The 57671-nt window shown below is 50.9% G+C and carries 54 protein-coding genes, 2 tRNA genes and 2 other RNA genes (1 of these 58 running past the window's edge); 44 read left to right on the forward strand and 14 right to left on the reverse strand.

The features are described 5' to 3' along the window. Positions 1-321 precede the first annotated feature (321 nt). Together nagE and glnS are read left to right on the forward strand one after the other, a co-directional pair. A complete protein-coding gene (nagE, locus tag KP22_RS01045) occupies positions 322-1818 on the forward strand; it encodes an N-acetylglucosamine-specific PTS transporter subunit IIBC (protein WP_039321846.1) in 1497 nt (498 codons plus the stop codon). A gap of 173 nt (positions 1819-1991) precedes the next feature. Beyond that, positions 1992-3650: a glutamine--tRNA ligase gene (gene glnS, locus KP22_RS01050; RefSeq protein WP_039321849.1), complete on the forward strand. Its 1659-nt coding sequence runs from the start codon at positions 1992-1994 to the stop codon at positions 3648-3650. A gap of 63 nt (positions 3651-3713) precedes the next feature. Here glnS and fur read toward each other — a convergent pair whose 3' ends face one another. Continuing rightward, positions 3714-4163, reverse strand: a complete 450-nt coding sequence (fur, locus tag KP22_RS01055; protein WP_039302022.1) for a ferric iron uptake transcriptional regulator — start codon at positions 4161-4163, stop codon at positions 3714-3716. A gap of 333 nt (positions 4164-4496) precedes the next feature. Then, the gene (gene fldA / locus KP22_RS01060) at positions 4497-5024 is read right to left on the reverse strand and encodes a flavodoxin FldA (protein ID WP_039302025.1); all 528 of its coding nucleotides are present in this window, start codon (positions 5022-5024) and stop codon (positions 4497-4499) included. Positions 5025-5909: 885 nt separating this feature from the next. On the opposite strand from fldA, the gene KP22_RS01065 reads away from it, so the two are divergent. After that, complete coding sequence (locus KP22_RS01065) at positions 5910-7577, forward strand: methyl-accepting chemotaxis protein (RefSeq protein WP_039302029.1); 1668 nt, start codon at positions 5910-5912, stop codon at positions 7575-7577. Between the two features lie 115 nt (positions 7578-7692). Here the strand turns inward: KP22_RS01065 and ybfE are convergent, their stop codons facing one another. Beyond that, positions 7693-7974: a LexA regulated protein gene (gene ybfE / locus KP22_RS01070; protein ID WP_010285457.1), complete on the reverse strand. Its 282-nt coding sequence runs from the start codon at positions 7972-7974 to the stop codon at positions 7693-7695. Between the two features lie 290 nt (positions 7975-8264). Then, positions 8265-9032 (reverse strand): esterase, encoded by a 768-nt coding sequence (ybfF, locus tag KP22_RS01075; RefSeq protein ID WP_039321852.1) that lies wholly within the window; start codon positions 9030-9032, stop codon positions 8265-8267. 251 nt (positions 9033-9283) lie between these two features. Between ybfF and seqA the strand changes: the two genes are divergently transcribed. From seqA to KP22_RS01140, 14 genes are all read left to right on the forward strand, one after another. After that, positions 9284-9823, forward strand: a complete 540-nt coding sequence (gene seqA, locus KP22_RS01080; RefSeq protein WP_039302034.1) for a replication initiation negative regulator SeqA — start codon at positions 9284-9286, stop codon at positions 9821-9823. Positions 9824-9999: 176 nt separating this feature from the next. After that, positions 10000-11643 (forward strand): phosphoglucomutase (alpha-D-glucose-1,6-bisphosphate-dependent), encoded by a 1644-nt coding sequence (gene pgm / locus KP22_RS01085; protein ID WP_039321855.1) that lies wholly within the window; start codon positions 10000-10002, stop codon positions 11641-11643. Positions 11644-12060: 417 nt separating this feature from the next. Continuing rightward, positions 12061-12267, forward strand: coding sequence for a YbfA family protein (locus KP22_RS01090; RefSeq protein WP_039321858.1), 207 nt, complete (start codon positions 12061-12063; stop codon positions 12265-12267). 279 nt (positions 12268-12546) lie between these two features. Continuing rightward, positions 12547-13506 (forward strand): YbgA family protein, encoded by a 960-nt coding sequence (locus KP22_RS01095; RefSeq protein WP_039302042.1) that lies wholly within the window; start codon positions 12547-12549, stop codon positions 13504-13506. A 20-nt stretch (positions 13507-13526) separates the two neighbouring features. Next, positions 13527-15020, forward strand: a complete 1494-nt coding sequence (phrB, locus tag KP22_RS01100) for a deoxyribodipyrimidine photo-lyase (protein ID WP_039321861.1) — start codon at positions 13527-13529, stop codon at positions 15018-15020. Then, positions 15013-15756 carry a type 2 GTP cyclohydrolase I gene (locus tag KP22_RS01105; protein WP_039302049.1) on the forward strand — a complete coding sequence of 248 codons (744 nt, stop codon included), beginning with the start codon at positions 15013-15015 and terminating at the stop codon, positions 15754-15756. The genes phrB and KP22_RS01105 overlap by 8 nt, the downstream gene beginning before the upstream one ends. 156 nt (positions 15757-15912) lie before the next feature. After that, positions 15913-16569 carry a 5-oxoprolinase subunit PxpB gene (gene pxpB, locus KP22_RS01110; protein ID WP_039321864.1) on the forward strand — a complete coding sequence of 219 codons (657 nt, stop codon included), beginning with the start codon at positions 15913-15915 and terminating at the stop codon, positions 16567-16569. Then, the gene (gene pxpC / locus KP22_RS01115; RefSeq protein WP_039321867.1) at positions 16563-17507 is read left to right on the forward strand and encodes a 5-oxoprolinase subunit PxpC; all 945 of its coding nucleotides are present in this window, start codon (positions 16563-16565) and stop codon (positions 17505-17507) included. Before pxpB ends, pxpC begins: the two co-directional genes overlap by 7 nt. Continuing rightward, a complete protein-coding gene (gene pxpA / locus KP22_RS01120) occupies positions 17497-18234 on the forward strand; it encodes a 5-oxoprolinase subunit PxpA (RefSeq protein WP_039321871.1) in 738 nt (245 codons plus the stop codon). The genes pxpC and pxpA overlap by 11 nt, the downstream gene beginning before the upstream one ends. A 28-nt stretch (positions 18235-18262) precedes the next feature. Next, the gene (pcp, locus tag KP22_RS01125) at positions 18263-18910 is read left to right on the forward strand and encodes a pyroglutamyl-peptidase I (RefSeq protein ID WP_039321874.1); all 648 of its coding nucleotides are present in this window, start codon (positions 18263-18265) and stop codon (positions 18908-18910) included. Between the two features lie 53 nt (positions 18911-18963). Then, a complete protein-coding gene (gene nei, locus KP22_RS01130; RefSeq protein ID WP_039321877.1) occupies positions 18964-19755 on the forward strand; it encodes an endonuclease VIII in 792 nt (263 codons plus the stop codon). Positions 19756-19797: 42 nt separating this feature from the next. Then, entirely contained in the window at positions 19798-19929 is a 132-nt protein-coding gene (locus KP22_RS22860) for a hypothetical protein (protein ID WP_280513115.1), read from the forward strand. Positions 19930-19935: 6 nt separating this feature from the next. After that, positions 19936-20508 carry a hypothetical protein gene (locus KP22_RS01135; RefSeq protein ID WP_244879993.1) on the forward strand — a complete coding sequence of 191 codons (573 nt, stop codon included), beginning with the start codon at positions 19936-19938 and terminating at the stop codon, positions 20506-20508. A gap of 3 nt (positions 20509-20511) precedes the next feature. Next, positions 20512-20934, forward strand: coding sequence for a hypothetical protein (locus KP22_RS01140; RefSeq protein ID WP_039321878.1), 423 nt, complete (start codon positions 20512-20514; stop codon positions 20932-20934). 99 nt (positions 20935-21033) lie between these two features. On the opposite strand, the gene KP22_RS01145 is transcribed toward KP22_RS01140, so the two are convergent. Beyond that, positions 21034-22320: a citrate synthase gene (locus KP22_RS01145; RefSeq protein ID WP_039321881.1), complete on the reverse strand. Its 1287-nt coding sequence runs from the start codon at positions 22318-22320 to the stop codon at positions 21034-21036. Between the two features lie 651 nt (positions 22321-22971). On the opposite strand from KP22_RS01145, the gene sdhC reads away from it, so the two are divergent. The 24 genes from sdhC to KP22_RS01250 all read left to right on the forward strand — a co-directional run bounded on the left by sdhC (position 22972) and on the right by KP22_RS01250 (position 44015). Next, entirely contained in the window at positions 22972-23361 is a 390-nt protein-coding gene (sdhC, locus tag KP22_RS01150) for a succinate dehydrogenase cytochrome b556 subunit (RefSeq protein WP_039275597.1), read from the forward strand. Next, positions 23355-23702 carry a succinate dehydrogenase membrane anchor subunit gene (gene sdhD, locus KP22_RS01155; protein ID WP_039302079.1) on the forward strand — a complete coding sequence of 116 codons (348 nt, stop codon included), beginning with the start codon at positions 23355-23357 and terminating at the stop codon, positions 23700-23702. The genes sdhC and sdhD overlap by 7 nt, the downstream gene beginning before the upstream one ends. Next, the gene (sdhA, locus tag KP22_RS01160) at positions 23702-25468 is read left to right on the forward strand and encodes a succinate dehydrogenase flavoprotein subunit (protein WP_039321884.1); all 1767 of its coding nucleotides are present in this window, start codon (positions 23702-23704) and stop codon (positions 25466-25468) included. Before sdhD ends, sdhA begins: the two co-directional genes overlap by 1 nt. A 16-nt stretch (positions 25469-25484) precedes the next feature. Next, positions 25485-26201: a succinate dehydrogenase iron-sulfur subunit gene (locus tag KP22_RS01165; protein WP_039302086.1), complete on the forward strand. Its 717-nt coding sequence runs from the start codon at positions 25485-25487 to the stop codon at positions 26199-26201. A gap of 276 nt (positions 26202-26477) precedes the next feature. Next, the gene (gene sucA / locus KP22_RS01170; protein WP_039302089.1) at positions 26478-29285 is read left to right on the forward strand and encodes a 2-oxoglutarate dehydrogenase E1 component; all 2808 of its coding nucleotides are present in this window, start codon (positions 26478-26480) and stop codon (positions 29283-29285) included. A 15-nt stretch (positions 29286-29300) separates the two neighbouring features. Further along, positions 29301-30527, forward strand: coding sequence for a 2-oxoglutarate dehydrogenase complex dihydrolipoyllysine-residue succinyltransferase (odhB, locus tag KP22_RS01175; protein ID WP_039302092.1), 1227 nt, complete (start codon positions 29301-29303; stop codon positions 30525-30527). 196 nt (positions 30528-30723) lie between these two features. Further along, positions 30724-31890, forward strand: a complete 1167-nt coding sequence (sucC, locus tag KP22_RS01180; protein ID WP_011092948.1) for an ADP-forming succinate--CoA ligase subunit beta — start codon at positions 30724-30726, stop codon at positions 31888-31890. Continuing rightward, positions 31890-32762: a succinate--CoA ligase subunit alpha gene (sucD, locus tag KP22_RS01185; RefSeq protein WP_039302096.1), complete on the forward strand. Its 873-nt coding sequence runs from the start codon at positions 31890-31892 to the stop codon at positions 32760-32762. The genes sucC and sucD overlap by 1 nt, the downstream gene beginning before the upstream one ends. Before the next feature lie 731 nt (positions 32763-33493). After that, complete coding sequence (gene cydA / locus KP22_RS01190) at positions 33494-35062, forward strand: cytochrome ubiquinol oxidase subunit I (RefSeq protein ID WP_039302099.1); 1569 nt, start codon at positions 33494-33496, stop codon at positions 35060-35062. Between the two features lie 13 nt (positions 35063-35075). Continuing rightward, positions 35076-36215 (forward strand): cytochrome d ubiquinol oxidase subunit II, encoded by a 1140-nt coding sequence (cydB, locus tag KP22_RS01195; protein ID WP_039302102.1) that lies wholly within the window; start codon positions 35076-35078, stop codon positions 36213-36215. 16 nt (positions 36216-36231) lie between these two features. After that, a complete protein-coding gene (gene cydX, locus KP22_RS21365; protein WP_011092952.1) occupies positions 36232-36348 on the forward strand; it encodes a cytochrome bd-I oxidase subunit CydX in 117 nt (38 codons plus the stop codon). Then, positions 36345-36638: a cyd operon protein YbgE gene (ybgE, locus tag KP22_RS01200; protein ID WP_039302106.1), complete on the forward strand. Its 294-nt coding sequence runs from the start codon at positions 36345-36347 to the stop codon at positions 36636-36638. Before cydX ends, ybgE begins: the two co-directional genes overlap by 4 nt. A gap of 133 nt (positions 36639-36771) precedes the next feature. After that, entirely contained in the window at positions 36772-37176 is a 405-nt protein-coding gene (gene ybgC, locus KP22_RS01205) for a tol-pal system-associated acyl-CoA thioesterase (protein WP_039302109.1), read from the forward strand. Next, positions 37173-37859 (forward strand): Tol-Pal system protein TolQ, encoded by a 687-nt coding sequence (gene tolQ / locus KP22_RS01210; protein ID WP_039302113.1) that lies wholly within the window; start codon positions 37173-37175, stop codon positions 37857-37859. The genes ybgC and tolQ overlap by 4 nt, the downstream gene beginning before the upstream one ends. A gap of 12 nt (positions 37860-37871) precedes the next feature. Further along, positions 37872-38297 (forward strand): colicin uptake protein TolR, encoded by a 426-nt coding sequence (gene tolR / locus KP22_RS01215; RefSeq protein WP_005973933.1) that lies wholly within the window; start codon positions 37872-37874, stop codon positions 38295-38297. 64 nt (positions 38298-38361) lie between these two features. Continuing rightward, positions 38362-39537, forward strand: coding sequence for a cell envelope integrity protein TolA (gene tolA, locus KP22_RS01220; protein WP_039302116.1), 1176 nt, complete (start codon positions 38362-38364; stop codon positions 39535-39537). Between the two features lie 138 nt (positions 39538-39675). Further along, positions 39676-40968: a Tol-Pal system beta propeller repeat protein TolB gene (gene tolB / locus KP22_RS01225; protein ID WP_039302119.1), complete on the forward strand. Its 1293-nt coding sequence runs from the start codon at positions 39676-39678 to the stop codon at positions 40966-40968. A gap of 40 nt (positions 40969-41008) precedes the next feature. Then, positions 41009-41521: a peptidoglycan-associated lipoprotein Pal gene (gene pal, locus KP22_RS01230; RefSeq protein ID WP_039302122.1), complete on the forward strand. Its 513-nt coding sequence runs from the start codon at positions 41009-41011 to the stop codon at positions 41519-41521. Between the two features lie 9 nt (positions 41522-41530). After that, positions 41531-42307, forward strand: a complete 777-nt coding sequence (gene cpoB, locus KP22_RS01235; RefSeq protein ID WP_039302126.1) for a cell division protein CpoB — start codon at positions 41531-41533, stop codon at positions 42305-42307. A 175-nt stretch (positions 42308-42482) separates the two neighbouring features. Then, positions 42483-42558: transfer RNA gene (locus tag KP22_RS01240), tRNA-Lys, on the forward strand. 15 nt (positions 42559-42573) lie between these two features. Further along, a non-coding RNA gene (locus tag KP22_RS21370) (RtT sRNA) lies at positions 42574-42689 on the forward strand. A gap of 51 nt (positions 42690-42740) precedes the next feature. Continuing rightward, positions 42741-42816 (forward strand) — tRNA-Lys (locus tag KP22_RS01245). A 118-nt stretch (positions 42817-42934) separates the two neighbouring features. Continuing rightward, positions 42935-43064, forward strand: a non-coding RNA gene (locus KP22_RS21375) — RtT sRNA. A 234-nt stretch (positions 43065-43298) separates the two neighbouring features. Continuing rightward, positions 43299-44015 carry a DUF554 domain-containing protein gene (locus KP22_RS01250; RefSeq protein WP_039302130.1) on the forward strand — a complete coding sequence of 239 codons (717 nt, stop codon included), beginning with the start codon at positions 43299-43301 and terminating at the stop codon, positions 44013-44015. Here the strand turns inward: KP22_RS01250 and KP22_RS21380 are convergent. Further along, positions 43935-44417, reverse strand: coding sequence for a YjaA family stress response protein (locus tag KP22_RS21380; RefSeq protein WP_231566842.1), 483 nt, complete (start codon positions 44415-44417; stop codon positions 43935-43937). The genes KP22_RS01250 and KP22_RS21380 overlap by 81 nt on opposite strands. A gap of 215 nt (positions 44418-44632) precedes the next feature. Between KP22_RS21380 and nadA the strand changes: the two genes are divergently transcribed. Beyond that, positions 44633-45694: a quinolinate synthase NadA gene (gene nadA, locus KP22_RS01255; protein ID WP_039302133.1), complete on the forward strand. Its 1062-nt coding sequence runs from the start codon at positions 44633-44635 to the stop codon at positions 45692-45694. A 56-nt stretch (positions 45695-45750) separates the two neighbouring features. Continuing rightward, positions 45751-46476 carry a nicotinamide riboside transporter PnuC gene (gene pnuC / locus KP22_RS01260; RefSeq protein WP_039302136.1) on the forward strand — a complete coding sequence of 242 codons (726 nt, stop codon included), beginning with the start codon at positions 45751-45753 and terminating at the stop codon, positions 46474-46476. Between the two features lie 7 nt (positions 46477-46483). Here the strand turns inward: pnuC and zitB are convergent, their stop codons facing one another. Then, entirely contained in the window at positions 46484-47446 is a 963-nt protein-coding gene (gene zitB, locus KP22_RS01265) for a CDF family zinc transporter ZitB (protein ID WP_039302139.1), read from the reverse strand. A gap of 292 nt (positions 47447-47738) precedes the next feature. Here zitB and aroG point away from each other — a divergent pair, with 292 nt between their 5' ends. Beyond that, a complete protein-coding gene (aroG, locus tag KP22_RS01270; RefSeq protein WP_039302142.1) occupies positions 47739-48794 on the forward strand; it encodes a 3-deoxy-7-phosphoheptulonate synthase AroG in 1056 nt (351 codons plus the stop codon). 127 nt (positions 48795-48921) lie between these two features. On the opposite strand, the gene gpmA is transcribed toward aroG, so the two are convergent. The 7 genes from gpmA to galM all read right to left on the reverse strand — a co-directional run. Beyond that, a complete protein-coding gene (gene gpmA / locus KP22_RS01275) occupies positions 48922-49674 on the reverse strand; it encodes a 2,3-diphosphoglycerate-dependent phosphoglycerate mutase (RefSeq protein ID WP_005973959.1) in 753 nt (250 codons plus the stop codon). 137 nt (positions 49675-49811) lie between these two features. Continuing rightward, the gene (locus KP22_RS01280) at positions 49812-52949 is read right to left on the reverse strand and encodes an efflux RND transporter permease subunit (RefSeq protein ID WP_039321888.1); all 3138 of its coding nucleotides are present in this window, start codon (positions 52947-52949) and stop codon (positions 49812-49814) included. Beyond that, on the reverse strand, positions 52946-54457 hold the full coding sequence (locus KP22_RS01285) for an efflux RND transporter periplasmic adaptor subunit (protein WP_039321892.1): 1512 nt from the start codon (positions 54455-54457) through the stop codon (positions 52946-52948). Before KP22_RS01285 ends, KP22_RS01280 begins: the two co-directional genes overlap by 4 nt. Beyond that, positions 54454-55713: a TolC family protein gene (locus KP22_RS01290; RefSeq protein WP_039321896.1), complete on the reverse strand. Its 1260-nt coding sequence runs from the start codon at positions 55711-55713 to the stop codon at positions 54454-54456. The genes KP22_RS01285 and KP22_RS01290 overlap by 4 nt, the downstream gene beginning before the upstream one ends. A gap of 12 nt (positions 55714-55725) precedes the next feature. Next, the gene (locus tag KP22_RS01295) at positions 55726-56076 is read right to left on the reverse strand and encodes a copper-binding protein (protein WP_039321898.1); all 351 of its coding nucleotides are present in this window, start codon (positions 56074-56076) and stop codon (positions 55726-55728) included. Between the two features lie 75 nt (positions 56077-56151). Beyond that, positions 56152-56604, reverse strand: coding sequence for a hypothetical protein (locus KP22_RS01300; RefSeq protein ID WP_039302158.1), 453 nt, complete (start codon positions 56602-56604; stop codon positions 56152-56154). Between the two features lie 151 nt (positions 56605-56755). Next, a protein-coding gene (gene galM, locus KP22_RS01305; RefSeq protein WP_039321901.1) for a galactose-1-epimerase crosses the window boundary here: on the reverse strand, positions 56756-57671 show its 3' portion. Its footprint extends 131 nt past the window's final position; the window shows 916 of its 1047 coding nt (coding positions 132-1047); the start codon falls outside the window, past its right edge; its stop codon occupies positions 56756-56758.

The raw sequence follows: 57671 nt of genomic DNA on the forward strand, positions 1-57671 counted from the left end.
TTGCGTAAATCGCGCCAGTCGCGCGTTTTGTCTATGCATTAAAATTAGTCTACTCCGTTTTTTTTAATCTTGAAATAAGTTGGGGTTTTATTCAGGTATAAAATTTTTATATGCAGTTTTTTGGTGATTTTTATCACATAATTACGGGGTTTAATTTGTGTAGCGAATTATTCTTATTACACTCCCCTAAGAATCATCGCTGGGCCTGTTTTTTCGACAATGAAGCTTTTTGATTGTGAAGTTTTTCGGCAGTGAAATTTATTGGCAGGTTTGTATGCCCCACAACATTTCATTTACCTCGCAAAGGTAAGAGAGGGAAAAGTGAGTACTCTTAGCTATTTACAAAAAGTCGGTCGGGCATTGATGGTGCCTGTCGCGACACTGCCTGCTGCCGCTATCCTGATGGGGATAGGTTACTGGATTGATCCGGTTGGCTGGGGAAGTGAGAACGCGTTGGCGGCACTTCTCATCAAATCGGGTGAGGCGATTATCGGGCATATGGCGGTGCTGTTTGCGGTCGGTGTCGCTTACGGTATGTCGAAAGATAAGGATGGCGCAGCGGCATTGACCGGTTTTGTTGGTTATCTGGTACTGACCACGCTGTGTTCACCGGCTGTTGTCGCCATGATCCAACGGATCCCTGTTGAACAGGTGCCGGCTGCATTTGGCAAGATTGAAAACCAGTTCATCGGGATTCTGGTTGGTGTGATGTCCGCCGAGCTGTATAACCGCTTCAGTCAGGTTGAATTGCCTAAAGCGCTGTCGTTCTTTAGCGGGCGGCGTTTGGTGCCGATTCTGGTTTCTTTCCTGATGATTCTGGTGGCGTTCATTTTAATGTACGTCTGGCCAGTGATTTACAATGCGCTGGTATCGTTTGGTGAATACATTCAACAGTTAGGGTCGGCTGGGGCTGGGGTTTATGCCTTCTTTAACCGCTTGCTGATTCCTGTTGGTTTACACCACGCGCTGAATTCGGTGTTCTGGTTTGATGTTGCGGGTATCAATGACATCCCTAACTTTCTCGCTGGTCAGCAGTCTATCGATTCAGGCAAAGCCGTGGTGGGGATCACCGGGCGTTATCAGGCGGGCTTCTTCCCGATTATGATGTTCGGCCTGCCGGGTGCCGCGCTGGCAATTTACCACTGCGCGCGCCCTGAGAATAAAAATAAAGTTGCCGGGATTATGCTGGCAGCAGCGTTTGCTTCATTCTTCACTGGGATCACCGAACCGCTGGAATTCTCATTCATGTTCGTGGCACCAGTGCTGTACTTCCTTCATGCGTTACTGACAGGTTTTTCCGTCTTTATCGCTGCCAGTATGCATTGGATTGCCGGGTTTGGTTTCAGCGCAGGTCTGGTCGATATGGTGCTGTCCTCGCGAAACCCGTTAGCCACCCAGTGGTACATGCTGATTGCACAAGGGTTAGTATTCTTCGTCATTTATTATGTAGTGTTCCGCTTCACGATTACTCGTTTCAATCTGTTAACACCGGGACGCGAACTTGCCGTGAGCGGTAGCGAAGCCGATGGCTATGACGTGAGTACTGCATCTGTGGGTGAGAAACCAAGCGATACGGCGACGCTGGCACGTGGCTATTTGCAAGTGCTTGGTGGCAAAGCCAACGTGATCGGCATCGATGCCTGTATCACGCGTTTGCGTTTGAATGTGGCTGACTCCTCTCTGGTCGATGATGCGCAGGCGAAGCGTCTTGGGGCGGCAGGCGTTATTCGTTTGAATAAGCAGAGCGTACAGATTGTGGTGGGTACGCAGGCTGAATCGATCGCAACCGCGCTGAAAGCGGAATATAACAAAGCGTAAGATGTCATCGTTACTTGTTTAACGCGGTGTTATGTCGATGAAAGTGATGGGCGAGATAGCAATCTCGCCCTTTTTTTTGTTATGAATAATTAAATGAAACTAACGGTTGTTTCCCAGCGTAGCTTGTTGGATCATTGTCGGTTATACGTCGTTTTAGCATTGAGGAATGAAGAATGAGTGAGGCTGAAGCCCGCCCAACCAACTTTATCCGTCAGATTATCGATGAAGATCTGGCGTCCGGTAAGCATGACCATATTCAGACGCGTTTCCCGCCGGAGCCGAACGGCTATCTGCATATTGGGCATGCCAAGTCTATTTGCCTGAATTTTGGTATCGCACGTGACTATCAGGGGCAGTGTAACCTGCGTTTTGATGACACCAATCCGGTAAAAGAAGATATTGAATACGTTGAGTCGATCAAACGTGACGTCGAGTGGCTGGGTTTTTCATGGAGCGGCGACGTTCGCTATTCTTCTGATTATTTCGATCAACTGCATGCTTACGCGGTTGAGCTGATCGGTAAAGGGCTAGCTTATGTTGATGAACTGACCCCCGAACAGATTCGTGAATACCGTGGCACGTTGACGGCACCAGGTAAAAATAGCCCTTACCGCGATCGTACCGTACAGGAAAACCTGTCGTTGTTTGAAAAGATGCGCAACGGTGGATTTGCGGAAGGTACGGCCTGTTTGCGTGCCAAAATCGATATGGCATCGTCCTTTATCGTGATGCGTGATCCTGTGCTATATCGCATTAAATTTTCCGATCACCATCAGACGGGGAATAAGTGGTGCATATACCCGATGTATGACTTCACCCATTGCATTTCTGATGCGCTGGAAGGGATCACCCATTCGCTGTGTACGCTGGAATTCCAGGATAACCGTCGTCTGTATGACTGGGTGTTGGATAACATCTCCATTCCCTGCCATCCACGTCAGTATGAGTTCTCCCGCCTTAATCTCGAATACGCGATTATGTCTAAGCGTAAGCTGAATCAACTGGTCGTGGAAAACATCGTTGAAGGGTGGGACGATCCACGTATGCCGACCATTTCAGGCCTGCGCCGCCGTGGTTATAGTTCGTCTTCTATCCGTGAATTCTGTGTACGCATCGGTGTAACGAAGCAGGATAATAACGTGGAAATGGCTGCGCTTGAATCCTGTATCCGCGACGACCTGAATGAAAATGCTCCGCGTGCGATGGCGGTACTGGATCCGGTCAAAGTTGTGATCGAGAATCTGCCAGCCGGGCATGAAGAGTTTGTTGCGATGCCAAATCATCCGAATAAGCCAGAAATGGGCTCACGCCCGGTGGCATTCAGCCGTGAAGTTTATATCGATCGTGCTGACTTCCGTGAGGAAGCTAACAAGCAGTACAAGCGTCTGGTTTTGGGTAAAGAAGTTCGCCTGCGTAATGCCTATGTGATCAAAGCCGATCGCATTGAAAAAGATGAGCAAGGCACCATCACCACGATTTACTGTAGTTATGATGCGGAAACGCTGAGCAAAGATCCGGCAGATGGCCGTAAAGTGAAAGGCGTTATCCACTGGGTTTCTGCGTCGCATGCGGTGCCAGCGGAATTCCGTTTGTACGATCGCCTGTTCAGTGTGGCAAACCCAGGCGCGGCGGAAGACTTTCTGTCGACGATTAACCCCGACTCACTGAAAATTACGCAAGGTTTTGTGGAAGCAAGCCTGGCACAGGCGGAAGTAGAGAAAGCGTATCAGTTTGAGCGCGAAGGCTATTTCTGTGCTGACCGCGTTTACTCCAGTGCGGAACACCTGGTATTTAACCGTACGGTTGGACTGCGCGATACCTGGGTAGGCTAAGACCCACAGGTAAGAAGACAAAAATAAAACCGCCTCGGCGGTTTTATTTTTTATGCGGTCGATTTATCGTGTGGAATCGTGCAGGGTTTCATCCTCTCGGCAATCCCCTTCACTGCAATGCCCATAGAGATACAAACTGTGGTTGGACAGTTTAATGCCGTGTCTTTCTGCGATCTCGCGCTGACGTGCTTCGATATATTCATCGCGGAATTCAATGACTTTGCCACAGTCGAGGCAAATTAAGTGATCGTGATGATGCTGCTGCGTCAATTCAAAGACGGATTTGCCACCTTCGAAATTATGACGGGTTACGATACCTGCATCATCAAACTGGTTGAGTACGCGATAGACGGTAGCAAGACCAATCTCTTCGCCCATATCAATCAGTCTCTTATATAAATCTTCCGCACTGACGTGATGGCAGACAGGATCCTGTAACACTTCCAGTATTTTCAGTCTTGGAAGAGTGACTTTCAGGCCGGCCTTCTTTAATGCGGTATTGTTGTCAGTCATGCGGGTTTAGTCCTGTTGCTTACTTATCAATGGAGGCTGCCTAGCCTATGACATCGGTCGGCTCAAAAAATGTAATAGCGTCCCAATTATAGAACCGCGCATACAAAATGAAAACAAGGGAATGTTAACAATATTGTCCCCATTCACACTACTGGTATACAACGCAATCCGTTGTTGATGAATGAGGAAATGGTGATGCACGTATAAAACCGATGGGATTATTGTACAGGTTTACTGATGGAAGTTAAAAAAATGTATCAATTATTATGAAAGGTTTTATCTATCAATACTGTTTTTGGCTCTGATAGGGAGGTATCAGAGCCAAAAAATGGATTAGCCAACCAGTTCTTTCAGGTTCAGCTCATTGCTGATTTGTTTCACCCACGTCGTCACGCGTTCACTGGTGAGTTCAGGTTGACGGTCTTCATCGATAGCTAAACCAATGAAGTGATTGTCGTCGGCGAGCCCTTTAGAAGCTTCAAAGTAATAACCTTCTGTTGGCCAGTGACCCACAATCGTTGCGCCGCGAGGCTCAATAATGTCACGAATGGTGCCCATGGCATCACAGAAGTATTCCGCATAATCTTCCTGATCGCCGCAACCAAACAGAGCAACCAGTTTTCCTGTGAAATCAACTTCTTCCAGTGACGGGAAAAAGTCATCCCAATCACATTGGGCTTCACCGTAATACCAGGTTGGAATACCTAATAGCAGAATATCGAAACCTTCGAGGTCTTCTTTGCTGCTTTTGGCGATGTCATAGACATCCGCAACGTTGGTGCCTAACTGCTGTTGGATCGTTTTGGCAATGTTTTCAGTGTTGCCAGTATCGCTGCCAAAAAATATTCCGATGAGTGCCATGAATTGAATAACCTCTTGATTCCTAATGGTATGGTGTAATGTTTCATCCACTTATCTGTCAATAATAACAGACACTCACATTTGGAGAAACTCGTATCGGTAAGCATGCGTAAATCGAGAGCGCATCAAAGTCGGAGGTTAAGGAGGAGAAATGAAAAGCATCTCTGAGAACGTCAAAATCCCTATAATAAATAGGGTTTTCGCTGCCGTCTGAGGTTATACGCACCTATCTCAGTTTTATTGGAAATATTAATTTGATATTGCGTTTCATTTTTTATGAATTTTCTTTTTATTTTTTTAGGCTTGTTCCTATTGAGATTAAAAGTAGGTTTCTGTTTGTGAAAATAAAAGTCACGGGATGGCGCATTACTATTCATGCTAATTAAAATGCAGACAAAAGATAATGTTTTTCCGAATTGAAAACCTGTAACGCTTCGCGGGGATATTCCTAATAAGAGAGAATAGGAATTATAACCATTTGTAGCTGAAACGATGCGCTGAGATAACCGATGGTCTTATTCTTTTGATTTTAAACAATAAAATGAAGAATCATCTCTAATGGTACGACTCAATGATAGCTTGCCCATACCAGGTACATGCAGCTTGAGCGGACGATTCCTTCACCTGCCCCCCTGATTGAAAACCTTATATCTATAAAAAAGGTGAGTTCATTCTCAGTATGAAAAATTATATTAATAAATACAGCGAGAACGCTAAATATTCTCTGTATTTAGCCGATGAGTTAGCGTGGTTTTTGAGTTTTCAACTCGGTGAAATTTGAACGCCAGAGAGAAGTGACCTGTTTCATGGTGTGAATTTTCTGATTCATATCGGTTGATTAGCGATAAAAATCTTTTTAACCATTTTCCTGATGTGGAGTGAACGATGAGACTTATAAAAAATATTGCTATCAGAACCGCCATGCTATGGGTGCTGGGCATTTTTTGTGTTCTTTGGGGCGGCGTATCGATATATACCATGTTCTCTTTTAAAGAGATGACGGCGACCTCGAAGACTAGCACCTTGCTGGTTCAGAACATGAATTTTATCAACCAGGGCAACGATCAATACTTTCGCATGGTAACCCGTCTGGCGCGTGCGGTTGACGCTCGCCGTAGTGGTGATAATGCAACCGCAGATAAAGAGCAGGCATCGGCGTTAGTTGCATTGGATAAACTGAAGTCTGATCTGGTGGCGTTTAATGCTATCGATCATGCGAGTCTGGACGACGCGCTGGTACAGGCTGTCAGCCTTGACTGGAATAATCTGGTTGTTCAAGGCGTTGAGCCGCTTTATCAAAAGGCTGCTGCCAACGCACTGGATGACTATCAAGAGCAAGCCAAGAATGTTGTGCCGCCATTGAGTCGCCAGTTTGGCGCATCTCTATCCGCGTTCAGTAACGCTAGCGCAGAGAAATTTGATGCAGCGGGGGTTCGTTTTGAACGAATCACCACGATTGGGCAGAATATTTTGCTGAGTGGGTTATTTGTCGGCCTTATCATGCTGTTCCTGACCGACCGTTATCTGGTGGTGTGTCTGGTTCGTCCGTTGAATGACCTACGCGATCACTTTAGCGTGATTGCTTCTGGTCACTTGGGTAAGCCGATTCTGGATTTTGGTAAAAACTGCGTTGGTCGCCTGTTCCCATTGCTGCGTGAAATGCAGGGAAGTCTGGCTAGCACGGTTAGCACCATCAGAAACAGCACAGACTCCATCTATCAGGGCGCTTCAGAGATTGCTGCGGGTAACAACGATCTGTCATCTCGTACTGAAGAGCAGGCTTCCGCGCTGGAAGAAACCGCAGCCAGTATGGAGCAACTGACGGCGACCGTGAAACAGAACGCCGAAAATGCCAACCACGCCAGCCAACTGGCATTGCAAGCCTCAACAACGGCGAAGAAAGGCGGTGAGATTGTTGAGAACGTGGTGAAAACCATGGCGGAAATCTCCGGTAGCTCAAGAAAAATCGCAGAAATCACTACCGTGATTAACGGCATTGCTTTCCAGACCAACATTCTGGCACTGAACGCGGCGGTAGAAGCGGCGCGCGCGGGTGAACAAGGGCGTGGGTTTGCCGTGGTAGCAGGAGAAGTTCGTAGTCTGGCGCAGCGTAGTGCGCAGGCAGCAAAAGAAATTGAAGGGCTGATTTCTGAATCGGTTCGCTGTGTGGATACAGGATCCAGTCTGGTTAGCGATGCCGGTGACACCATGCAGGATATCGTCCGTGCGGTCACCAACGTGACAGATATCATGGGGGAAATAGCCTCTGCCTCGGAAGAGCAAAGCAAAGGTATTGCACAGGTTGGTCAGGCCGTGGCGGAAATGGACAGCGTAACGCAGCAAAACGCCGCGCTGGTTGAACAGGCTTCTTCGGCAGCCTTGTCGCTGGAAGAACAGGCAGCGTTGTTGAACCAGACGGTGTCGCTGTTCCAACTGTCCGATTCGCAATCAGCGCTGAAAGTGGCAGCAAAACCGGTGCAAAAAGCGCCGGTGATTGCTCCGCGTACAGGTAAAGCGCTACCGGCCAGTAGTGATAACTGGGAAAAATTCTAACTGTTGCTTTAATCCGGGATGGTGTTTTTAATCTTGGGTGAGCGTTCAGGCGGCGTCAGAAATGGCGCCGCACAAGATGTGAATACTACATTGTGTGAATAGCGCGTTATGTCAATCAGGACTGCTGCTCGGCCAACTGCGCCAACAGCATCTCTTCGATCAGTTCACTGCGGCTAATGTTCCGCTCTTCAGCAAGGCTGTTCAGGATATCGACGGCATCACTGTTAATCTTTAATTCAACACGTCGCAAGCCACGAACTTTATCGCGACGTAGTTGATTACGCTTGTTAATTCTTAGTTGTTCGTCACGTGTGAGCGGGTTGGTCTTGGGGCGGCCCGGACGACGCTCATCTGCGAACAGATCCAGTGTGGTGCGATCCGTTTGTTCTTTTGCCATAAGTAATGATACTGCAAGGTATTCGGATCAAAAAACACGGTGCGATCCATCTTGTTCTACAAATAAAACCGATGCCAATTCTCATCCTGCAACAGGAGTGTCAGGTTGCGGTTTGCCTATGCGTGGAACATTCTGGGAAGTATGCGTGCATTTTGATGAAGTGGTTACAATGCTTGTGGCTGAATCAGCCGTCCCTCTACTGCTAGCGCCATCATACCCTAGCCGCACTGGCGACGACAACGGTTAACTGCCGTCGTCGCCATGAATCCACCAGAGTGAAGGCTGTCTGGTTAATTCGCGTCCAGAAAACGGTGGATAGCGCGCAAAACCGCATCGGGTTTTTCTGAGTGAACCCAGTGCCCAGCGCCGCTGACTACATGCGCACGCGCGGCTGGGAATTGGCGCAGCAGTGAGTCACGGTAGCGATCGTCCAGATAGGGGGAGTCGCCGCCACGGATGAACAGTATTGGCCCTTGCCATGCAGAAACCTCTTGCCAGCCAACGATATTTTCGTACTGATCCCACAGTACCAGCACGTTAAAACGCCACTCTCCCTGCTGGAAGGATTTTAGCAAAAACTGAATCACACCTTCTTCCTTTATATGCTGACGCATAAGTGCTGTCGCTTCGGTGCGTGACGTCAGACCCGCTTGCGTTACCGCATGTAGCGCAGCGAAAATGGTGTCGTGGCGGCGCACCTGATAATCCACCGGTGCGATATCAATCGCGACCAGTTTGTCCAGTCGTTCAGGAATGAGCGCACTGAGCGCCATGGCGACTTTTCCGCCCATTGAATGGCCAATAACGATAGCGCGTTCAATATTCAGTTCATCCAACAACGCCAGCACATCTTGCGCCATCGCGGGGTAGTTCATCTGCGGTGAGCGCGGCGACAAACCGTGATTGCGTAAATCGATTTGCAGAATGTCATGTGTGTTTTGCAAATCCCGACCCAATACGCCAAGGTTATCTAATGTGCCAAACAGGCCATGAATCAGGACAACAGGAAGTTTATCTGTGGGCTGGTGCGCATTTTGCCAGCGATGATTCAATTTCATGGTGAAGTTCATTCAGAGAGACATGGGCTTAGGTTATCATGACTTTAGAAGCAATGTTGTCGCTGAAGGGGTATGAAAGGCATTGGGGCATAGTCTGACTTTTGATATTGTCCCATTATGCCGCTGTTCGATAATGTTTGAACGCCTGTATAATCCTTTTGATTTGAGTCATCTACCCATAGGTGTCGGGTTACAGAAGGGAAGCGTCTCTGTAATTTGCGCGATTTGGGTAAACATAGCACTGGATAAAGATGAAAACTATTGAAGTCGACGAAGAGCTCTATCGTTATATTGCCAGCCACACACAGCATATTGGTGAGAGCGCATCGGATATTTTACGGCGCATGCTGAAATTTACCGCTGGGCAGTCTGTCACCACGCCAGCGGTAGGGGCTGTCACAACAACGGCGACGTCTCAGCCCGCCGCTGCACCGAGCCCGCGCGATCGGGTAAGAACCCTGCGTGAACTGCTGCTGTCGGATGAATATGCTGAACAGAATAAGGCCATCAATCGCTTTATGCTGGTTCTGTCCACGCTGTATACCTTATCGCCGCAGGAATTTGCTGCCGCGACAGAATCTCTTCATGGCCGCACTCGGGTCTATTTCGCGGGCGACCAACAGACATTGCTCCAGCATGGCACGCACACCAAGCCGAAACATATTCCAGGCACGCCATACTGGGTGATTACCAACACGAATACCGGTCGTAAACGTAGTATGGTTGAGCACATTATGCTGACGATGCAGTTCCCTGTGGAACAGACAGAAAAAGTGTGCGGCACTATCTAATTATTTATCTATAGCCTAAATAATTCGAGTTGCGTGAAGGCGGCAACCGCACGAGTCTCCAGGAGCTTACATAAGTAAGTGACTGGGGTGAGTAAGGGCAGCCAACGCACAAGCAGCTTGAAGTATGACGGATATATTAACCACTTATCTAACTACAGCGTTAGGGAGAAGCGCCAATGGCTAATCACCCAAGGGCCGGACAGCCAGCCCGACAGAGCGATTTGATTAATGTGGCACAGTTAACGTCGCAATATTATGTGCTGCGCCCAGAAGTCGGTAACACAGCGCATGCAGTGAAATTCGGTACGTCTGGCCATCGCGGAAGTGCGGGGCGCCATAGCTTTAATGAATCGCATATTCTGGCGATTGCGCAGGCGATTGCTGAAGAACGTAAAAAGCAGGGCATCAGCGGCCCGTGCTATGTCGGTAAAGATACTCACGCGCTCTCCGAGCCTGCTTTTATTTCCGTACTGGAAGTGTTGTCTGCCAATGGTGTAGATGTCATCGTTCAGTTGGATAATGGCTTTACCCCAACGCCTGCGGTGTCTAACGCGATTCTGGTTCACAATCGTCAGGGTGGTGCGCTGGCGGACGGCATTGTGATTACGCCGTCCCACAATCCGCCGGAAGATGGCGGTATCAAATATAATCCACCGAACGGCGGCCCTGCGGATACCAACCTCACCAGCGTGATTGAGACGCGTGCGAATGCTCTGTTGGCAGATGAACTGCGTGACGTCAAACGCATTACGCTGGATCAAGCGCTGCAAAGCGGGCATGTCCACGAGCAGGATCTGGTTCAGGCGTATGTCGAAGGTTTGGCTAGCGTGGTGGATATGGCGGCGATTCAGCGTGCCGGCCTGAAACTGGGTGTCGACCCGCTGGGTGGTTCCGGTATTGCCTACTGGCAGCGCATCGCAGAGCATTACAAGTTGGATCTGACGCTGGTTAATGACGCAGTCGATCAGACATTCCGCTTTATGTCGCTAGATCATGACGGTGTGATCCGTATGGATTGCTCATCAGAATTCGCGATGGCTGGGCTGCTGGCGCTGCGTGATAAATTCGATCTGGCGTTTGCCAACGATCCGGACTATGACCGCCACGGTATTGTTACTCCTGCGGGGCTGATGAATCCGAACCACTATCTGGCGGTGGCGATCAATTATCTGTTCCAACATCGTCCACAGTGGGGACAATCTGTTGCCGTCGGCAAAACACTGGTATCCAGTGGGATGATCGACCGCGTGGTGGCAGATTTGGGTCGCAAGCTGGTGGAAGTACCGGTTGGCTTTAAATGGTTCGTTGACGGTCTGTATGACGGCAGCTTTGGCTTCGGCGGTGAAGAAAGCGCTGGGGCTTCTTTCCTGCGTTTTGACGGCACGCCGTGGTCGACGGATAAAGACGGGATTATCCTGTGCCTGCTGGCGGCGGAAATTACGGCCGTGACGGGTAAAAACCCTCAGCAGCACTATGATGAGCTGGCACAACGCTTTGGTGCGCCGAGCTACAACCGTATTCAAGCGTCAGCAACGCATGCGCAAAAAGCTGCGTTGTCTAAACTGTCGCCTGAGCAGGTATCGGCAAGCACGCTGGCAGGTGACCCGATCACGGCTCGCCTGACCGCTGCGCCGGGCAACGGGGCATCGATTGGTGGCCTGAAAGTGATGACGGAGAACGGCTGGTTTGCTGCGCGACCTTCCGGTACGGAAGAAGCTTACAAGATCTACTGTGAAAGTTTCCTTGGGGTGGAACACCGCGAGCGAATCGAGAAAGAAGCGGTAGAGATTGTTAGTGCGGTACTCGCAAGCGCCAAATGAGTTAAAAAGGTGCTGCTTGCAGCGCCTTTTTTATATTGGAAAGTCAGACAACGCAGGAAAGAAGGTGCAAATTTCCCGTCCGTGGGCGTAAAAAAAGTACAAAAATGGTGTGAAAAGCAGGTGTGAGAGGTGGTAATGAGGCTACGGTGTGGACAGCATCACATGTGGCGAGAACGCGGGAGTATAATGATCCAATCTAAAAACCATAAATTAACTAACGATAAGTTTATTTTTAACGTTGTTGTAACTTAATGACGTAATGGCGAAAGAATTGGCGATTATTTCATCTTTTTCTGGTCCGATGAGTAGTAAACTTTCAGGAAAGGCGGTAAAATTTTAACCAATATCACAGTTCTTATTTTATCGTTATAAAAAGCGCTCCTGAACAAAGAGTGCTTATCCCAGAGGAGGATCGTTATGTCGCTTTATACTACTTATCCCTTGCACCGTATTCTCCTGCGTCGCGCTGCCGTGATTGCTATCGGCGTGCTGGCGTTACCAGTGATGCTGTTCCGCGGCGATCGAGCGCGTTTTTACAGCTATTTACACCGCGTCTGGCTGAAAACCAGCGATAAACCGGTATGGATGGCGCAGTCTGAAGCCGCTGCCTGCGATTTCTATTAAGGCTCGCGCGTAAGGTCTTTCGTGTTTATCTGCCATTCTTGGCAGATAAACACGAAAAAGGAACCGATGAAGTATCGGTTTAAGTAGGTTTTGACGCGGTTTACCCTTTTCCTTTCCCGCCTGTTCTACCGTTATCTTTCTCCAATCTCATGATTTATTACTTTATTCTTCGCTGCCACTGCACAGAATCGTGGGGAAATCCGCTATGCTGATGAGAGGGGTTGCAAAATGTCATCAAAGCACATGCAGCTTGAAATATGGTGGGTATAAGGATAAATCATGACGCTCGAACTCATCCCTGTTGGTATCAGCGCCTGTCTGCTCGGTAATCCCGTGCGGTTTGATGGCGGACACAAGCGTTTGACGTTTGCTGTTGAACAACTGGCCCCCTATTTTCGTTTTGAACCGGTCTGCCCGGAAATGGCGATTGGTTTACCAGTGCCACGCCCGGCACTCAGGCTGGTGCGAGAAGGGGAAAACCGCATCACACTGCGCGCCAGCAATGGTTCTCCGCTGGATGTCACCCAGCAGATGACGATATTTTCCGCTGACAAAGTCAGCGAGCTTGAGCATTTATGTGGGTATATCGTTTGCGCCAAATCGCCAAGCTGCGGTATGGAGCGAGTGAAGATTTACGATGAAGCGCAAAAAAATGCGCGTAAAAGTGGAATCGGCCTGTATACGCAGGAGCTGATGCGGCAAATGCCCTGGCTACCGGTTGAAGAAGACGGGCGTCTGCACGATCCCGGCTTACGGGAAAATTTCATCGAACGCGTTTATGCGCTGCATGAACTGAATCAGCTATGGCAAAACGGGCTGAGCCGCGGTGCGCTCATCGCCTTTCATAGCCGCTATAAATTACTGCTGTTGGCGCATTCCCAACCGGAATATCGTGAGTTGGGGCCGTTTGTTGCGGGGATCGATAAGTGGGAATCGCTGGAAGAGTATGTTGTTGAATATCGGACACGGTTGATGAAATTGTTGTCGACGCCTGCGACGCGGCGCAATCACACCAATGTGCTGATGCATGTGCAGGGCTACTTCCGACGTCAGCTTAATTCTCAACAGCGGCAGGAACTGGCGCAGCTTATCGATCGCTATCGGCAAGGTTTGCAGCCGCTATTGGCACCTATTACGTTGCTAAAACATTATATGGCGGAATATCCCGATGCATACCTGGCTCAGCAGCGTTACTTTGAGCCGTACCCGGAAGCATTACGCCTGCGTTACGGACACTAGTTTAATTGCCCGAGGAACACATGACCACGCATGTAGTTACACATCATGTAGTTACACATGTAGTCTGGCTGCGTAATGACCTGCGCATTACCGATAATCTGGCGCTGTACTCGGCCTGTCAGGATCCTAATGCAACTGTGTTAACTGTATTTATTGCGACGCCTGCACAGTGGGAAAAGCACGACATGGCACCGCGTCAGGCAGCCTTTCTGCTAGAGAATTTGACGTTGGTACAGTTCGCGCTGGCTGAGAAAGGTATTCAGTTGCATTACCATGAATGCGCGGACTTTGCGTCATCAGTTGACTGGCTGGTGCAGTTTTGTGCGCAGCAGCAGGCCACCGATCTTTTCTACAACCATCAGTATGAAATTAATGAGCGCCTACGTGATAAGCAGGTGAGAGATCGGCTGGCCGATAGCGTGGTTTGCCACGGCTATCATGACAGTCTGTTACTGCCGCCGGGTAGTGTGCTGACGGGCAACGGCGAGATGTATAAAGTATTCACACCCTTTCGCCAGGCTTTTATCAAGCGCCTGTTGGAGTCGGAGACGACGTGTGTACCCGCACCGGACGCCCGTGGTGAACCGATCAATAACACGGCGGAATTAGTGCCGTTCAGCTATCCGCAGTACGAGGTAGATAGCGAGGATTTCCCCTGCGGTGAGCGTGCTGCATTGCAGCAGTTACGCCGTTTTTGCCGCGAGCAGGTGCAGGATTACGATCAACAGCGAGATTTCCCGGCGCAACCCGGCACCAGTAAACTGTCTCCGTATCTGGCTCTTGGAATCATATCGCCGCGCCAATGTTTTAACCGCCTGCATGCTGAATGTCCAGAGATGCTGGAACGGCGTGAGGGCGGGGCATTTACCTGGTTTAACGAGCTGGTCTGGCGTGAATTCTACCGTCACCTGATCGTCTCCTGGCCACAGTTGTGTAAACACCGTCCGTTTACCGCGTGGACGCAGTGGGTGAAGTGGCGGGAAGCACCGGAGTATTTAACCGCCTGGCAACAGGGCAAAACTGGCTACCCAATTGTGGATGCGGCGATGCGTCAACTGAATGAAACGGGGTGGATGCATAATCGACTGCGTATGATCTGCGCCAGTTTTCTCGTCAAAGATTTGCTGATCGATTGGCGTGAAGGCGAGCGTTACTTTATGTCGCAGTTACTGGATGGCGATTTGGCGGCGAATAACGGCGGCTGGCAGTGGGCAGCCTCGACGGGTACCGATGCGGCACCTTATTTTCGTATTTTTAATCCGACCACTCAGGGGGAGCGTTTCGATCCCGACGGCCAGTTTATTCGTCACTGGCTACCCGAATTGGCCGCGGTGCCGGATAACGATATTCATCAGCCCCATCGTTGGGCTGATAAACAACACGTTGAGCTGAACTATCCGCTACCCATCGTTGACCACAAAATTGCTCGTCAGGATACGCTGGCGGCGTTTGAAGCGGCAAAGCATATTGGTATGGCGAATAACGATCGAGAAGAGAAAGGTAAGTATGCGTAATACGGAACTGGAAAGCGTCATTAACGAGAAACTGAATACGGGAATGTTTCAGGACTACGCGCCTAACGGTTTACAGGTCGAGGGGCGTGCAGAAGTAAAACGCATTGTGACGGGCGTCACCGCCTCACAGGCGCTGCTGGATGCTGCGGTAGAGAAGCAGGCCGATGCGATTCTGGTTCATCACGGCTATTTTTGGAAAAACGAACCGCAGATTGTTTGTGGCATGAAGCGTAACAGACTGAAAACGCTGCTGCTTAACGATATCAACCTGTACGGCTATCACCTGCCGTTAGATGCACACCCGGAATTAGGGAACAACGCACAGCTGGCGGCGCTGCTGGAAATTCAGGTGCTGGGCATGATCGAACCTCTCGTGCCGTATGGCGAACTGGCGCAACCCATGACGGCAGATGCGTTTTGCCGCCGTGTAGAAAAGCGACTCGGGCGTGCGGTGCTGCATTGTGGGGATAATGCACCGCAACAGATACAGCGTGTGGCCTGGTGCACTGGCGGCGGTCAGGGGTTTATTGAGCAAGCAGCCCGATTCGGGGTCGATGCCTTTATTACTGGTGAAGTGTCTGAGCAAACTATCCATATCGCTCGCGAGATGGGGCTGCACTTCTTCGCTGCCGGACACCATGCCACCGAGCGTGGTGGTATCCGCGCGTTGGGGGAATGGCTGGTGGCGCAACATGGTTTTGATGTGACGTTTATTGATATTCCTAACCCGGCTTGATGGGCTGAAAGTATCGGTATAGCACATGAATGATGGCGTTTTTTACATATTGGCATCGTTATTGCTTGGCTTTTGAGAAGAAAACATATCAGTAAGCAACGCTAATCATTTAGCCATGTTCACCATGACGGATAAAACGTGATTCAGGAGGAAAGATTGCAACGAGCACGGTGTTATCTTCTGGGCGAGAGGGCTGTCGTACTGGAGCTGGAACCGCCAATGTCGCTGGAGAGCCAGCAGCGGATATGGGGGCTTACCGAGCGCTTGAATCACCATGAAGAGGTGCTGGAAGTGATTCCGGGCATGAACAATCTGACGGTGCTGTTGGCGCATCCGCAACAGGTGGCGTTGGATGCGATTGAGCGCTTGCAGAGCTGGTGGGAAGAAAGCGAATCGCTCGTGTTTGACCCACGAGATATCGACATTCCTGTCATTTATGGTGGAGAGGCAGGGCCGGATCTGGCAGAGGTAGCCGCTCACAGTGGCTTGACGGTGAGCCAGGTTGTGGAAGCGCATGCGGCAGCACAGTACAAGGTCTACTTTTTGGGTTTCCAACCGGGATTTGCCTACCTCGGTGGATTAAATGAGAAATTACATATGCCGCGTCGCGCTGAACCCCGCCTGCGTGTGCCTGCGGGATCGGTCGGGATTGGTGGTGCACAGACGGGGATTTATCCGCTGGCAACGCCGGGCGGCTGGCAGTTGATTGGCCGCACCTCATTGAGGCTATTTAATCCACAAACGATGCCGCCAACGCTGTTGCGCCCCGGAGATAACGTTCGGTTTCTGCCACAGAAGGAGGGCGTATGCTGAAAGTTATCCATGCCGGATTGCATACTTCGGTGCAGGATGGTGGTCGCGTCGGTTTTCGTCGTTTGGGAATCAGCCAGTCAGGTGCGCTCGATCTGCCTGCCCTGAAAATGGCTAACCTGCTAGTGGGCAACGAGGAGAATGCCGCTGCATTGGAAATTACACTGGGCAAGTTCACCGCAACGTTCACGGTGGCTTGCTGGGTGGCGTTAACTGGTGCGGACTGTCATGCCGAGCTGGATGGAAAGCCGCTCTGGACTGGCTGGTGTTTCGCTGTGAAGCCAGGTCAAACGTTGATAATGCGTATGCCGCGTAACGGAATGCGTAGCTATCTGGCGCTGTCTGGCGGTGTGAATGTGCCAGAAGTACTGGGTTCGCGTAGTACCGATTTGAAAGCCGGATTTGGTGGTTTTGACGGCCGTTTACTCATGGATGGCGATGAGCTTCCATTGGGGACGCCGACTCGTGAACCGACACGAGAAATTGGTATTAAGCAGTTATTATTTAGTAACCGCGTGCGGGCATTGCCGGGGCCGGAGTATCAGGAGTTCAGTGAAGAGATGCAGGAGTTGTTCTGGCGAACCGCCTGGCAGTTGAGCCCTCAGAGTAATCGTATGGGTTACCGTTTGCTGGGAGCAGAGCTGCTGCGCACCACATCGTCAGGCAATAAACCCCGTGAGCTGCCATCACATGGTCTACTACCGGGCGTGGTGCAGGTTCCACATAACGGCCACCCTATTGTTCTGCTGGCGGATGCCCAGACAACCGGCGGTTACCCGCGTATTGCGAGCGTGATCGAGGCAGATTTGTTCAATCTGGCACAAATCCGACTCGGTGAACCGATACATTTTATTTACTGTACGCAGGCTCAGGCGCAAAAAGCCGCAGACGAACAACGGCGTTATCTCGAACAACTGGCGTGGAGGCTGCATGATTATTGATCTCAATGCCGATCTGGGCGAGGGGGGAGAGCATGACGAAGCGCTGCTGAAGCTGGTGACATCGGCCAATATCGCCTGCGGGTTTCACGCGGGTGATGCGCAAACCATGCGTCAGTCAGTACGCTGGGGAATTGGCTATGGCGTTGCGCTTGGTGCACACCCCAGCTTTCCCGACCGTGAAAATTTTGGTCGTAAGGCGATGAATGTGCCTGCGGAAATTGTGTTTGCGCAAATGGTGTATCAACTTGGTGCACTTAGCGCGATTGTCGCTGCTGAAGGGGGCACGCTGTCCCACGTTAAGCCCCACGGTATGCTTTACAACCAGGCTGCGAGCGAAGCAGCACTGGCTGATGCGATAGCCAAGGCGGTGAAGGTCGTTAATCCGACGTTACGTCTGATTGGGCTGGCGGGCAGCGAGTTGATCCGCGCCGGGAAACGGTTGGGGCTAGAGACGCGTCAGGAAGTGTTCGCCGATCGTTGCTATCAGCCTGACGGCTCGTTGGTGCCCCGCACTCAGGCTGGCGCACTGATCAATAGCGATGAACTGGCGTTGGCACAGACGTTGGAAATGATTCAACGTCAGCGGGTGAGGGCAATCGATGGCTCCTGGGTTAATGTACAAGCAGATACCGTGTGTATTCACGGCGATGGACAACATGCGCTGCTGTTTGCCCGCAAGTTGCGTAACTGCTTTAGCCAGCACCAGATAGCGGTTGCTGCGGCATAATCATGGTTTTGTATGACGGGGATAATAGATGAAAACCGTTTTGATCACGGCGTTTGAACCTTTTGAGGGCGAAGCGATTAATCCCTCATGGGAAGCGGTAAAAGATCTTCATCAGCGGGAAGTTGGCGGTGCGCGAGTGGTGGCTTGCCGTTTATCTTGCGTCTTTGATCTGTCACTGGATCAACTTTATCGTGCGATAGCCGAATGGCAGCCGGAAGTGGTGATCGCGGTGGGGCAGGCAGGCGGGCGCGCTGATATTTCTGTCGAACGCGTGGCGATTAATATTAATGATGCCCGAATTGCGGATAACCGAGGTAACCAGCCAATTGATACGCCCGTAGTGGAAAAAGGGCCAGCGGCGTATTTCTCGACGCTGCCGGTAAAGGCGCTGGTTCAGGCATTACGCGTGGCGGGAATTCCAGCTTCGGTGTCGCAAACCGCAGGTACGTTTGTCTGCAATCACGTAATGTACGGGCTGTTACACCAGTTGCACCAGCAGGGTGATGTGGTTCGCGGCGGATTTGTTCATATTCCGTATTCACCAGAACAGGCTGCACGACACCCCGGCGAACCGAGCATGCCAACGCCGTTGGTCACAGCGGCGCTGGAAGTGATGATCAAGCAGTCGCTGGTGCAGCAGGTTGATGTGGCGGTCACTGGCGGGGCATTACATTAATTTAGCGAATCGCTCAGTTGCAGAGCGTCTGATTTTCAGGGAGTAGTTAGAGTATGCCGGAAGGGCCGGAAATTCGCCGGGCGGCCGATAAGCTGGTTGAGGCCGTCGTGGGAAAAACGCTGACGCGCGTTTGGTTTGCGTTTCCAGAATTGAAGCAGTACGAAACAGAATTGGTTGGGCAGCAGGTCAGGCAGATTGAAACGCGCGGGAAGGCGCTGCTGACCTATTTTAGCCACGATCGGGTGCTGTATAGCCATAACCAACTGTATGGGGTGTGGCGCGTGGTGAATGCCGGAGAGTCGCCGGAAACGAAGCGGGATTTACGTGTCCGGCTGGAGACGCAGGAGCGTGCCATTCTGCTTTACAGCGCATCGGATATTGAAATGCTGACGCGGGAGGCACTCACGACGCATCCTTTCCTGCAACGTATTGGGCCGGATGTATTGGATCTTTCTCTGACGCCAGAACAAGTGTGTGAGCGTTTGTTATTACCGCGTTTTCGTCGTCGTCAGTTCAGCGGGCTGTTGTTGGATCAGGCTTTTCTCGCGGGGCTGGGGAATTATCTGCGCGTCGAGATTCTGTGGCAGGCACAGCTGGCACCGCAGCATACGGCCTCGCAGTTGAATGAGGAACAGTTGCAAACGTTAAGTCGAGCGCTGCTGGATATCCCTCGGTTGTCCTACAACACGCGCGGCACCGTGGATGAGGATCGGCATCACGGGGCGATTTTTTCGTTCAAGGTTTTCCATCGTGAAGGGGAACGCTGTGAGCGCTGTGGTAGAACTATTGAAAGAATGATGCTGTCATCACGCCCGTTCTATTGGTGCCCGCACTGCCAGAGTTAAAGGGTGCTGTGCAGCTTTTAGATTAATTGAAAAGGATTTCGTATGAGTAATAGAAATGACATTAGGGACGGTTCTCTCTTTGATATGCTCAAATCAGGTATTGTTTATACTGAAGTGTTGGGCTGGGTTGATATGGGTCATGCAAGGGGAGACGATATTGCAGAGTTAAAATAGCAATTTTTGGCTGGCGAAAGCTCTGGAGAAAACAGTTATCACGTTATGTATCGTCAGGATATGCGCTACAAAAAATTTGGTAATAATCTTGGTATAGGAAAATTCACTCGATGGGAAATCAAGAGTGGGAGAAGCAGAGAAGATATCAATAGCATCATGCTTGCTATGCTTATGAATATCGCCCCTCGATTTGAAAAACAGCAATATGATCTATTCTCATGGTATACCGACAGTGGATTCAGTGGTGAGGATTTGGTTTCAGACCTTTTGGGATTTTATCGCACATTAATTTCAGGCCAATACTCTTATCGTGTCCGCCCAGTAAGCCGTGATGCAGCGATGAGACGTTGGGATTTTTATGGTGCTATTGGCTCCCATAAGAATAAAGGTTTTCGCCCTATTATTTTTCCCGATCCGCAAGATGCTTGTGTAAGACATACACCTTATATAGCGAATTTACCTCACTTTATGACTTGGGTTCGCCCATGGAATGACTTTACTTCTGGCATAGTTAACATTCTAACGGATGATGGTATAACTCTTGAATTTAACAAGCCCAAAGGTGGAAGGAAGAGTTAGGGCATGAAAGTAATCAAATATCTATTACTGCTTTTGATTCCAGCGGCAATGGTTGGGATGTTATTTGTATTTATTGTGGTATCGGGGTCTACGGAGATAAGAACGTATACTGAAAGTGAGTATTTTACCTACTATGCGTTCACCGATGAAGATATCCGTAGCGCCCCAAGAATATCGGGCAATTATGCTTTTGAATACGTGCCTGGTGATGGCTATGCACCATCAAACGCCATTATTTTTAATAACACTTCTGATGCTACTCCGCTAAAAACGTACCTTACAACATTAGGATATGAGCAGCAGAAACAGAAAGAAGGGGTGGAAGAAGTGTGGAAAAAAAGAGCCGAAATTGAAGATGCAACCTTTTATATCTGGGTTAATAAAGACGCTAAACAGGTTTACCTTACTAAAGTATTTCATTACTAGCTGCGCTGATTAACGTACTTCAATCTTCATTGAAAATCAGCGTTGGGTACAAACAACAAAGGCCGGAAAACCCGGCCTTTGTTATGCGTGCGGAATGAATTAATCGTGTTTCAGATTGGAGGCGAAGTCACGTTTGTCGTAGCCGGTGTACAGCTGACGCGGGCGGGCAATCTTGATGCCGTCATCGTGCATTTCGCTCCAATGCGCAATCCAGCCCACGGTACGTGCCATCGCGAAGATAACGGTAAACATGGAAGACGGAATCCCCATTGCTTTCAGGATGATACCAGAATAGAAGTCCACGTTCGGGTACAGTTTCTTCTCAATGAAGTACGGGTCGTTCAGTGCGATATGTTCCAGCTCCATCGCCACTTCCAGCAAGTCATCTTTTCTGCCCAGCTCTTTCAGCACTTCATGGCAGGTTTCACGCATGACTGTGGCGCGTGGATCGTGGTTTTTGTACACACGGTGACCGAAGCCCATCAGGCGGAAAGAGTCGTTCTTGTCTTTTGCACGTTCGATAAACGCCGGGATGTGTTCTACGCTGCTGATTTCTTCCAACATACGCAGACAGGCCTCGTTCGCACCGCCGTGCGCCGGTCCCCATAACGAGGCGATCCCGGCGGCGATACAGGCAAACGGGTTTGCACCAGACGAACCCGCGGTACGTACGGTAGACGTCGAGGCGTTTTGTTCGTGATCGGCATGCAGAATCAGAATACGATCCATCGCACGTTCCAGCACTGGATTCACAACATATTCTTCACAAGGGGTGGAGAACATCATGTGCAGGAAATTACCCGCGTAGGACAGGTTGTTTTTTGGATAAACAAACGGCTGACCCAGTGAATATTTGTAGCACATCGCCGCAACGGTCGGCATTTTGGACAGCAGGCGGTAGGCCGCAATTTCGCGGTGACGCTCAATATTGATGTCCAGTGAATCGTGGTAGAACGCTGCTAGTGCACCAGTGACGCCGCACAAGACGGCCATTGGGTGTGAATCACGACGGAAACCGTGGAACAGACGAGTAATCTGTTCATGGATCATTGTATGACGAGTCACGGTCGTCTTGAAGGTTTCATACTGCTCTACCGTCGGAACCTCGCCGAACAACAGGATGTAACAAACTTCAAGATAATTAGATTTTTCAGCTAGTTGAGCAATTGGGAAGCCACGGTGCAGCAGGATGCCTTCGTCACCGTCGATATAGGTAATCTTGGATTCGCAAGATGCGGTAGAGGTAAAGCCAGGGTCAAATGTGAAGTAACCTTTAGAACCGAGGGGACGGATGTCAATCTCATCATACCCCAATGTGCCAGATAGGACATTTAGCTCAATTGGATCTTTACCCTCTAGAGTAAGTGTTGCTTTTTTATCAGCCATTTACAGTCTCCTTAGCGCTTTTAATTTTAAAAATTTTCACTGAAGAAATACCGTCATGCCTGCGCACCGGACAAAAAATGGCCGGTGAAACTCTGTTGTGACACAGTCGTCAAATAGGATACAGAGTAAGGCGGATAGCCGCATTCAGGATGAAAAATTCGTTCTCCAGGTAATCAGCGATCTTCAGGCAATTAACAATGCTCTGAATAGATTGTAGTCATTACCTATCACTTTTACGTGGACTCTCCCCACTGTTACATAAGTTACGTCAGTGTGGAAGTGCCGCCGTTGTGCTTTAACACATCATAAGGAATTCAATCCCCTAGTTGTAATTTAAATGTTGAACTTTTGTCAAATCGGATAATTAATTTTATATAAATTGTGAAATTCGTGATCTAAATCACTGTTCGGGGCAAATGTCACCAAACACTTTGTATGGGAATTGTAATGGGAATGTGAAGGACCTATACTCCCGCCAGGTCTCCGGAATCACCCTGCAGTAGGAGCACCCAGTATGAAAGGATCATGCGCTGTTTAGACACCGGAATGTCGATGTTTGAGCGCGTATCGTAAACCCACTCTCAGGGCTGTAACTTTCATACTGTCTGACCTCACATCAGGCCCGGAGGAAGAAACAATAATAAAAGCTGTGTGGGCAAATCTGTGAAAAAACAAAGACCTGTCAATCTGGAATTGCAGACGATCCAGTTTCCCGTTACTGCGATAGCATCTATTCTTCACCGCGTCTCCGGCGTTATCACCTTTGTCGCTGTCGGTATTTTACTGTGGCTGTTAGGCACTTCTCTCTCTTCAGAGGAAGGGTTCCTGCGCGCTGCGGAAATTATGGATAGCTTCATCGTCAAATTTATCGTTTGGGGCATCCTCGTCGCGTTGGCTTATCACATTGTTGGTGGTATTCGTCACCTATTGATGGATTTTGGCTATATAGAAGAAGACCTTGCCGCAGGTAAGCGTTCTGCAAATATCTCCTTTATTATTACTGTCGTGCTTTCAATTCTGGCTGGAGTCCTCGTATGGTAAGCAATGCTTCTGCGTTAGGACGCAATGGCGTACACGATTGGTTACTGATTCGCGCTTCCGCCATCGTCATTGTTCTGTATGTAATTTATCTCATTGGCTTTATTGCCACAGCTGGCGACATCACTTATGAAATCTGGCGTGGTTTCTTCGCGATGGCTCTCACCAAAGTATTCACACTGCTAACCTTATTTTCCATTCTGGTTCATGCCTGGATAGGGATGTGGCAAGTGCTGACCGACTACATTAAACCGCTGGCCTTACGTCTGACTTTACAGTTGGCAATTGTGGTAGCGCTGTTGGTGTACGTCATTTATGGAACTATTGTGGTGTGGGGTGCGTGATGAATTTGCCAGTTAGAGAGTTTGATGCAGTGGTTGTGGGTGCGGGTGGCGCAGGTATGCGCGCCGCACTGCAAATCTCCCAAATGGGCCTGTCCTGTGCCCTGTTATCTAAAGTGTTCCCAACCCGTTCCCATACTGTGTCCGCGCAGGGCGGTATTACCGTTGCGCTGGGTAACACCCATGAAGATAACTGGGAATGGCACATGTACGACACCGTAAAAGGGTCGGATTACATTGGCGATCAGGACGCAATTGAATATATGTGTAAAACCGGGCCGGAAGCGATTCTGGAACTGGAACACATGGGATTACCGTTCTCACGATTGGATGATGGCAGCATTTATCAGCGTCCGTTCGGTGGTCAATCCAAGAATTTTGGCGGCGAGCAGGCGGCACGTACCGCCGCCGCCGCTGACCGTACTGGCCATGCGCTGCTGCATACGTTGTACCAGCAGAACCTGAAAAATCACACCACTATTTTCTCCGAATGGTATGCACTCGATCTGGTGAAGAATCAGGATGGTGCGGTTGTCGGCTGTACGGCAATTTGTATCGAAACGGGCGAAGTCGTTTATTTCAAAGCGAAGGCCACTGTGCTGGCAACAGGTGGCGCCGGCCGTATCTACCAGTCCACCACCAATGCGCACATTAATACTGGCGACGGCGTGGGTATGGCGTTGCGTGCCGGTGTTCCATTGCAGGATATGGAAATGTGGCAGTTCCACCCAACCGGTATTGCTGGTGCAGGTGTGTTAGTAACCGAAGGCTGTCGTGGTGAAGGCGGCTATTTGCTGAATAAGCACGGTGAGCGCTTCATGGAGCGCTATGCGCCAAATGCGAAAGATCTGGCGGGTCGTGACGTTGTTGCCCGATCTATTATGATCGAAATTCGTGAAGGCCGCGGTTGTGAAGGCCCGTGGGGACCACACGCCAAGCTGAAACTGGACCATTTGGGTAAAGATGTTCTGGAATCTCGCCTGCCGGGTATTTTGGAACTGTCGCGTACGTTTGCTCACGTCGATCCGGTTAAAGAGCCGATTCCTGTTATCCCAACCTGCCACTATATGATGGGCGGTATTCCGACCAAAGTCAGCGGACAGGCGCTGACGGTGAATGAGAAAGGCGAGGATGTGGTGATTCCTGGGCTGTTTGCCGTGGGGGAGATTGCCTGCGTATCGGTCCATGGTGCTAACCGTCTGGGCGGTAACTCGCTGCTTGACCTGGTGGTTTTTGGCCGTTCGGCGGGTATCCATCTGCAAGAGTCTCTGGAAGAGCAGGGCGAAAGCCGTGATGCCAGCGAATCTGATATCGAAGTATCTCTCGACCGCCTCAATCGCTGGAACAATACCCGCTCCGGTGAAGATCCGGTGGAAATCCGTAAAGCGCTGCAATCCTGTATGCAGAATAATTTCTCAGTATTCCGCGAAGGCGATGCGATGGCGAAAGGGCTGGAAGAGCTGAAAGTGATCCGTGAGCGCCTGAAAGAGGCGCGTTTGGATGACACATCAACCGAGTTCAACACCCAACGCATTGAGTGTCTGGAACTGGATAACCTGATGGAAACCGCGTATGCAACGGCGGTTTCGGCTAACTTCCGTACTGAAAGCCGTGGTGCCCATAGCCGTTTCGATTTCCCAGAGCGTGACGATGATAATTGGCTGTGCCATTCGTTGTATCTGCCGCAAACCGACAGCATGACACGCCGTGAGGTGAACATGCAGCCTAAACTGCGTCCGGCCTTCCCGCCGAAAATACGTACTTATTAATTGCGGAGATTAAACGATGAAACTCGAATTTTCTATTTATCGTTACAACCCGGATGTTGACGATGCTCCGCGGATGCAGGATTACCAACTGGAGGCGGAAGAAGGCCGCGACATGATGCTGCTGGATGCGCTGATGCTGCTGAAAGAGCAGGATCCGACGCTCTCATTTCGTCGTTCCTGCCGCGAAGGCGTCTGTGGCTCCGATGGCGTTAACATGAATGGCAAGAATGGGCTGGCCTGTATTACGCCAGTTTCCGCGTTACGGCGTGGAAACAGCAAAATCGTTATTCGTCCTTTACCTGGATTACCGGTTGTACGTGATTTGGTAGTGGACATGGGACAGTTCTATGCTCAATATGAGAAAATAAAGCCTTACCTGTTGAATAATGGGAAAAATCCGCCGGCGCGTGAGCATCTGCAATCGCCTGAACAACGTGCGAAGCTGGATGGGTTGTACGAATGCATCATGTGCGCCTGCTGTTCAACGTCTTGCCCGTCGTTCTGGTGGAACCCGGACAAGTTTGTCGGGCCAGCGGGTCTGTTGGCAGCGTACCGCTTCCTGATTGACAGTCGTGACACAGAAACTAAGCCACGGCTGGACGATCTGGACGATGCATTCAGCGTTTTCCGCTGTCACGGCATCATGAACTGCGTCAGCGTTTGTCCGAAAGGGTTGAACCCGACCAAGGCTATTGGTCATATTAAATCGATGTTGCTCCACCGCAGCGCATAACCGATAGTTAATACGTAACGCGTTATTGCATAAAGATTAAGTAGTAAAACATGTATCTCCCTCTGAAGTTGCTATTCTTCAGAGGGAGCGCAGGAAACCTTTAAAAACCGGCTTGTGCGCCAGAACCGGTTTTCAAAGGTTCCTTAGGGGGGACGGATACCCTAAGCGCGTACCGATTGTACGACAAGTGAACCGTTTGTATGGCAAACGATATACGGACACTAATTACATGTTAACCACGGCGAAAACTGAAGCTTATTAGCTTAAGGGATCATAATGCAGAACGGCGCGATGAAGGCCTGGCTGGATTCCTCCTATTTGGCGGGTGCGAATCAGTCCTACATAGAGCAACTCTATGAAGATTTTTTAACCGATCCTGACTCGATCGAACATAGCTGGCGCTCGATCTTCCAGCAATTGCCTACGAGCGGGGTCAAACCGGATCAGCTCCATTCCAAAACGCGCGACTATTTCCGCCGTCTGGCGAAAGACTCTTCGCGCTTTACCTCATCTGTCACCGATCCCGATATTGATGTCAAGCAGGTCAAAGTATTGCAGTTGATCAATGCGTTCCGCTTCCGTGGGCATCAGCAGGCCAATCTGGACCCGATTTTCCTGCGTCCTCAGGAACCTGTGGCAGAACTGGATCTGGATTATCATAACCTGACTCAGGATGACCTACAGGAATCCTTCAATGTAGGGTCTTTTGCCATCGGCAAAGACACGATGAAACTGGAAGATCTGTATGACGCGCTGAAACGCACCTATTGCGGTTCTATCGGTGCGGAATATATGCATATCACCAGCACGGAAGAGAAACGTTGGATCCAGCAACGTATTGAATCGGTAACCGGTCAGCCGTCGTTTACGGTAGAAGAGAAGCGCCGTTTCCTGAAAGAATTAACCGCAGCTGAAGGGTTGGAGCGTTATCTTGGGGCCAAATATCCTGGCGCCAAGCGTTTCTCATTGGAAGGCGGTGACGCACTGGTTCCAATGCTGAAAGAATTGATTCGCCATGCGGGTGCAAACGATACTCGCGAAGTTGTATTGGGGATGGCACACCGTGGTCGCCTCAACGTGCTGATCAACGTATTGGGCAAAAAATCTCAGGATCTGTTCGACGAGTTCGCCGGTAAGCATAAAGAACATCTGGGTACCGGTGACGTGAAGTATCACCAAGGCTTCTCTTCAGAATTTGATACTGCTGGTGGCCTGGTGCATTTGGCGCTGGCGTTCAACCCCTCGCATCTGGAGATTGTCAGCCCGGTAGTGACGGGATCGGTACGTGCGCGTCTCGATCGTCTGAATAGTGAAAGTGGCCCGCGTGTGTTACCGATCACCATTCACGGTGACGCGGCAATCAGCGGCCAGGGTGTGGTTCAGGAACTGTTGAATATGTCGACGGTGCGTGGCTATGAAGTCGGTGGCACGCTGCGTATTGTGATCAACAACCGTATCGGCTTCACGACCTCCAACCCGCTGGACATCCGTTCCACTGAATACTGTACCGATATCGGCAAAATGGTGCAGGCTCCCATTTTCCACGTTAATGCAGACGACCCGGAAGCGGTGGCGTTTGTTACACGTTTGGCGCTGGATTTCCGCAACGCTTTCAAACGCGATGTGTTCATCGATCTGATTTGTTACCGCCGCCACGGCCATAACGAAGCCGACGAACCCAGTGCAACGCAGCCAATGATGTACCAGAAGATCAAAAAGCACCCGACGCCACGTAAGGTGTATGCCGATCGTCTGGAACAGGAAAAGACGATCTCGCCGGAAGATGCTACTGAAATGGTCAATTTGTACCGTGATGCATTGGATGCCGGGGAGTGTGTTGTCGATGAATGGCGTGAGATGGATATGCAGTCCTTCACCTGGACGCCGTATCTCAATCATGAATGGGATGAGCCTTATCCGCACAGTACGGAAATGAAACGTTTGCAGGAGCTTGCCAAACGTATCAGTGAAGTACCGGAAGGAATTGAGATTCATCCTCGTGTGGCTAAAGTTTATTCTGACCGTGCCGAAATGGCCGCTGGCAATAAACCGTTCGACTGGGGCGGCGCAGAAACACTGGCTTACGCCACGTTGGTCGATGAAGGTATTCCGATTCGTTTATCTGGTGAGGACAGCGGTCGCGGTACGTTCTTCCATCGTCATGCCGTCGTTCATAACCAGAAAAATGGCTCCAGCTACACACCGTTGAACCATGTACATAACGGGCAGGGCGAGTTCAATGTGTGGGATTCCGTACTATCCGAAGAAGCGATACTTGCGTTTGAATACGGCTATGCGACCGCAGAACCGCGCACGCTGACTATCTGGGAAGCGCAGTTTGGTGATTTTGCCAACGGTGCGCAGGTAGTGATCGATCAGTTCATCAGCTCCGGTGAGCAGAAGTGGGGCCGGATGTGTGGTCTGGTCATGCTGTTGCCACATGGTTATGAAGGGCAGGGGCCAGAGCACTCGTCCGCCAGACTTGAACGCTATTTGCAACTGTGCGCTGAGCAAAATATGCAGGTCTGTATTCCGTCAACACCGGCGCAGGTTTATCACATGCTCCGCCGTCAGGCGCTGCGCGGTATGCGCCGTCCGCTGGTGGTCATGTCGCCGAAATCCCTGTTGCGCCATCCGCTGGCGATCTCTTCACTGGATGAACTGGCAAATGGTTCCTTCCAGCCAGCGATTGGTGAAGTAGAAGAATTAGATCCGGCAGCCGTGAAGCGTGTCGTGCTTTGTTCCGGTAAGGTCTACTATGATTTGCTGGAACAGCGCCGCAAGAACGAGCAAAAAGATGTCGCAATCGTCCGTATCGAACAGCTTTATCCGTTCCCGCATCAAGCTGTTCAAGCGGCACTGGAACCTTTTTCCCAGGTTCATGATTTCGTATGGTGTCAGGAAGAGCCGCTGAATCAGGGAGCCTGGTATTGTAGTCAGCACCATCTCCGTGAAGTAATTCCGTTTGGATCTTCTTTACGTTACGCAGGACGCCCGGCGTCTGCATCACCCGCCGTTGGCTATATGTCCGTACACCAGAAACAACAGAAAGATCTGGTCGATGACGCGCTGAACGTTGATTAAATAAAAGGATAGATAATGAGTAGCGTAGATATTCTTGTACCCGACCTGCCTGAATCTGTAGCTGACGCCACCGTTGCTACCTGGCGTAAAAAGCCCGGCGATAGCGTTCAGCGTGATGAAGTATTGGTTGAAATTGAAACTGACAAAGTGGTGCTGGAAGTTCCAGCCTCTGAAGCCGGTATTCTGGATGCCGTGCTGGAAGACGAAGGCGCGACCGTCATGTCTCGCCAACTGCTGGGCCGTATTCGCCGTGGCGATAGCTCCGGTAAAGAAACTGGCGAGAAATCGCAGAGTAAAGAATCGACACCGGCACAGCGTCATACGGCTGGTCTGGAAGAAGAGAACAGCGACGCGCTCAGCCCGGCAATTCGCCGTCTGATTGCCGAGCACGATCTCGATGCGTCGGCTATCAAAGGCAGCGGTGTCGGTGGTCGAATTACCCGTGAAGACGTGGATAAGCATTTAGCTGCCCAGAAGAAAGATTCTGGTAAAGCAACGAAGCCTGAAGCTCCGGCGGCTTCTCCTGCACCAGCTCTGGGTGCGCGCAGCGAAAAACGCGTACCGATGACACGCCTGCGTAAGCGCGTTGCAGAACGTCTGCTGGAAGCGAAAAACAGCACGGCAATGTTGACTACGTTTAATGAAATCAACATGCAGCCGATCATGGACCTGCGCAAGCAATACGGCGAAGCCTTTGAGAAGCGTCACGGTGTACGTTTGGGCTTCATGTCCTTCTACATCAAAGCCGTCGTTGAAGCGCTGAAGCGTTACCCTGAAGTGAATGCTTCTATTGATGGCGAAGATGTGGTTTACCACAACTATTTCGATGTCAGCATTGCGGTTTCTACCCCGCGTGGTCTGGTTACGCCAGTACTGCGTGATGTGGATGCGTTGGGCATGGCCGACATCGAGAAGCGTATCAAAGAGCTGGCCGTGAAAGGCCGTGACGGCAAACTGACGGTTGAAGAATTGCTGGGTGGTAACTTCACGATTACCAACGGCGGTGTTTTCGGTTCTCTGATGTCCACCCCGATCATCAACCCGCCGCAGAGTGCGATTCTGGGTATGCACGCCATTAAAGATCGTCCAATGGCGGTTGATGGCCAGGTAGTTATTCTGCCGATGATGTATCTGGCGCTGTCTTACGATCACCGCTTGGTCGATGGTCGTGAATCCGTTGGCTTCCTCGTGACGGTGAAAGAGATGCTGGAAGATCCAGCGCGTCTGCTGTTGGACGTGTAGTCCGACAGGTAGCCTTTTGGGCGGATAATCCTGACGGTTTCCGCCCGAAATACAGATTAAGTGCTATGCAGGCCGTTTTTTCTCAACGGCGTTATCCAAATATATCAGAGAGTTTATGGCGTTTTTCTCTACCGAAAGATTCGGTGATGAAAAATCGTCTGCCGACTTATCTCCAAACCTAAATGGATAGAACATCATGAATTTACACGAGTATCAGGCAAAACAACTCTTTGCTCGATATGGTTTACCGGCACCGACCGGCTATGCCTGTACTACACCGCGTGAAGCAGAAGAAGCCGCATCTAAGATTGGCTCGGGTCCGTGGGTCGTAAAATGTCAGGTTCACGCTGGTGGTCGCGGTAAAGCAGGCGGCGTTAAAGTGGTCAGCAACAAAGAAGACATTCGCGCTTTTGCTGAAAACTGGCTGGGTAAAAAACTCGTTACTTATCAAACTGACGCGCAGGGCCAACCGGTTCATCAGATTCTGGTTGAAGCGGCAACGGATATCGACAAAGAGCTTTATCTGGGCGCTGTTGTTGACCGTGGTACGCGTCGTGTCGTGTTCATGGCGTCCACTGAAGGTGGCGTAGAAATTGAAAAAGTTGCGGAAGAGACGCCGGAACTGATCCATAAAGCGGCCATCGATCCACTGGTAGGCCCACAGCCTTATCAGGGCCGTGAGCTGGCTTTCAAATTGGGTCTGAGCGGCAAGCAAGTTGCTCAGTTCACCAAAATTTTCATGGGTCTGGCAACGCTGTTCCTTGAGCGTGACCTGGCGCTGGTAGAAATCAACCCATTGGTTATCACTAAGCAGGGCGATCTGATCTGTCTGGATGGCAAACTGGGCGCGGACGGCAATGCACTATTCCGTCAGCCTGAGCTGCGTGAAATGCGTGACCCAAGCCAGGAGGATTCCCGTGAAGCACATGCGGCACAGTGGGAACTGAACTATGTTGCGCTGGACGGCAACATTGGCTGTATGGTGAACGGTGCGGGTCTGGCGATGGGTACCATGGACATCGTGAAACTGCACGGCGGTTCGCCTGCTAACTTCCTCGATGTTGGCGGTGGCGCGACGAAAGAACGTGTGACTGAAGCATTCAAAATTATCCTGTCTGACGACAAGGTAAAAGCCGTCTTTGTTAACATCTTTGGTGGCATCGTACGTTGCGATTTGATCGCTGACGGCATCATCGGCGCGGTAGCCGAAGTGGGCGTTAGCGTGCCGGTTGTGGTACGTCTTGAAGGAAATAATGCGGAACTGGGTGCCAAGAAACTGGCGGATAGCGGCCTGAATATTATTGCTGCGACCAGCCTGACGGGTGCAGCTCAGCAGGTTGTTGCAGCAGCGGGAGATAAATAATGTCCATTCTGATTAATAAAAATACCAAGGTTATCTGTCAGGGTTTTACTGGTAGTCAGGGGACATTCCACTCTGAGCAAGCACTTGCTTACGGTACGCAAATGGTCGGTGGTGTGACGCCAGGTAAAGGCGGCACGGAACATCTGGGTCTGCCCGTATTTAATACGGTGCGTGAGGCGGTAGAAGCGACGGGCGCAACGGCATCCGTTATCTACGTTCCGGCACCGTTCTGTAAAGACTCCATTCTGGAAGCTATTGACGCAGGTATCGAGCTGATCATCTGTATCACCGAAGGTATCCCGACGCTGGATATGCTGACGGTGAAAGTGAAACTCGACCAGAGCGGCGTGCGGATGATCGGCCCGAACTGCCCAGGTGTGATCACACCGGGCGAATGTAAGATCGGTATTATGCCGGGCCATATTCACCTGCCGGGTAAAGTGGGCATCGTTTCTCGTTCTGGTACCCTGACGTATGAAGCCGTGAAGCAAACGACCGATGCGGGTCTGGGTCAGTCCAGCTGTGTGGGTATCGGCGGCGACCCGATCCCAGGTTCTAACTTCATCGATATTCTGAAGCTGTTTGAGCAGGATCCGCAGACGGAAGCCATCGTGATGATCGGTGAAATCGGCGGTACGGCGGAAGAAGAAGCGGCTGCCTACATTAAAGAGCACGTGACGAAACCGGTTGTCGGCTACATTGCGGGTGTGACGGCACCGAAAGGTAAGCGTATGGGCCACGCTGGCGCCATCATCGCCGGTGGTAAAGGCACCGCTGACGATAAATTTGCAGCGTTAGAAGCGGCGGGTGTTAAAACCGTTCGCAGCCTGGCGGATATCGGCGATGCAGTAAAATCAATATTAACACGTTAATCGGTTATTCGATTAAACACGCTAGCCACCTTCGGGTGGCTTTTTTATGAAAAATAAGATGGCATTCAAGAGGATAAAATAAGAGAAAGTAGCGTTAATATTCGCAACAATTCGGAAACAATAAATAAACGAAAGGATAAGTAATAAAATAAGAAAAATCATACAGAAAACAGAATAAAGAAAATGCGCTTTATTGTATGTGGATAATCGATAACGGAAAGTGAAGATTATATTGCTGAATTAATTTTAATTAAACCTAAAAGTCACATTGCATTAACAATGAGCGCAATAAAGAAATTAATGCAACGCACCAATCACGAGAAAAGCGTTAAATTGTTTTAGATCAAAAAACGCCTCTGGATATAATTTCTGAAATAGGCTTAAATTGCGCGAGGTCAATTATCGTCTTCCGCGTTATTTAGTGGAAAAGTTGATTTGAAGCCAAAAACCTAGTCTGGGTCACGTAAAAACCTATTTATTGTAGGGGATTACAGGCGTAATATACGGCTACCTCCTTACGGGGTACGCTATTTGTAATACTTGTGATTTATCTTGAGCTTGCTGTCAGGGCGTCACAGTGTGACTGCCTTGGTGAACGGTATTTTTAGCGTTTTTTACAGCCTGTGTTAAAGCAATTCTTGTTGTGTTCTTTTTGGGTGTCATGGCCGGATGTTTGGCAGCTTGTCAGCGTTTGCAAGCTAATCCCTTCCTGCGAGGAGCAAGGAGTCAAAATGTTTGATGTAGTCGAACTGTCACGTTTACAGTTTGCCTTAACCGCAATGTACCATTTTCTATTCGTACCATTAACGCTGGGGATGGCGTTTTTGCTGGCGATTATGGAAACGGTATATGTGCTGTCCGGCAAACAAATCTATAAAGATATGACCAAATTCTGGGGCAAGTTATTCGCAATTAACTTCGCTCTGGGGGTCGCTACCGGATTGACCATGGAGTTTCAATTCGGGACCAACTGGTCATATTTCTCTCACTACGTCGGGGATATTTTCGGCGCACCGCTGGCGATTGAAGGCCTGATGGCATTCTTCCTGGAATCGACCTTTGTTGGCTTATTCTTCTTCGGTTGGGACCGTCTAGGAAAAGTGCAGCATATGGCCGTAACCTGGTTGGTTGCTCTGGGCTCTAACTTCTCTGCACTGTGGATTCTGGTCGCCAATGGCTGGATGCAAAATCCTATCGCATCGGATTTCAACTTCGAAACCATGCGTATGGAAATGGTGAGTTTCGCCGATCTGGTACTGAATCCGGTTGCGCAGGTGAAATTCGTTCACACAGTGGCAGCAGGTTACTGTACTGGCGCGATGTTCATTCTGGGCATCAGTTCCTACTATCTGCTGAAAGGCCGCGACATTGCCTTTGCTAAGCGTTCATTCGCCATTGCAGCAAGCTTCGGTCTGGCTTCTGTGCTGTCCGTTATCGTACTGGGTGATGAATCCGGTTATGAAATGGGTGACGTGCAGAAAACCAAACTGGCAGCGATTGAAGCCGAATGGGAAACTCAGCCCGCTCCGGCATCCTTTACGCTGATCGGCATCCCGAACCAGGACACGATGGAAAATAACTATGCCATCAAGATTCCTTACGCTCTGGGGATAATTGCCACTCGTTCGACTGACAAAGAAGTCACCGGTCTGAAAGAGCTGATGGCGATGCATGAAGTGCGTATTCGTAATGGTATGCAGGCTTACCATTTGTTGGAAGAATTACGTGCAGGCAACACCGACCCAGCGGTTAAAGCAGCATTCGATCAGTCTAAGCAAGATCTGGGCTATGGCCTGTTGCTGAAACGCTATACGCCGAAAGTCTCTGATGCGACAGAAACGCAGATTAAGCAGGCGGTTAAAGATTCTATTCCACGCGTTGCACCGCTGTATTTCTCATTCCGTATCATGGTGGGTTGCGGCATTCTGATGCTGTTGATCATCGGCCTGTCTTTCTGGACCGTCCTGCGTGGCAAAATTGGTCAGAAACGCTGGCTGCACCGGATCGCGCTGTATGGTATTCCGCTGCCGTGGATTGCTATCGAAGCTGGCTGGTTTGTCGCTGAATATGGCCGCCAACCTTGGGCCATCGGTGAAATACTGCCAACGGCCGTCGCGACGTCATCACTGACCGCAGGGGATATCCTGTTCTCAATGGCGCTGATCTGTGGTCTGTATACGCTCTTCCTGGTTGCAGAAATGTATCTGATGTTCAAATACGCACGTTTGGGGCCGAGCAGCCTGAGAACGGGGCGCTACCATTTTGAACAACCTATAGCAGCTGCGCAGGAAGCACGGTAAACAGGAGTCCACTATGTTTGAATATGAAGTCTTACGTTTTATCTGGTGGCTGTTGATCGGTATTTTGCTGATTGGCTTCGCCATCACTGATGGTTTTGACATGGGTGTGGGCATTCTGGTTCGTCTGATGGGACGTGGGGATACTGAGCGTCGTGTCATGATTAACAGTATTGCTCCGCACTGGGACGGTAACCAGGTATGGTTGATCACCGCAGGTGGTGCGCTGTTTGCTGCCTGGCCGATGGTTTACGCTGCCGCGTTCTCCGGTTTCTACATTGCCATGATTCTGGTGCTGGCCTCGTTGTTCTTCCGTCCTGTCGGCTTCGATTACCGTTCAAAAATCGAAGATCCGCGCTGGCGTGGAATGTGGGACTGGGGCATCTTCATTGGTAGCTTTGTCCCGCCGGTTGTCATTGGTGTAGCGTTTGGCAACCTGTTGCAGGGGGTGCCGTTCCACGTCGATGAGTATCTGCGTCTGTACTACACCGGAAACTTCTTCCAACTGTTGAACCCGTTTGGCTTGCTGGCTGGTGTAGTGAGTCTGACAATGATTCTTGCTCAGGGGGCAACTTACCTGATGATGCGGACCACTGGCGACCTGCACGTGCGTTCCAAATCTGCCGCGCAGATTTCTGCATTGGTCATGATGGTGGCGTTTGCTCTGGCTGGCGTATGGGTGATTTACGGTATTGATGGTTATGTGGTGACCTCTGCGATTAACACGGCGGCTGAGTCTAATCCACTGCGTAAAGAAGTTGTTCAGCAGGCGGGTGCCTGGTTGGTTAACTTCAACAACCATCCGGTATTGTGGGCTATCCCCGTGCTGGGCGTGGTGTTACCTGTGTTGACGACCCTCATGGCGCGCGCAGAGAAAGGGGCATGGGCATTCTTGTTCTCTTCTCTGACTATCGCTTGTGTGATTCTGACTGCTGGGATCGCTATGTTCCCGTTCATCATGCCGTCAGTAACGATGCCTAACGTCAGCTTGACGGTATGGGATGCGACATCGAGCCTGCTGACGCTGAAAGTGATGACAGTGGTTGCGATTATATTCGTTCCTATCGTGCTTTCTTATACCGCATGGTGTTACTACAAGATGTTCGGTCGCATTACCAAAGAGCAGATTGAGCAAAACACTCACTCTATGTACTAAGTAAGGAGCTAAATTTATGTGGTATTTTGCCTGGATACTCGGAACGCTTCTTGCTTGCTCACTGGGGATCATTACGGCCCTGGCTATTGAGCAGAGTGAGGCAAGCAAAGCGGCTGAAGAAGATAAGCAATGAGTGATCTGGTCGATAAACTCTATCGCCTGATGGATAAGAGCCCGATAAGGGCTCTTTCCCTTATCATGGCGTTACTACTGGCTGGCTGTGTATTCTGGGATCCGACGCGCTTTGCGGCGCGTACCAGTGAACTCGCGGTTTGGCAGGGGCTGCTATTGATTTGGGCGGTTTGCGCTGGCGTTGTTCATGGCGTCGGTTTCCGTCCACATCGTCTGCTCTGGCGAGCGTTTTTCGCACCACTTCCCGCCTTTGTGATCCTGTGCGCAGGATTGTACTATTTCTTCGGTTAAAATAGCTTCCTATTCCATTTCGTTATGGGTTGCTTGCAGCCCATAATTATTTTCTTTCCGCTGTCACAATCCATTCCAAACCTCATTTCTCTTGCGTATAGTAGCGAGGTTTAATGCATTACTGGGATGTAGAGTGAGTCATTCATTGTTTCGCTGGCCAGTTCGAGTCTACTTTGAAGACACTGATGCAGGTGGCGTTGTCTACCATGCGCGCTATGTTGCCTTTTATGAAAGGGCAAGGACTGAGGCGTTACGTGAGAGCAATTTTCACCAGCAAGCTTTGTTAAGCGAGCATGTCGCGTTTGCTGTTCGTCGGATGACGGTGGAGTATCTTGCTCCTGCTCGCCTTGACGACATGCTGGAAGTGCAAAGCGAGATTATCTCGCTGCGTGGTGCTTCTATGACTTTCGCACAGCGTATTCTCAATGCTCACGGTACCCTGCTAAGCCATGCTGAAGTTTTGATCGCATGCATCGATCCACATCAAATGAAGCCGATTGCGCTTCCTAAGTCTTTTGTCGCGGAGTTCAAGCAGTGACTGACATGAACGTTTTTGATTTGTTCCTGAAGGCAAGCCTTCTGGTCAAACTAATCATGCTGATTTTAATCTGTTTTTCTATCGCTTCCTGGGCGATCATTATTCAGCGTACTCGAATTTTGAATGCGGCGACGCGTGAGGCTGAAGCGTTCGAGGACAAATTTTGGTCGGGCATCGAATTGTCGCGTCTTTATCAGGAAAGCCAGAGTCGTCGCGATAGCCTGACGGGCACTGAACAAATCTTCCATTCAGGTTTCAAAGAATTTGCGCGGCTGCATCGTGCTAACAGCCATGCGCCGGAAGCCGTAGTGGAAGGGGCGTCCCGTGCAATGCGTATTTCAATGAATCGTGAATTGGAAACGCTGGAAACGCATATTCCCTTTTTGGGAACCGTGGGTTCTATCAGCCCGTATATCGGCCTGTTCGGTACCGTTTGGGGAATTATGCACGCTTTCATCGCGCTGGGCGCCGTGAAGCAGGCAACCTTGCAAATGGTTGCGCCTGGTATTGCCGAAGCTTTGATTGCAACGGCAATCGGCCTGTTTGCTGCGATTCCTGCGGTCATGGCGTACAACCGCCTGAGCCAGCGGGTAGGCAAACTTGAGCAGAATTACGACAACTTTACCGAAGAGTTCATCGCGATCCTGCACCGTCAGGCGTTCTCCAGCGACAACAGCAAGTAATCAGGGGGGATCATGGCACGAGTACGCAGAGGTCGTCGTGAGCTGAAATCCGAGATCAACATTGTCCCGTTACTGGACGTGCTGTTGGTGCTGTTGCTGATTTTTATGGCGACAGCGCCGATTATTACGCAGAGCGTCGAGGTGGATCTGCCTGATGCGACCGACTCAAAAACGGTCTCCAGTAACGACAATCCACCCGTGATCGTAGAGGTTTCAGGCATAGGACAATATAGCCTGGTTGTTGAACAAAACCGTATGGAACAGCTTCCGGCAGAGCAGGTGGTTGCAGAAGCACAATCACGACTGGCAACCAACCCCAAGACGGTCTTTTTGATTGGTGGTGCGAAGGATGTTCCTTATGATGAGATCATTAAAGCGTTGAATTTGTTGCATCAGGCTGGCGTAAAATCCGTTGGTTTGATGACGCAACCGATTTAAATGAGCGCATCACGGTAATGATCGTTAAGCCTATTTCTGGCAACACTGTTTTTGGGAATCGCTTGTGCTAAAGGCAAACGAACAAAACGATAAGCTGAAACGCGCCGTTATTATCTCGGCTGTTTTGCACATCATACTGATTGCTTTGCTGCTCTGGAGTTCGTCGACGCAAACGATGGATGCCAGCGGGGGCGGCGGAGGCTCGTCAATTGATGCAGTGATGGTCGATCCGAGCGCGGTGGTAGAGCAGTATAATCGGCAGCAGCAGCAGCAGACGGATGCGAAACGTTCTGAACAGCTGCGTCAAAAGCAGGCTGCGCAGCAGGCTGAAGAGCTCCAACAGAAACAAGCTGCTGAGCAACAACGCCTGAAAGAGCTGGAAAAAGAGCGTCTGCAAGCGCAGGAAGAGGCGAAAAAGCAGGCTCAGGAGCAGGCTGAGCAGCGTAAGCAGTCTGAAGCGTCGGCTCAGCAGGCAAAAGAACAACAGAAGCAAGCCGAAGCCGCTGCTGCGAAAGCGAAGGCCGAAGCTGAACAACAGGCAAAAGCTGCGGCAGACGCTAAGAAGAAAGCGGAAGACGAAGCGAAGAAACAAGCGGCTGCGGCCGCTGCGGCTAAGAAACAGGCGGAAGAAGAGGCCAAGGAAAAAGCCGCCGAAGCTGCTAAACAGAAGGCTGCTGAAACCGCCAAAGCTGAAGCAGCAAAGGCAGCCGCAGAGGCTGAACAGGCTAAACAAAAAGCAGCAGCCGAGGCGGCTAAGCAAAAAGCTGATGCTGAAGCAGCGAAAAAAGCAGAAGCGGCCGCAGCGGCCAAGAAAGCGGCTGATGAGAAAAAGAAAGCGGCAGCAGAAGCCGCTAAGCAGGAAAGCGCCGTTGATGATTTACTGGGCGGGCTGGCTTCATCGAAAAATGCGCCGAAATCTGGCGGAGGAGCACCTGCGGGAACCGGTAACAATAAAAAGAGCGGTGCATCAGGTGCGGCGCTCGACAGTTATGGTGGTCAGGTTCGCTCAGCCATTCAGAGCAAGTTTTATGATTGGCAGCTTTACAAAGGGCGCACCTGTACATTACGGATTAAGCTGGCGCCAGATGGTTTGCTGATTGATGTCACGGCAGAAGGTGGCGATCCGGCGTTGTGCCAGGCAGCTATCGCGGCTGCCAAACAGGCTAAAATACCGAAGCCACCAAGTACGGATGTTTATGAGGCTTTCAAAAATGCGCCGATAGATTTTAAACCGCAGTAACCGGGCTGTTTACCCAATAGATTTAAGATTATTACGATGGTAAATAAACCAGGTTATGTAGTTTTGTTGACATTGGTTTGTTTTTGTTAAAATTCTGCTAATTTATCGTAGACTTCGCGTCTGGATAAGGGAGATGAGATGAAGCAAGTACTGAAAGTTGCAGTAAGCTTTTTAATCCTGTGGGCAGCGGCGCTGCACGCGGAAGTACGTATAGAGATTACCCAAGGGGTAGACTCTGCACGTCCTATCGGCGTGGTTCCGTTCAAATGGGCCGGGCCGGGTGCTGCGCCTGAAGACGTAGGCGGCATCGTAGGTGCTGATTTGCGTAACAGTGGTAAATTCAACCCGATCGATGCAAACCGTATGCCACAGCAACCTGCAACGGCATCTGAAGTGACGCCTGCGGCATGGACGGCGTTGGGCATTGATGCCGTTGTTGTTGGTCAGGTTCAACCGAGTGCTGATGGTAGCTATTTGGTTTCTTACCAGCTTGTCGATACGTCGGGTAATCCTGGGAACGTACTGGCTCAGAACCAGTTCAAAGTGACTAAACAGTGGTTGCGCTATGCTGCGCACACGGCCAGTGATGAAGTGTTTGAAAAACTGAGTGGTATTAAAGGTGCTTTCCGTACCCGTATCGCTTACGTCGTGCAGACCAACGGTGGTCAGTTCCCTTATGAACTGCGCGTTGCCGACTACGACGGTTATAACCAGTTTGTGGTTCACCGCTCACCACAGCCGCTGATGTCTCCAGCCTGGTCCGCAGACGGCAGCAAACTCGCTTATGTGACATTTGAAAGCGGCCGTTCAGCATTGGTTATCCAAACGCTGGCAAATGGCGCGATCCGTCAGGTTGCGTCTTTCCCTCGTCACAACGGTGCGCCTTCTTTCTCTCCTGATGGCAGCAAACTGGCGTTTGCTCTGTCTAAGAGTGGTAGCCTGAACCTGTATGTGATGAATCTGGGATCGGGGCAAATCAGTCAGGTGACTGATGGCCGCAGCAATAACACGGAACCAACCTGGTTCCCTGACAGCCAGACCTTGGCCTATACTTCAGACCAGGCTGGTCGTCCTCAGGTTTACAAAGTTAATGCTAACGGCGGTGCTCCACAGCGTGTGACCTGGGAAGGTTCTCAGAATCAGGACTCTGATGTGAGCGCCGACGGGAAATTTTTGGTAACGGTGAGTTCTAATGGTGGGGCTCAGCATATTTCCAAACTGGATCTGGTAACGGGTGCCGTACAAGTGTTAACGGACACGTTCCTGGACGAAACGCCAAGTATCGCACCTAATGGCACGATGGTGATCTACAGCTCCAAACAAGGGCTGGGTTCAGTGCTACAGCTGGTTTCGACAGATGGACGTTTCAAAGCGCGTCTTCCGGCTACTGATGGACAGGTTAAATTCCCTGCCTGGTCGCCGTATCTATAAGTACAGATATGTACAATAAACTCGTCAAAGGACATAAGAAATGCAATTCAATAAAGTGCTGAAAGGCCTGATGTTGGCTCTGCCGGTACTGGCAGTGGCCGCTTGTAGTTCCAACAAGAATGCGGACAATGACCAATCTTCCATGGGTGCTGCTGGCAACAACGGCATGATGGACGGCGGTAACACGTCTTCTTCTGAGCAAGCTCGTTTGCAGATGCAAGAATTACAGCGCAACAACATCGTTTACTTCGGTCTGGACAAGTACGATGTGAGCTCTGAATTCGCTCAGATGCTGGACGCACACGCTGCATTCCTGCGTAGCAACCCGTCTTACAAAGTGACTATCGAAGGTCACGCGGACGAACGCGGTACGCCAGAATACAACATCGCTCTGGGTGAGCGTCGTGCCAACGCGGTACAAATGTACCTGCAAGGTAAAGGCGTTTCTTCCGATCAGATCTCTATCGTTTCTTACGGTAAAGAGAAACCCGCTGTTCTCGGTCATGACGAAGCGGCTTATGCCAAAAACCGTCGTGCCGTTCTGGTATATTAAGAGAATCGCATGAGCAGTAACTTCAGACGTCACCTGTTGGGTCTGTCGTTACTGGTTGGCGTAGCGGTCCCTTGGGCCGCTACTGCCCAAGCGCCAATCAGTAATGTCGGCTCAGGCTCGGTCGAAGACCGTGTCACTCAATTGGAGCGTATTTCTAACGCTCACAGTCAGCTTTTAACCCAACTTCAACAGCAGCTCTCTGATAATCAACGTGACATTGACAGCCTCCGTGGGCAGATTCAGGAAAGTCAGTATCAGTTGAATCAGGTTGTTGAACGGCAGAAACAGATCTATCAGCAGATTGATGGATTAAGTTCGCAATCATCTTCTACATCGACGGCAGGTGGCACATCTGCCGCTGCTGCGGGTACTGACACCGGTGCTGCCAATACGGCGGCACCGGCCAGTACGGGTGATGCCAATAGTGATTACAATGCCGCAGCCGCACTCGTACTGGAGAAAAAACAGTACGATCAGGCTATCAGCGCATTTCAGGCATTCGTCAAGAAATACCCCGATTCAACCTATCAACCTAATGCTAACTATTGGCTTGGTCAGTTGAATTACAACAAAGGGAAAAAGGACGATGCGGCGTACTATTTCGCCAATGTTGTCAAAAATTATCCCAAGTCACCAAAAAGTTCCGAAGCCTTGCTGAAGGTTGGGGTGATCATGCAGGAAAAAGGTCAGGCTGATAAAGCTAAAGCCGTTTACCAGCAAGTTGTAAAAATGTATCCCAATACGGAAAGTGCAAAGCAGGCGCAAAAGCGTTTAGCGGGATCGTAATACCGTATTAATTGGCACAAAAATTGCGCATCATGGGCGGTTTTTGTGCCTAAACGTCTTAAGAGTAAGCAATCAAACAGTTTTTTAAGAAAATAGGTTGCGCTGAAAATTTAAATCAGTAATATGTGCCGCCGTTGCCAAGGCAAACAGCAAAACGCTAAAGCAGCATGATATTGGGTCGTTAGCTCAGTCGGTAGAGCAGTTGACTTTTAATCAATTGGTCGCAGGTTCGAATCCTGCACGACCCACCAATTTCAAGTTTGATAGTTGATGTTGAATCGTGATGGATGAGAACCGAAAGGTTCGACAAAATCGGCAGTATCGATTTTGAACAACGCCAAGGCGTTGGCCCGAAGGGCGAGTAATCCTGCACGACCCACCAATTTCGAACGCAGTTGTAGTCTTGATAAGTATCAAAGCAGTTCCGCATTGCGGGTCGTTAGCTCAGTCGGTAGAGCAGTTGACTTTTAATCAATTGGTCGCAGGTTCGAATCCTGCACGACCCACCATTTCAGCAGTGGTATCCCTTCCTCGAATAAATTCATTTTAAGTAATATATCGCACGTGTCGTGTAGGTGAGACAAAACTATTGAAAATGGTTTTGAACAACGCTTGCGTTGGCCCTGTAAGGGTGAGTCTTAGAATAAGACGAATAACCTGCGCTCAGGTTCGAGCCGAGCGAAGCGAGACAGCAACGCGTTAGCGTTGACCCCGAAGGGGTGAGGCCGAAGGCCGAGTCATCCTGCACGACCCACCATTTCAGCAGTGGTATCCCTTCCTCGAATAAATTCACTTTAAGATGACTATCGCACGTGTCGTGCTGATGAGATAAAACCATTATCATTCCCTGCTCGTTAAGTCTTTGGAGTATATTAGGTCTTTGCCCTCTCTATGGACTATATAACCCGTCAGGAGCTGTTTTCTAATCCTATCGAGCAGGGGTGGAGTCATTGCCACAGGGAAGCGTGTATAGCCCTGTTTAGGAAGATATATGATTGGTCCGTTGATTAATGGTGCCGCTATCTTGATTGGTAGTGGTCTGGGCATTGCTTTACGTCGTTTTATCCCTCAACGTTTGCAGGATGGTCTGCCTCCCGCGTTTGCGATGGTATCGATTGCAATGGGTATCACGCTGGTTGTTAAAGTTCAGCAACTGCCAGCGGTGGCGCTGGCTATCGTGATTGGTGTTGCGTTAGGCGAACTGCTACGCATGGAATCCGGTGTCCAGTGGGCGGGTACGATGATTCAGAAAGGATTAAACCGCGTTCTGCCTGCACAGGAGCACCGCTTACCGCAGGATGTTTATACGCAGAATTTTACCGCGCTAATTGTTCTGTTTTGTGCCAGCGGTACAGGCGTGGTTGGGGCGTTGACGGAAGGGTTAACGGGTGATTACCAACTGCTTATTATTAAATCTGCTTTGGATATTTTCACCGCGCTGATTTTTTCCATCACGCTTGGTCTTGCAGTGATGTCGATAGCAATACCGCAGATGATTGTCCAGGCGCTGTTGTTTTTCTCCGCCAAATTGATTATGCCCTTTATGACCGAGGTCACGATGGGCGATTTTTCTGCCTGTGGCGGGATTATCATGATTGCAGTAGGGCTGAGGATTGCGCAGATCAAATCATTTGCGGTAGTTAACTTCCTGCCTGCTTTGGTTCTGGTTATTCCTATCTCTCTGTACTGGCATCGGTTCCTCGCCTAAAGCGCAGCGTCTGACGTTCGAAGGCATGTCGCCGCTAAAAATTTGTATAACTTCCTGATCGGTAAGCGGCATATTTTTGCTGCACACATAAATATGCTTTCCTTGCGGGCTGATGCTCTTGGCTAGCTCAATATAGCTGGCAAATTCTACCTGACTATGGCCGCCTTCATTCATCTCCATGGGATGGATGATGACGTTGTGTGAGTAAAACAAATCAACCAGTCGTTTAGCCGCTACCTTGCGCACAAGTCGATCCAATAGTTTCATCGCAGGAATCATCTGCCCGAGCAGTAAGCGCGTGGTGGTAAAAGGCACTTCTGGTTGCTCGGTCATCTCTTTTTTAGAGTCCACGTTTCTGACGGTCAAAGTATCGCGATATATTCTGATATAGAGACTGGCCATGCCATTTCTCTCCTTGTCTCTCTTCTGCTGATAATACCATCCACGCATCTCACATTATTATTTTAAGCATAGTAAACAAAATGGTCGATTTTATGGAAAAAACACCGCGACTTTGGGCAAGGTTTTCGGTATTTTGTTTAGGATAAAAAACTCCAATACTGGTAGTGAATCAGTATCAGGTGTTCCAACCCGAGTTTTCATCGTGGAAAACCATAATGAGCATTCTTTTTGATAGCAATGAGACCATTTATCCCTTTCCGCCGAAGCCGAGACCCTTATCGGTTGATGCAAAACAGCACTATCGTAGCAGGATAAAGGCGCTGCTGCGGGAAAGAAACGCTGTTATGGTCGCGCACTACTATACCGATCCTGAAATTCAGGCGCTGGCTGAAGAAACCGGTGGTTGTGTGGCAGACTCGCTGGAAATGGCCCGCTTCGGTAGCACCCATTCGGCATCGACGCTGTTGGTGGCGGGTGTTCGCTTTATGGGGGAAACGGCCAAAATACTTAACCCGGAGAAGACGATTCTGATGCCTACGCTGGAAGCAGAATGCTCGCTCGATCTCGGCTGCCCCGTCGATGAATTCAGCCGTTTTTGCGATGCGCATCCAGACCGAACGGTGGTGGTGTATGCCAATACCTCTGCGGCGGTAAAGGCGCGTGCGGATTGGGTGGTTACATCCAGCATTGCGGTGGAGCTGATCGAACATCTGGATAGCCTGGGAGAAAAGATTATCTGGGCTCCAGATCGCCACTTGGGAAGCTATGTACAAAAACAGACGCAGGCGGATGTACTGTGCTGGCAAGGCGCTTGCATTGTGCATGACGAGTTTAAAACGCAGGCGCTTCAGCGCATGAAGATTTTGCACCCCGATGCGGCAATTTTGGTTCATCCAGAGTCGCCACAGAGCGTGGTAGAGATGGCTGACGCGGTTGGGTCAACCAGCCAACTGATTCAAGCAGCAAAAACGCTGCCACAGCGTGAACTGATTGTGGCAACCGATCGCGGTATTTTCTACAAGATGCAGCAGGCCTGCCCAGAGAAAATATTGCTGGAAGCGCCGACAGCGGGTGAAGGGGCAACCTGCCGGAGTTGCGCCCACTGCCCGTGGATGGCGATGAATGGGCTGGAGGCGATTGCTAACGGTCTGGAACAAGGTGGCGATGCGCATGAGATACATGTTGATGCTGCTTTGCGGGAAGGTGCGCTAATCCCGCTAAACCGTATGCTGGATTTTGCTGCTTCGCTAAAATTGCGTGTGAAAGGGAATGCATGACGAGGGATTCAGGGCATTTTAATAGCGATTTCTAATAACTGAGACAGGGTGGTGAGATGGATTTTTTTAGTACCAGTAATATTTTAATTCATATCCCTTTGGGTGAAGGGGGATACGATCTTTCCTGGATTGAGGCGATTGGCACGCTATTTGGGTTGCTGTGTATCTGGTTAGCGAGCCAGGAAAAAACCATCAACTATCTGTTTGGTTTGATTAACGTCACGCTGTTTGCCGTGATCTTTTTCCAGATTCAGCTTTACGCTAGCCTGTTGCTGCAAATTTTCTTCTTTGCCGCCAATATTTATGGCTGGTACGCCTGGACGCGCAAGACGGATGCGCAAGAAGTGGAATTACGTATCCGTTGGCTACCGGTGCAGAAGCTCATTGGCTGGTCGGTAGCCTGTGTAGTCGCGATTGGCTTAATGACGTTCTACATCGATGCGGTATTTGCTGTGCTAACGCGTATTGCCGTTTCCGGCATGCAAGGGCTAGGGTTGGCGGTACAAATGCCGAACCTTCAGCCGGATGCATTCCCATTCTGGGATTCCACCATGATGGTGTTGTCGATTGTGGCGATGATCCTGATGACGCGCAAATACGTCGAGAACTGGCTGCTTTGGGTGGTGATTGATGTGATAAGCGTGGTGATTTTTGCTTATCAGGGCGTGTATGCGATGGCGGTAGAATACGCGATCCTGACGCTGATTGCCCTGAACGGCTCTTGGCTGTGGATTAAGAGCGCGAAGGAAAATCGCGTCAGCGCGGTTTCAAACGGCGTGTAATCCAAACTCAATGCTTGTGGTGATGGCCTTCTGCATCCCGCTTTTCACCATCATGAATAGCCGAATAATGGTTTTCCTGATGAAAAGAGCAGTGGTCATCATCACAGCGTTGATATTCCATCTGAATTGTCGCGTGTTCAATCTGGTAGTGCTTTAGTAAGTATGCCTGAATACGTCTTAGCAGCGCATCGTGATCGTGAGGCGGCACCACCTGTGCATGCAGCGTCATCATTGGTTTCTCGCCAACCTGCCATAAATGAACATGATGGATGTTCCTGACTTCGGGAATGTTCAGCGTCAGATCTTTCTGTAGTGCCTCAACGCTGAGCTGGCTCGGTGTGCCTTCTAATAGTTCGTGAATACTCTCTTTCAATAGTGCCCACGCGCTACGCAGCACCAGACACGACACCAAAATAGAGAGAATCGGGTCGATAGGCGTCCAGTTGGTATAAAGGATGATGACGGCGGCGACAATTGCGCCAACGGATCCTAACAGATCGCCCAGCACATGCAGGGCTGCCGCGCGGACGTTAATGTTTTTCTCTTCGCTACCATGGTGTAACAGCCAAAATGCCACCATGTTTGCGAGTAACCCAGCAATGGCGACAATCAGCATGGGGATGCCAGCTACGGGCTGAGGCGCATAGAAGCGTTGAATCGCCTCCCAGAAGATAAAGGCAGTAATCAGTATCAGCGTCAGCGCGTTCACAAAGGCGGCAAGGGTGGTGAGTCGCAGATAACCAAAGGTATGGCGCGCATTCGGTTTACGCTGCGCGAAACGCACGGCGACAAGTGCGACGAACAGCGCCGCGGCGTCGGTCAGCATATGACCCGCATCCGCGAGCAGCGCCAGGGAGCCGGACAGCAGGCCGCCAATGACTTCTGCCACCATAAACGTCGCGGTAATGATGAATGCGGCAAGCAGACGTTTACTGTTGCCTGTTTCCGTGTGGCTGTGGTTATGTGCCATAAATCACCCTGAGTTGTGTTTTTATTCCACTTTACTGAAACCCACAGAGAAAACCTATCCTGTGTCACCCAGCTGTCGGTGGGCTTTTTTCTGGTGAAAATAGGACGGATGCGGCATCTGAGAGCATTTGATCGCGTAAATCCCACTGATTTCAGCGTCCTGATAACACCAGCTTGACATATAATAATCAATCTTCAATATGAAACATCCCGTTTCTCAAGCTACCCGCACAGGCAGGATGGCGCGTATTGGATGGGGCTAACATACCGTTTCGGAACCGATGGATTTATTTATGAATTACCAAAATGATGATTTAAGAATTAAAGAGATTAATGAACTTTTGCCGCCGGTTGCTTTGCTAGAAAAGTTTCCAGCCACGGAGAAGGCCGCGGAAACGGTATCGTTCGCGCGTACAGCTATCCATAAAATTCTTAACGGCAATGACGACCGCCTGTTGGTGGTGATTGGTCCTTGCTCGATCCACGACACGAAAGCGGCGAAAGAGTATGCCGCGCGTCTGCTGACGCTGCGTAATGAGCTGAGTGGCGATCTGGAAGTGGTCATGCGGGTTTATTTTGAAAAACCGCGCACGACGATTGGCTGGAAAGGACTCATCAACGATCCGCAGATGGATAATAGTTTCCAGATCAACGATGGCCTGCGCATTGCGCGCCAGCTGCTGTTGGAAATTAACGATACCGGTTTACCGGCTGCGGGTGAATTCCTGGATATGATTACCCCGCAATACCTGGCGGATCTGATGAGCTGGGGCGCTATTGGCGCACGTACTACAGAATCTCAGGTACACCGTGAATTAGCGTCTGGCTTGTCATGTCCTGTTGGCTTTAAAAATGGCACCGACGGCACGATCAAGGTAGCGATTGATGCGATCAACGCCGCCAGTGCGCCGCACTGCTTCCTGTCTGTCACCAAATGGGGACATTCAGCTATCGTGAACACCAGCGGTAACAACGATTGCCACATCATTCTGCGCGGTGGTAAAACGCCGAATTACAGCGCTGAACACGTTAAAGACGTGAAGGTTGGCTTGGAAAAAGCGGGTCTGGCACCACAGGTTATGATCGATTTCAGCCATGCGAACAGCAGCAAACAGTTCAAAAAGCAGATGGATGTCTGTACTGATGTCTGTGGGCAGATCGCACAGGGCGAAAAAGCGATCATGGGTGTGATGGTGGAAAGCCATCTGGTTGAAGGCAACCAGAATCTGGAAAGTGGTGAGCCGCTGGTTTATGGCCGTAGCGTTACCGATGCCTGCATTGGCTGGGAAGACACAGAATCGCTGTTGCGCCAGTTGGCGTCTGCTGTACGCGAGCGCCGCAGCAAGTAACATCGAATGGCGTTGCATTTTCACGCCATAAAAAATGCTCTCTATGTTTTCTGCCTGCAATAGGGTGTGACAGATAGCGGACAATAAAAAACCCGGCGCAGGCCGGGTTTTTCAGTTCAAAGGTAAATTACTTCGCTTTACCCTGATTCGCTACTGCGGCAGCTTTTGCGGCGATTTCGTCCGCGTTGCCTAGGTAGTAACGTTTGATTGGCTTGAAGTTCTCGTCGAACTCATATACCAACGGCACGCCAGTTGGGATATTCAGTTCCAGAATTTCGTCTTCGCCCATGTTGTCCAGGTATTTCACCAGTGCACGCAGTGAGTTACCGTGAGCTGCGACGATGACGCGCTCACCGCTCTTGATACGTGGCAGGATGGTTTCGGTCCAGTAAGGCACAACACGTTCGATGGTCAGTGCCAGGCTTTCAGTCAGCGGCAGCTCTTTGTCGCTCAGAGCAGCGTAACGTGGATCGTGGCCTGGGAAACGTTCGTCATCACGCGTTAACTCTGGAGGTGTGATTGCGAAACCACGACGCCATTGTTTAACCTGCTCGTCACCGTATTTCTCAGCCGTTTCGGCTTTGTTCAGACCCTGTAACGCACCGTAGTGGCGTTCATTCAGTTTCCAGGATTTCTCAACTGGCAACCAGGCTTGATCCAGCTCGTCCAGCACGTTCCACAGTGTGTGAATGGCACGTTTCAGCACGGAGGTATACGCGAAATCAAAGGCAAAACCTTCGTCTTTCAGCAACTGACCTGCGGCTTTGGCTTCTGAACGACCCTTGTCGGACAGATCAACATCGTACCAGCCTGTGAAGCGGTTTTCGTTGTTCCACTGGCTCTCACCGTGTCTTACCAGTACTAGCTTAGTTACAGCCATAGCTAAACTCCTTCCTATCCTAAGATTTCTGTGATAACTGATTTCATTATAGGGGTGGAGAGCGGTTATCGGCAATCGATAGTCGATGGCAGGCGTGATTTATCCGCAGGTTATTTGCGTAAAATCACGCTCCGGCTTTATCGTTTCAGCAAACCGGAATCTCCCTTGTGCAATAACAGATAAACCGCTGGAATCACCAGCATCGACAGTAGCGGGGCACTAACCATGCCGCCTATCATCGGCGCGGCGATCCGCTGCATGATTTCGGAGCCGCTACCGCCTCCCCACATGATGGGAAGCAGCCCCGCCATAATCGTTGCCACGGTCATCATTTTCGGCCGTACGCGCAGAACCGCCCCTTCGTGGATCGCATCCATTAGCTGTTGACGCGAAAGCGCCTGACCCGGCACACGGTGCTTTTCTACCGCATGGTTGAGGTACAGCAGCATGATGACGCCAAATTCCGCCGACACACCTGCCAATGCAATAAAGCCTACCGCACCAGCTACAGAAAGATTATAGCCGAGGATATAAAGCAGCCAGACGCCGCCAATGAGCGCGAAGGGTAAGGTTGCCATAATCAGCAGTGCATCCTTGATGCGGTTGAAGGTGATATATAGCAACACAAAAATGATCAGCAGCGTAAAGGGCACGACAATTTTCATTTTCTCCGTAGCGCGCTCCAGATATTCAAACTGACCGGACCAGCTTAACGACACGCCTTCCGGTAGCGTGACCTGCTGGGCGACGGCCTGCTGCATGTCTTCAACAGCGGATTTCAAATCACGGCCGCGCAGGTCGACATAAATCCAGTCCGATAGTCGACTATTTTCGCTTTTCAGCATGGGCGGCCCTTCGCTGACGCGAACATCGGCCAGTTCTGCCAGTGTGACTCTGCTGCCATTGGCTGTCACGATGGGCAGGTCGCGCAATTTTTGCAGCGAATCGCGTAATTCACGCGGGTAGCGGATGTTAATGGGATAACGCTGACGGCCTTCAATGGTTTCGCCGATGTTTTGCCCGCCGATCAGCGTAGCGACCACCGACTGAAGTTCCTCGACGGACACGCCGTAGCGTGCGGCACGCTGGCGGTCGATATCAATATCGATATAGCGCCCGCCCGCCAGCCGTTCCGCCAGCGCAGACGTCACGCCCGGAACTTGTTTTACCACCTGTTCGATTTGCGCGGCGGTACGTTCTATATCTTCCAGATTGTTGCCGTTAACCTTAATGCCCACCGGACTTTTGATACCGGTTGCCAGCATATCCAGACGGTTGCGGATAGGAGGCACCCACACGTTGGCGATACCCGGCAGGTTGACGGTACGATCCAATTCGGCAACCAGCTTGTCCATGGTTATGCCATCACGCCATTGATCGCGTGGTTTCAGCCTAATCGTGCTTTCCAGCATGGTCAGCGGCGCAGGATCAGTCGCCGTGTCGGCACGGCCCGCTTTGCCGAAAACCGACTCGACTTCGGGTACTGTTTTAATCAATCGGTCAGTTTGTTGCAGCAGTCGGCCCGCTTCCCGTGCGGAAATACCGGGCAGGGTAGAGGGCATATACAGCAAGTCGCCCTCATCCAGCGGTGGCATAAATTCGCTTCCCAAACGGCTGAGTGGAAATAGTGTCAGTAGCAATAGCAGGCCGGAAACCAGCAGCGTGGTCTTCGGGTAGCTCAGTACTTTTTGCAGTACGGGATGATAGAGCGCGATCAGCCAGCGGTTAATCGGGTTTGCCTGCTCGTCCGGTATCTTGCCGCGAACGAAATATCCCATTAATACCGGCACCAAAGTAATCCCTAATCCTGCGGCGACGGCCATGGCATACGTTTTGGTAAAGGCCAGCGGTGAAAACATGCGGCCTTCCTGCGCTTCCAGTGAGAACACTGGCACAAACGACAGCGTAATGATTAGCAGACTGCAAAACAGCGCGGGGCCCACTTCTACTGCCGCCCGTTCTGCCAACTGCCACCACTCGTTATTCTGCGGCTGTTTCCCTGGGTTTTCATGCCGCCACTGTTCAATGACTTTATGCATGTTCTCTATCATCACGATGGCAGCATCCACCATGGCACCGATGGCAATCGCGATACCGCCTAGCGACATGATGTTCGCGTTCACCCCCTGATAACGCATGATGATAAACGCCCCCAGAATCCCCAGCGGCAGGCTGATAATGGCCACCAGCGCTGAACGGAAGTGAAACAAAAACAGGGCGCAAATGATCGCGACGACGACAAACTCCTCCAGTAGTTTGAAGCTAAGCGTGTCGATGGCGTGTTCAATCAGCTGTGAGCGATCGTAGGTTGGCACGATCTCTACGCCTGCGGGCAGGCTTTTTTGTATTTCCTGTAACCGTGCTTTGACGGCATGCAGTGTATTCAGCGCGTTTTTTCCATAGCGCATAACGATGATGCCGCCCGCCACTTCGCCTTCGCCATTCAGTTCGGCGATGCCGCGCCGCATCTCCGGGCCTTCTCTGAGCGTGGCCACATCCTGCAATAGCACAGGAATACCGTTACGGGTAGTAATCACCACGTTATTAAAGTCTTGTGCCGTTTTCAGGTAGCCGGTGGTGCGTACCATATACTCTGCTTCACCCAACTCCAGCACCGAGCCGCCATTTTCCTGATTAGCCGCCTGAACGGCACTGACGATCTGCTGGTGGGTGATGCCCTGTGTCCGCATACGTTCTGGATCGACGACGATCTGATATTGTTTGACCATCCCCCCCACGCTGGCGACTTCTGCCACATCAGGCACCGTTTTCAACTCATATTTCAGCAGCCAGTCTTGAAAGCCGCGCAGGTCGGCCAGACTGTATTTTCCGCTGCGATCCACCAGCGCGTATTCGTAGATCCAGCCGACGCCGGTGGCGTCCGGGCCGAGCGAGGTTTTCGCATCAGCAGGCAAACTAGATTGCACCTGACTGAGATACTCCAGCACGCGGGATCGCGCCCAGTAGGGATCGGTACCATCTTCAAACAGCACATAGACGTAGGCGTCGCCGAACATGGAGAAGCCCCGTACCGTTTTGGCACCGGGAACGGAAAGCATGGTGGTCGTCAGCGGGTAGGTCACCTGATTTTCCACCACCTGCGGTGCTTTCCCCGGATAGCTGACGCGAATGATGACCTGTACGTCAGACAAGTCGGGCAGAGCATCCAGCGGCGTTTTTTGCAGAGAAAGCAGGCCCCACGCTGCCATGAACAGCGCCGCCAGTAAAACCAGCAGGCGGTTTTTGAGCGACCAGCGAATCACGTAGGCAATCATGGGTGGCCTCCATGTCCGGCATGCGGATCGTCAGCGGGTAAAAAATGCAGAACGTGAATCCCGCTATCATCCATGTTGAACTGGAAATTGACGGTGCTGCCGATCCCCACACCCTGTGGCAGCCCTGACGATGGCAGCGCGAAATCCATCGTCATTGGCGACCAGTTGAGTGCCGGGACGGCTTCATGCTCAATGGTGACCTGATTGCCGTTTATCGCTTTGATCACTCCCTGGGTTTGATAACCAACGGGAGCGGCGGGCGTTGCCGATGTTGTTGGGGATATCGATGCATCAGCAGTAAATTGTGGCAGGGCGCTGCGCAGACTGGCTTCGGAGTCAATCAGGAATTGACCGGAGGTGACCACGCTGTCGCCTTCTTTCAGTCCATCAATGATTTCCACCCAATCGCCCAACGATGCGCCAGCGGTAACGTGGCGCGGAGTGAAATGGCCGCTGCCGTCGCTTAGTAAGACACGATTTTGGCTACCGCTGACCAACAAGGCTTCCTGTGGGATTGCCAGACGTGGCTGTGCCTGAGTGTGAGAAAGTTGGATAGTCAGGTACATACCGGGTTTGAGCTGCTGTTGCGGGTTGTCCAGAACGACACGCGCTTTTAACGTGCGCGTGGTGCTATCCAACACGGGCAGCAGTTCGCTGATGTTGCCGTGGAAAGTTTTACCCGGCCAGGCGTTGCTGGTGGCGCTGATATTGCTACCGATAGTTAGCTGCGCCGCCTGTGCCTCGGGATAATCGACATCTACCCAAACCGGGTTCAGGCTGGCAAGTTCGAATAACGGCTGGGCAGGGTTCAACTGCATGCCCTGCCGCACTTCCAGTTTATTAACATAGCCATTTTCAGGTGCAATAATCGCGAGCCTATCCTGCGGTTTGCCGCTATGCTCGACCTGCCGAATAATGGCTTCCGGCATGAATAACAGTGACAGCCGTTGGCGAGCCGATTGGGTCAGTGCTTCGTCGCCTAGGTGCCGTACCGCCAGATATTCACGCTGCGCCGCTGCCCAGGTCGGGTTCCACAACGTGGCGAGCGTCTCGCCTTTCTTCACTTGCTGTTGCAGTGCATTGACCGTGAGTTTCTCGACAATGCCGCCGCTAGGCGCGACCAGCGTGTGCAATCCGCGTTCGTTGAGCACGACGGTGCCATAGCCTGTGGCGCTGTCGGCAAGTTCGCGCATTTCCGCGCGGGCTGTGCGAACGCCGAGGTTTTGCTGCTGACGCGCGCTGACGGTGACTCCGCCATCTTCCTGAACGTCATCGGCATAGCGGGGAACCAATTCCATATCCATAAAGGGCGACTTCCCCGGTTTGTCGAAACGCTTATCCGGCACCATCGGATCGTACCAATAGAGAACGGATCGTTCTGGCTCGGCGGTAGAAGACGAGTGCGGTGTTTGCTGTTTGCTAATCAGATAACCCACGCCACCCGCGCAGAGAATAGCCAGCGTCATCAGGCTCAGCATCAGTGATTTTTTCGTTACGATTTTAGTCATCGCGTAGGGCTTCCCTGTGGCGTTAGATAGCGGATAGCGGCCCAATATTGAGCCATTTCCCGTGCGGTATCCTGAACGGCAATCCGGCTTTCAAGCAGCGCCCGACGGGCATCCAGTACGGCGGAAAGATTACTGCTGCCGGATTGATATTGAGCCTGAATTAGCTTGATGCGCTGCTGTTGGAGGGGGAGGATTTCGCTGTTCTGGCGCTGCCAGCGCGACTGTGCGGCTTGATATTGAGCAATCAGCGTATCGAGTTGTGCCTGATGTTCTCGTTCGGTGAGCAATACTCTGTCGCGCGCCTCCATGTTGCGCGAGACGTCTGCGGCATAGTCCTTATCCTGACGTTTAGATTTGAATAACGGTAGATCGACCGTCACCATCATGCCCGCCATGTCGTCGTAGTCATCTCCACGCTTCGCGTAATAGACTTCAATATCGACATTAGGAATAGCGGCAACGGCTGACTGTGCGGAACGAGCCTGAGCCAACTCGGCTTCACGCTGTGCCTGTTGCATTTCGGGGTGCTGATGAATGGTGTTGCTCAACACATCCGGTGAAGCAGGTAGCCGTTCAAAACGGGGAAGCGCGCCGTTTATATCGATATCTGCAATACCGGTAAGCTGTACCAGCCGGGCATGTGCGATGCGGGTATCTCGCTCGGCATCGGCCTGTCTGTCCTGCATGGTTGCCAACGTCAGGCGGGCATCCAGTACGCTACTCGCTTCACTACCCGCCGCCACACTCGCTTTTTGTGAGGCGATCTGCCGCTGGCTTTCGGTGACCAGCGCCGTGACCTCGCTCAACGCTTTGCGTGAGAGCGCCAGATCCAGCCATGCCTGAGCGGTTTCCCGTTGCAGGCGAGCACGAATACTTTCGCTATTACTTTGCAGTGCATCGGCTTCTACTCGAATGGCCTGTGCCTTGCTATCACGCTTACTGCTGCTAACGTAGGTTTGCATGACGCCGATACGTTGCATCGTCATGCCTTCCCGTGTGAGTCGGCTACCGTTATTGCCGCCCAATGGCAGGTTTTCGACGCCAAATTTCAGTTTAGGGTCGGGAAGCTGTGTGGCGGAGTCGGCCATGTTCTGTAGCGCATTAATCTGGTGTTGATTGGCTGACAGATCGGCGGAGTAACGTTCCGCTGCCTGTAAGGCCTGTTCAAGACTCAAATCTGCCGCAAAAACGGCGGCAGGCAGCCACAGCAACATCGCCAGACACGCGCGCGTGGCGTCGTGTGTGGATAAGTTCATGATGTGCTCCGGTTAGGGTTGCTGTGGCGTAATCGCGGTCAGGGTGTAGCCGCTGTCATTCTGGACAAAGCTGAATGTGACTGGCGTATTGACAGGGAGCGGCGTTATTTCTCCACTGGATGGCAGCGTGAATGCCATCGTCATAGCGGGCCATTTTAGATTGGCAACCGGGGCGTGAGAGAGCGTTACGCTATCGGCGTTCCACTGCTTAACCATTCCGGTAGTGTGATAAACGGCGGTGACCGCCGGAGGATTGGTATGCATCATCGTGTGATGCTGGTGGTCGTTTGCCCACACGGGGAAAGTGAAGGAAGAGACGAAAAAAATCAGGCTGCTGATAATGGCCGAGTAAGTGATACGCATAAAAATAATCCCAATAAAAGTAATTGATAAACAATATGTTGCGCCAGATGGCGCAGGAGTTATCAATAGCTTGGGTTATTCTCTGAATCGGCAGAAGCGGATCTCAGCTGGAGGGCCAGCCGCAGGAGGAGAGAGCCAGGCATCGCATGCCTGATTTATCATTACAGAGTTGTCAGCTAAAACCAGTTCACCGCTGACTGGTAGAGCTAATAATGCTAATGAGCCGTTATCCTGCTTCACGCTATCCGGTACGCAGTGTTTTTCACACAACGGCGTTTGTTGGTCGGCTGCGTAAGACGCTTCCGCTGCATGCTGAGCGTGAGATGATGACGGCTGAACGTCAGCCTGTTGCAGATGTGCCTGATGCTGGATAGCGGGGGATGCCTGGCTGAGCGTCATATCGCATTGATGACCTGCAATAGCCAGTTGTGCATTCAGGAAAAGCCAACACAGTGCCAATAGCCATCCCCATCTGCCTTTATGGCGCAGATGATGAATGAGTAATGGAGACCGTGATGATGCGGACATGGCATTTCCTTTTTGGACGTCTAAGAAGTGTAAGCGTCTGAGCGGGAAGGGGGCAAGCGGGGAATGGCATAGTTTTGTAAAGTCGTTTTGTAAATTGGCAGATATCCATCTGCCAATGTTATCAATGAGTTAATTATATTTAACCGTGCAGTTACTGGATGAGAAACTGGTACGTGGTATCCGAGCGATAGACTTTTCCCGGTTTTAGCCAGCAGTCGGGCTGCGGCCAGTCTGGATGATTCGGGCTGTCCGGCAGGAATTCGCTTTCCAGTGCGACGCCGGCATAATTTTCATACTGACCACCGTCTCGCGACGGTGTTCCGGCCAGAAAGTTGCCGCTATAGAGCTGTAAGGCGGGGGCGCTGGTGAAAACGCTCATCAGCACGCGGCCATCGGATGACCACAAATTGGCTGCCGGACTTTCGCTGGATCCACAGGTGCGATGCAATAAATAGGCGTGATCGTAGCCGCCGACGGCCATTTGATCGCTATCGCGCAGGAAATCTTCCTCCAGCGTTTTCGGCTGACGGAAATCCATTCCGGTAGCGTTAACCGACGTCAGATCGGCGTTGGGAATGCCTGCGCTATTGACGGGTAAATAATAGTCGGCAAATAGCTGCAACTGATGCTTACGTACATCAGTCAAATCGCCATCAAGGTTGAAATACGCATGGTTGGTCAGGCAGACAGGGCAAGCTTTCTCCACGGTGGCCTGATACGAAATTTCTAACGAATTATGTTCGGTCAGTGCGTATGTCACCTGCACATTTAGATGACCGGGATACCCTTGGTCGCCATCCGGTGAGTGCAACTGATACGTTACCTGTGTTGCATCCTGACTGGCTATTCGCCAGCGGCGAGCATGAAAGCCTTCCGGGCCACCATGCAACTGGTGCTCGTTCTGATTTGCAACCAAATTGAAGATTTCGGTCTCTCGGCTGAATGTGGCTTTGGCTATGCGGTTGGCATAGCGGCCAATCGATGCACCGAGATAAGCGCTTTGTTGCGGGTACTGTTGGGGCGATGCACAGCCCAATAAGACTTCTCGCACCTCACCTTCCGGTAGC

The sequence above is a fragment of the Pectobacterium betavasculorum genome, assembly GCF_000749845.1.
Classification (GTDB): Bacteria; Pseudomonadota; Gammaproteobacteria; order Enterobacterales; family Enterobacteriaceae; genus Pectobacterium; species Pectobacterium betavasculorum.

What these genes read in the sequence shown, in the direction of transcription:
- tolR (WP_005973933.1), top strand. Translation starts at nt 37,872, where the DNA reads ATGGCACGAGTACGCAGAGGTCGTCGTGAGCTGAAATCCGAGATCAAC.
- KP22_RS01300 (WP_039302158.1), bottom strand. Translation starts at nt 56,604, where the DNA reads ATGTCCGCATCATCACGGTCTCCATTACTCATTCATCATCTGCGCCAT.
- cydX (WP_011092952.1), top strand. Translation starts at nt 36,232, where the DNA reads ATGTGGTATTTTGCCTGGATACTCGGAACGCTTCTTGCTTGCTCACTG.
- KP22_RS22860 (WP_280513115.1), top strand. Translation starts at nt 19,798, where the DNA reads ATGAGTAATAGAAATGACATTAGGGACGGTTCTCTCTTTGATATGCTC.
- KP22_RS01165 (WP_039302086.1), top strand. Translation starts at nt 25,485, where the DNA reads ATGAAACTCGAATTTTCTATTTATCGTTACAACCCGGATGTTGACGAT.
- KP22_RS01250 (WP_039302130.1), top strand. Translation starts at nt 43,299, where the DNA reads ATGATTGGTCCGTTGATTAATGGTGCCGCTATCTTGATTGGTAGTGGT.
- KP22_RS01285 (WP_039321892.1), bottom strand. Translation starts at nt 54,457, where the DNA reads ATGACTAAAATCGTAACGAAAAAATCACTGATGCTGAGCCTGATGACG.
- cydB (WP_039302102.1), top strand. Translation starts at nt 35,076, where the DNA reads ATGTTTGAATATGAAGTCTTACGTTTTATCTGGTGGCTGTTGATCGGT.
- sucA (WP_039302089.1), top strand. Translation starts at nt 26,478, where the DNA reads ATGCAGAACGGCGCGATGAAGGCCTGGCTGGATTCCTCCTATTTGGCG.
- ybfF (WP_039321852.1), bottom strand. Translation starts at nt 9,032, where the DNA reads ATGAAATTGAATCATCGCTGGCAAAATGCGCACCAGCCCACAGATAAA.
- cydA (WP_039302099.1), top strand. Translation starts at nt 33,494, where the DNA reads ATGTTTGATGTAGTCGAACTGTCACGTTTACAGTTTGCCTTAACCGCA.
- ybgE (WP_039302106.1), top strand. Translation starts at nt 36,345, where the DNA reads ATGAGTGATCTGGTCGATAAACTCTATCGCCTGATGGATAAGAGCCCG.
- KP22_RS01065 (WP_039302029.1), top strand. Translation starts at nt 5,910, where the DNA reads ATGAGACTTATAAAAAATATTGCTATCAGAACCGCCATGCTATGGGTG.
- KP22_RS01090 (WP_039321858.1), top strand. Translation starts at nt 12,061, where the DNA reads ATGTCGCTTTATACTACTTATCCCTTGCACCGTATTCTCCTGCGTCGC.
- tolB (WP_039302119.1), top strand. Translation starts at nt 39,676, where the DNA reads ATGAAGCAAGTACTGAAAGTTGCAGTAAGCTTTTTAATCCTGTGGGCA.
- KP22_RS21380 (WP_231566842.1), bottom strand. Translation starts at nt 44,417, where the DNA reads ATGGCCAGTCTCTATATCAGAATATATCGCGATACTTTGACCGTCAGA.
- zitB (WP_039302139.1), bottom strand. Translation starts at nt 47,446, where the DNA reads ATGGCACATAACCACAGCCACACGGAAACAGGCAACAGTAAACGTCTG.
- pcp (WP_039321874.1), top strand. Translation starts at nt 18,263, where the DNA reads ATGAAAACCGTTTTGATCACGGCGTTTGAACCTTTTGAGGGCGAAGCG.
- seqA (WP_039302034.1), top strand. Translation starts at nt 9,284, where the DNA reads ATGAAAACTATTGAAGTCGACGAAGAGCTCTATCGTTATATTGCCAGC.
- gpmA (WP_005973959.1), bottom strand. Translation starts at nt 49,674, where the DNA reads ATGGCTGTAACTAAGCTAGTACTGGTAAGACACGGTGAGAGCCAGTGG.
- ybfE (WP_010285457.1), bottom strand. Translation starts at nt 7,974, where the DNA reads ATGGCAAAAGAACAAACGGATCGCACCACACTGGATCTGTTCGCAGAT.
- nei (WP_039321877.1), top strand. Translation starts at nt 18,964, where the DNA reads ATGCCGGAAGGGCCGGAAATTCGCCGGGCGGCCGATAAGCTGGTTGAG.
- sucD (WP_039302096.1), top strand. Translation starts at nt 31,890, where the DNA reads ATGTCCATTCTGATTAATAAAAATACCAAGGTTATCTGTCAGGGTTTT.
- KP22_RS01140 (WP_039321878.1), top strand. Translation starts at nt 20,512, where the DNA reads ATGAAAGTAATCAAATATCTATTACTGCTTTTGATTCCAGCGGCAATG.
- sucC (WP_011092948.1), top strand. Translation starts at nt 30,724, where the DNA reads ATGAATTTACACGAGTATCAGGCAAAACAACTCTTTGCTCGATATGGT.
- cpoB (WP_039302126.1), top strand. Translation starts at nt 41,531, where the DNA reads ATGAGCAGTAACTTCAGACGTCACCTGTTGGGTCTGTCGTTACTGGTT.
- KP22_RS01105 (WP_039302049.1), top strand. Translation starts at nt 15,013, where the DNA reads ATGCGTAATACGGAACTGGAAAGCGTCATTAACGAGAAACTGAATACG.
- sdhA (WP_039321884.1), top strand. Translation starts at nt 23,702, where the DNA reads ATGAATTTGCCAGTTAGAGAGTTTGATGCAGTGGTTGTGGGTGCGGGT.
- pnuC (WP_039302136.1), top strand. Translation starts at nt 45,751, where the DNA reads ATGGATTTTTTTAGTACCAGTAATATTTTAATTCATATCCCTTTGGGT.
- pgm (WP_039321855.1), top strand. Translation starts at nt 10,000, where the DNA reads ATGGCTAATCACCCAAGGGCCGGACAGCCAGCCCGACAGAGCGATTTG.
- phrB (WP_039321861.1), top strand. Translation starts at nt 13,527, where the DNA reads ATGACCACGCATGTAGTTACACATCATGTAGTTACACATGTAGTCTGG.
- pxpC (WP_039321867.1), top strand. Translation starts at nt 16,563, where the DNA reads ATGCTGAAAGTTATCCATGCCGGATTGCATACTTCGGTGCAGGATGGT.
- aroG (WP_039302142.1), top strand. Translation starts at nt 47,739, where the DNA reads ATGAATTACCAAAATGATGATTTAAGAATTAAAGAGATTAATGAACTT.
- KP22_RS01295 (WP_039321898.1), bottom strand. Translation starts at nt 56,076, where the DNA reads ATGCGTATCACTTACTCGGCCATTATCAGCAGCCTGATTTTTTTCGTC.
- sdhD (WP_039302079.1), top strand. Translation starts at nt 23,355, where the DNA reads ATGGTAAGCAATGCTTCTGCGTTAGGACGCAATGGCGTACACGATTGG.
- nadA (WP_039302133.1), top strand. Translation starts at nt 44,633, where the DNA reads ATGAGCATTCTTTTTGATAGCAATGAGACCATTTATCCCTTTCCGCCG.
- pxpA (WP_039321871.1), top strand. Translation starts at nt 17,497, where the DNA reads ATGATTATTGATCTCAATGCCGATCTGGGCGAGGGGGGAGAGCATGAC.
- KP22_RS01095 (WP_039302042.1), top strand. Translation starts at nt 12,547, where the DNA reads ATGACGCTCGAACTCATCCCTGTTGGTATCAGCGCCTGTCTGCTCGGT.
- KP22_RS01145 (WP_039321881.1), bottom strand. Translation starts at nt 22,320, where the DNA reads ATGGCTGATAAAAAAGCAACACTTACTCTAGAGGGTAAAGATCCAATT.
- odhB (WP_039302092.1), top strand. Translation starts at nt 29,301, where the DNA reads ATGAGTAGCGTAGATATTCTTGTACCCGACCTGCCTGAATCTGTAGCT.
- KP22_RS01290 (WP_039321896.1), bottom strand. Translation starts at nt 55,713, where the DNA reads ATGAACTTATCCACACACGACGCCACGCGCGCGTGTCTGGCGATGTTG.
- fur (WP_039302022.1), bottom strand. Translation starts at nt 4,163, where the DNA reads ATGACTGACAACAATACCGCATTAAAGAAGGCCGGCCTGAAAGTCACT.
- KP22_RS01280 (WP_039321888.1), bottom strand. Translation starts at nt 52,949, where the DNA reads ATGATTGCCTACGTGATTCGCTGGTCGCTCAAAAACCGCCTGCTGGTT.
- fldA (WP_039302025.1), bottom strand. Translation starts at nt 5,024, where the DNA reads ATGGCACTCATCGGAATATTTTTTGGCAGCGATACTGGCAACACTGAA.
- glnS (WP_039321849.1), top strand. Translation starts at nt 1,992, where the DNA reads ATGAGTGAGGCTGAAGCCCGCCCAACCAACTTTATCCGTCAGATTATC.
- pal (WP_039302122.1), top strand. Translation starts at nt 41,009, where the DNA reads ATGCAATTCAATAAAGTGCTGAAAGGCCTGATGTTGGCTCTGCCGGTA.